The following is a 57,671-nucleotide window of genomic DNA, read 5'->3' as shown; positions in this document are numbered from 1 at the left end:
GCGCAGCCATTTCATGCCGGTAAGCGTTTTTTCAAAAGCACCGACGCCACGCTCGTCATCATGCAGGGATGCATCATAGTGATCGACAGAAATGCGCAACGTCAGCTTGCCGGGGTAGGCCGCATTCAATTCAAGCAGCCCCGCCTGCATCTTCTTGCGCATCATCGGACGCATGGCATTCGTCAGAACGAGGACCTCATAGCCGCGTTCAAGAGCAGCACGCGCAAGGTCGATCATCTGCGGGTTCATGAAAGGCTCCCCACCGGTAAAGGCGATCTCGCGCACGGGCCATGCGCGCGTCTCAAGCTGGTCCAGATAGCTGCGCACCTCATCTGCGGTGATATAGACCAGCGCATCATTGGTCGGGCTGCTTTCGATATAGCAGTTCACGCATTCGATGTTGCACAACGTGCCGGTGTTGAACCACAGCGTCTTGGGCTGTGTCAGGCTCACATGCGCGCGCGGCTCACCTTTGGCAGTGATTTGCGGGTTCTGGAACTTCCCAACATTTGCCTCAAGCCGGTCTTTCATCTGCCTATCGCTCCTTCGGTCTTTGAAATTCTATTTGCGCGAGAGCACCATAGAAGGCAAGAAAGAGCCACCTGATTTACGCGCACAGTGTTGTGAACGCTTTACCATTGGCCCATGTTTGCGCTAACACACGCCGGAGCCGAATCCGGCCTGCAACATGAGGTGCCCATCATGGTTTCACGCGTCATACCGGTTGATCCCTTCGATCTGGTTGTTTTCGGCGGCACGGGTGACCTTGCCCGCCGCAAGATCCTGCCGGCCTTGTTTCGACGCTTTTGCGCGGGGCAGATGCCTGAAACGGCCCGTATCATCGGGGCGGCACGATCGGACATGTCCGATGCCTCCTACACGCAAATGGTCGCGGATGCGCTGCGCGAATTCAGCCCCGGCGCGCAAAGTCATGCGGACCGGCTGAGGGATTTTCTTGGCGTTATCTCTTACGTCCGGATTGACGCCATGGGCGAGGCCGGCTGGGCGGAGCTGACCCAAAAGATCACCTCGGTGGACCGGGTTGAGGCCTATTATTTTTCCGTCGCGCCCTCCTTGTTCGGCCCGCTGGCGGAGCGTTTGCAAGGACATGGGCTGGCGGACAGAAACGCGCGGATCGTCGTGGAAAAACCTTTTGGACGCGATCTTGAAACGGCCAAGGCGCTGAATGCCACGCTCGCGCGCTATTTTGACGAAACACAGATTTATCGGATTGATCACTACCTTGGCAAGGAAACCGTGCAGAACCTTATGGCTGTGCGCTTTGGCAATATGCTGTTTGAACCGTTGTGGAACAGCCAGTTTGTTGATCATATTCAGATCACGGTCGCCGAAACGGTGGGCGTTGGCGGGCGCGGTGAATACTATGACCGGGCAGGGGCGATGCGCGACATGGTGCAAAACCATCTGATGCAGCTTTTGTGCCTGATCGCGATGGAACCTCCGGCACGCTTTGACCCTGATGCGGTGCGCGACGAAAAGCTCAAGGTCATCCGCGCTCTGGAGCCGGTAGAGCCGCATCACATCGTGCGCGGCCAATACAACGCCGACCCGGATGATGCCGACACCTATCCCGACTACCGCACCGCCGTGGGCAACCCGCGTTCAAGAACGGAAAGTTTCGTGGCGCTGAAAACCCATATTGCCAACTGGCGGTGGGCCGGGACGCCGTTTTATCTGCGCACCGGCAAGCGCATGCGGGAACGCTCCAGCGAGATATCCATCGTGTTCAAGGAAACCCCGCACTCCATCTTTGCCGAAGATGCCGGGCGGCATCGCAATGTCCTGTCAATCAAGCTGCAGCCAAATGAAGGCATCACGCTCGGTGTGACGATCAAGGAGCCCGGACCGGGAGGGATGCGGTTGATCGACGTACCGCTGGATATGACATTTGCCGAAGCGCTTGGTCCGGATGGCGGTGAGACGGTGGATGCCTATGAGCGCTTGATCATGGATGTGATCCGGGGCAACCAGACGTTGTTCATGCGCGGTGATGAGGTTGAGGCGGCGTGGGATTGGACCGATCCGATTATTCAGGGCTGGACGGATCGGGGCGATGTGCCAAAACCCTATGACAGCCTGAGCGACGGGCCGGATGCATCCGCGCAGCTGCTGGTGCGGGACAAGAGAGAATGGCGAAAGATCTGAACCATGCAAATCATTGAGTATATCGACCGGGATCTTGCGGCCATTGGCGTGGCCGACACGCTGGCCAGCGGGTTGAAAAAAGCGCTGTCGATACAGGAAAGGGTCAGCCTCGCCGTGCCGGGAGGCACAACGCCGGGGCCGATTTTTGACGTGCTCAGCGCCGCCGTGCTGGACTGGGACCGCGTGACGATCATGCTGACGGATGAACGCTGGGTGCCGGAGGACCACGCGCGTTCAAATGCGGCCTTGATCAGATCGCGGCTGATGCAGGGGCCCGCCGCCAAGGCGCATTTCCTGCCGTTTTACAGGGATGGCAAGACCGCTCATGCGGCCGCACCGGAATTGTCAGAGAGCCTGAAGGCACAGATGCCGCTGTCGATGGTGGTTCTGGGCATGGGCAACGACATGCATACGGCCTCCCTTTTTCCGGGTGCGAGGGGATTGTCGCAGGCCCTGCACCCCGACGCGCCCGCTCTGTGTCCGATCGACGCCGAAAGCCAGCCTGATGTGCGCATCACGCTCAGTGCGGCGGCGTTGAACGGCGCGTTGGAAAAGCACCTGATCATCTTCGGGCAGGACAAACGCGACGCATTGGAACGTGCCATGGGACAACCACCGGAACAGGCACCAATCGCTGCAGTCATTCAGGGAGGGACCGTCCATTGGGCCGCATGATGTCAATTTGGGATGCCCTGCGCGAGAAACAGGCGCAGGTAAGCGACCGTTCAATCCTGTCCTTGTTTGACGATCCCGGGCGCGCGCAGGAGTACAGCGCCAAAACGGGCGATCTGTTTTTTGACTTCTCCAAGACCAATATCGACGATGAGGCGCTGAACCTGCTGTCGGGCTTGCTGGATGCATCCGGCATGGCACAAAAGCGCACCGCGATGTTCTCAGGACAGCCCATCAATGACACCGAAGGGCGCGCGGTCTTGCACACGGCGCTGCGCAATCTGGATGGCGGCCCGGTTCTGGTGAATGGCACGGATGTCATGCCGGGTGTTCTGGCGACGCTTGAGCGGATGCGGGTCTTCGCGCAGGGTGTGCGCGACAGTGACGTTACGGATGTGGTCAACATCGGGATCGGGGGGTCGGACCTTGGCCCGGCGATGGCGGTTGCCGCCCTGTCGCCTTATCATGACGGGCCACGGTGTCACTTCGTCTCGAATGTGGATGGGGCGCATATCGCCGATACGCTGCGCGGTCTGGATGCGAAAAAAACGCTGGTGATAGTGGCTTCCAAGACCTTCACGACCATTGAAACCATGACGAATGCCCGCACGGCGCGCGCCTGGATGACAGAGCACGGAGGCGATCCGAAGGCGCAATTTGCAGCGCTTTCCACGGCGGATGACTTGACGGCCGCCTTTGGTATCCCGCCCGAACGTGTCTTCGGGTTTGAGGATTGGGTCGGCGGGCGATACTCCGTCTGGGGGCCAATTGGCCTGTCCCTGATGATCGCCATCGGACCACGCGCCTTTGATGCGTTCTTGCGTGGCGGACAGGCGATGGACCGCCATTTTCAGGCTGCCGACTGGCGCGAAAACCTGCCGGTCTTGCTGGCTCTGGTCGGCGTGTGGCATGCGCAGGTCTGCGGCTGCAGCAGCCGTGCTGTGCTTCCCTACGATCAGCGTCTGGCCAAGCTGCCCGATTACCTGCAGCAGCTGGAAATGGAATCGAACGGCAAAAGCGTTCAGATCGGGGGCGCGGATGTCACCGTTGACAGCGGCCCCATCGTCTGGGGGGCCGCCGGGACAAATGGCCAACATGCGTTTTATCAACTGATCCATCAGGGCACGCGGGTTGTCCCATGTGAATTCCTCGTGGCGGCCGAAGGGCATGAGCCCGAGCTTGCCCATCACCACAACCTGCTGGTTGCGAATTGTCTGGCGCAGTCCGAGGCGCTGATGCGCGGGCGCTCGATTGAGGACGCGCGCGCCAAGATGGTTCAGGCGGGTTTTACCGGGCAGGAACTTGAACGTCAGGCGCGGCACCGTGTCTTCGCGGGCAACCGCCCCTCCGTGACACTGGCCTATCCCAAACTTGATCCGTTTATGTTGGGTCAGATCATCGCGCTTTATGAACACCGGGTGTTCGTGGAGGGCGTCATTCTGGGCATCAACTCCTACGATCAATGGGGCGTCGAATTGGGCAAGGAGCTTGCCACGTCGCTGCAACCCATCGTGGACGGGGAAGCGCCTGCAGATGGCAAGGATGGATCAACGGCGCAATTGGTCGGCTATGTGATTGCAAACCGGGGTTAATTGTCTTGCTTGGCACCGTCGACATCGACAAATCGCTGTTTCAGTGCGTCGGGAATGGCATATCGGCCACTGCCATCCGGGTGCAGCAAGACCAGCACGCAGTCGAATGTGGCCCGCCGCGTGCCGCCTGACCATATCTCCTGATGCATGGTAAAGGATGTGTTGCGGAAAGCCGTGCAGCCACAGGTCACGACGTAGTCCTCATCCAGCAGCATTTCCTGAATGTAGTGGATTGTACCGGAGCGGATGACAATGCGCGGGCCTTCATCGTTGCCAAAATCACGGCTCAGGCCCCAAAGTTGCGTATATCTGACCCGGACCCGTTCGAACCACTGCATGTAGACGGCGTTATTCACGTGGTGCAGCACATCCAGCTCTGAAAACCGCACCTGATCGGCCATGGCCAAAGGGGCAGGCGGCGTGATGCCCAATTGGGCTTGTGCGTCGGCGGCAAGGGGGGTGTGGTAGGCGAGTGTCATCCTGCGCCCTTAGCGCGGGCAAGCGGAATTGCCAAGCCTTGCGTCAGTTTTGCGCCCATGGGCACAGGGAAATCAAACGTCACACGGACGGCCAGAAAAGTCCCTGCCTCGGGTCGTTTGGTCGAATTATATCCGATGAACCTGACATCAAATGTCCTGGAGCGGGTAACGAGAATCGAACTCGTAACTAAAGCTTGGGAAGCTGCCGTGATACCTTTTCACCATACCCGCCGCACCTGCGTGTTAGCGATACTGCGCCGCCCGGTCAAGTTGAGATCAGCGCGTTTGTTCCCTGCGGCTTGCACCGCTTCCATCAGATCGGATCACGCCCGCCGCCGCCTGCGCCGTCCGCCCCTTGCGTCACTCTCGCTGCCGCCGCCCGTGTTGAATGTCGCCTCGGGCAGGGAAACGATCGAGTTCAAGATGGGAAAAGGTTCGACCGCATTCGGGATGGCCGAGGCATTGACGAAATGTTCCTGAAAACGCGGCTCAATCGCGGTTTCGATCTTGTGGATGGCGCTGACGGTCGCTTCGATTTCCGCGCGTGCGGCTGTGTTGAGCAGTGCGATGCGTGCCCCGGTGCCTGCCGCATTTCCGGCGGATGTCACCTTGTCGAGCGGTGCATCCGGGATCATGCCAAGTACCATCGCGTGTTTGGACGAGATATGCGCCCCGAAAGCACCGGCCAGCACCACGCGGTCAACCTTATCGACGCCAAATTTATCCATCAGCAGCCGCGCGCCGGAGTATAGCGCTGCCTTGGCCATCTGGATTTCGCGAATGTCGCGGTTTGTCACGGTGATCCGTGGGCCACCGTCGGCTGTGGCGTCATAGACGAGGTAGGAATAGGTGCGCCCGTCCAGAAAGCACCGCTGCGTTCCGGTCTGCTCCGGTGTGCCGATCAGGCCGGGGGCATCGACGATGCCGTTCATGCGCATCTCCGCCACCATCTCGATGATGCCGGAACCGCATATCCCGGTGATGCCGGAGGGGCCGACTTCCTTGGTGAAATCGGGATCATCCGACCACAGGTCGCAGCCGATGACCTTGAACCTCGGCTCCTTGGTCACCGGGTCAATTTCGACACGTTCAATCGCACCGGGGGCGGCGCGCTGTCCCGAACTGATCTGCGCGCCTTCAAAGGCGGGTCCGGTGGGCGAGGAACAGGCGAGCACCTTTTCCTTGTTGCCCAGCAGGATTTCCGCATTGGTGCCCACATCGACCACCAAAACCAGATCGTCGGATTTATCCGGGGCCTCGGACAGGGCCACGGCGGCGGCATCGGCCCCCACATGTCCTGCGATGCAAGGCAGCAGATAGACCCGCGCGGAGGGGTGGATGTTCAGATCAAGATCATCGGCGCGCAGGCGCAACGCGTTATTGGTGGTCAGCGCAAAGGGGGCCTGCCCAAGCTCAAAGGGATCAATCCCGAGAAACAGGTGGTGCATCACCGGGTTGCAGACAAAAACCGCATCCACGATCAGCGCCTTGTCGATCTGCGCCTCGGCGGCGATCTGGGTAAAGAGCGCGCGCATGCCCTCGCGCACCGCTTCGGTCATCTCATCCGCGCCACCGGCATTCATCATCGAATAGCTGACCCGGCTCATCAGGTCTTCGCCAAAGCGGATCTGGGGGTTCATTACCCCGGAAGAGGCCAGCACCTCGCCGGTTTGCAAATCGCACAGATGCGCCGCAATCGTGGTTGAGCCAAGATCGACCGCCAGACCATAGACGGTGCCGTCGTAATAGCCCGGCCAGATGTTCATGATGCGCGGCGGGTTTTCGGCATCCCCGAGATGGACGGCAACCGTGACCTTCCAGTCGCCCTTGCGCAGGATCGGCTGCATGCTTTGCAGGATGTGCAGGTCCGCTGCGACGTTCTCCAACTCCCATTGATCCCTTAACGCGTCCCGCAGACGTTCCAGATCACCGGAGGGGTCATGCATGTCCGGCTCCGCCACTTCGACGTAGTAAAGCTTGGTCGATGGATCGAGGATAATGTCCCGCGCTTCGGCACGTTTGCGCACGACCTGTTTGTGCACCTGGCTTTCGGGCGGCACGTCGATCACCACATCGCCCTGCACCGTGGCCTGACACCCCAGTCGGCGCCCGTCGATCAACCCGCGTTTGTCCTTGTAGCGTTGTTCGACCTTGTTCCATTCGGACAGCGCGCCCTCACGTACGGTGACGCCATGTTTGGAAAATTCGCCGTAGCTTGGGGTGATCTGACATTTTGAACAGATGCCGCGCCCGCCACAGACCGAATCCAGATCAACGCCCAATTGGCGGGCAGCGGTCAGGATCGGTGTGCCGACCTCAAAATGGCCGCGTTTACCTGAGGGCGTGAATACGACGAGAGGATCATTGCGCATGGACATGTATCGCCTGTTGAATTGATTTGCCCCACCATAGGCCACAGCGCTGTCCAAGACAGCCGATCCGCGTCATTTGATGCGTCAGCCGCGGCATTCCTCTTTTGATTTTATCATAAACGTCATGAGGTTTTCGGGGATCAGCCGTCTAGGGCACAAGCGTTGGTGACTGGCCACGCGCGTGAAAGATGAAACCAATCGTGTTCAGCAGAAGCTGAGCCGCCAGAATGGAGGTGCTGCCGGTAGGGTCATAATCCGGTGCCACCTCCACCAGATCAAGGCCGATCACGGAGTTGCGCCCCGCCACGCCCTGCAAAAGCTCAAGCACTTCGTAGTATAGGAAGCCGCCATGGCTGGGCGTGCCCGTTCCCGGCGCGATGGAGGGGCAAAATGCATCAATATCAATCGTGATGTAGACAGGCACCCCGGCGGGCACGCTATCAAGCAGCTTTTCAAGCCCCATCCTGCGCGCCTGACGCACCGATATGATCTGCGAGCCCATGGCGCGGGCATCTGCGTATCCTTCGCGTGCGGTCGAGCTGACATTGCGAATGCCCACCTGCGTTAACCCGCTGACATAGCTCTGTTCGGCGGCACGGCGCATCGGATTGCCATGCCCGTGGCGCACCCCGTGGCGCTCATCGACAAAATCCAGATGCGCATCAATCTGCAGGATATGAAACGCGCCGCCGCTGTATTCCGGCCCGTCATAGGCGCGAATGCAGGGGATGTTGATCGAATGATCCCCCCCGATCACCACTGGCAGCGCGCCTGCACGCAGGGCGGCCCGCACGCCGGTTTCGATGTTGTCATGACTCTTTTCAGTCGCGGTATGCACGATATCCGCATCGCCCATATCGACGATCCTGACATCGGCGGGCAGGTAGGTGGCATCATCCTCGTGATCATAAGCGCCTGCGTGACCGAAACTGAACAGCGTGGATGCCTCGCGCACCCCACGCGGGCCAAAGCGCGCCCCTGCGCGCCATTGTGTTCCGCCATCAAAGGGGGCACCCAGCACGGCGACATCCGCGTCCAGGGTGTCCCAATCGGCCACATAGGGGCGCTTGCCAAATGTCGAGATGCCCACGAAAGGTAAATCCAGCCTGCCGCTGGCGTAGCCATGGTCTGTCATCTTATCCGTCCCATCTGTCATTGACGCCAGCTTTGCCCTGCGGTTTGCCGCTTGGCAATCACCCGCATATGGGGTTGCGGAAAAATTTGCCCCTTTTCATTCTGCGGGACCCGTGAAATAGGAAACTGCCAAGTGAAACGCTCCGATTGCGAGGTATGCCATGGAGATTCGTGAGGCTCTGACCTTTGATGATGTATTGCTGGTGCCCGGTGCGTCCTCGGTGCTGCCATCGACGGCGGACACGCGCACCCGTGTCACGCGCAGCATTGCCATGAACATCCCGCTGCTCAGCTCTGCCATGGATACGGTGACCGAGGCGCGCATGGCGATCGCGATGGCGCAGGCGGGCGGTATCGGTGTTGTCCACCGCAACCTTTCCGTTGAGGAACAGGCGCAGGAAGTCCGGCGCGTCAAACGGTTCGAAAGCGGCATCGTCTACAACCCAATCACCCTGCGCCCCGAACAGACACTGGCCGATGCCAAGGCGCTGCAGGAGCGATACCGCGTGACCGGCTTTCCGGTGGTGGACGAGAAGGGGCGCGTTCTGGGCATTGTCACAAATCGCGACATGCGCTTTGCCAGCGATGACCGCACGCCCGTCTCCGTGATGATGTCGGCCGAAAACCTCGCCATCCTGACTGAACCTGCAGACCGTGAAGAGGCGATCAGCCTGATGAAATCCCGGCGCATCGAAAAGCTGCTGGTGACCGATGGGGAGGGCAAGCTGACGGGCTTGCTCACCCTGAAAGACACCGAACAGGCGGTGCTGAACCCCACTGCCTGCAAGGATGAATTGGGCCGCCTGCGTGTCGCCGCTGCCACCACGGTGGGGGATGCAGGGTTTGAACGCTCCGAGGCGCTGGTGGATGCGGGGGCGGACATGATCGTGATCGACACCGCGCATGGCCATTCCGAGGGTGTCGCGGCGGCGGTCCGGCGCGCCAAGAGCCTCAGCAATGAAGTACAGATCGTGGCGGGCAATGTCGCAACCGGCGAGGCCACCCGCGCGCTGATCGACGCGGGGGCGGATGCGGTCAAGGTCGGGATCGGTCCGGGGTCGATCTGCACCACGCGCATGGTTGCAGGTGTCGGGGTGCCGCAACTTACCGCCATTATTGATTGCGCCGCCGCTGCCGGGGACGTGCCGGTCATCGCGGACGGGGGCATCAAGTTTTCGGGCGATTTTGCCAAGGCGATTGCGGCGGGGGCTTCCTGCGCCATGGTCGGCAGCATGATCGCGGGCACCGACGAAAGCCCCGGCGAGGTGATCCTCTATCAGGGGCGCAGCTTCAAAAGCTATCGCGGGATGGGCAGTCTTGGCGCCATGGCCAGCGGGTCGGCAGACCGGTATTTCCAGAAAGACGCCGCGAGCGACAAGCTCGTCCCCGAAGGGATCGAAGGGCAGGTGGCCTACAAAGGGTCGGCCGGTGCCGTCATTCACCAACTCGTGGGTGGGCTGCGTGCGGCCATGGGCTATACGGGCTGTGCGACCGTCGACGAGATGCGCAGCAATTGCACATTCGTCAAGATCACCGGGGCGGGCCTCAAGGAAAGCCATGTTCATGATGTGCAGATCACGCGCGAAAGCCCGAATTATCGGGTTGGCTAGTCACGCCCCCGGTCTGAAGGAGAGGGCGCAATGACACCCGCCGCGCGCATTGCTGCCGCCATCGAGATTCTGGATGTGATCGCGCAAGGGGCCGCCGCCGAACAGGCCCTGACCCGGTGGGCGCGACTAAGCCGTTTTGCCGGATCCAAGGATCGCGCGGCGGTGCGGGACCACGTCTTTGACGTGCTGCGCCTCAGGGATACGGTTGCGGCCCTTGGGGGTGGCGCGTCGGGCCGGGCGCTGATGCTGGGCCTGCTGCGGTATAACGGGCTTGACCCATCGGCGTTTTTCAACGGTCAGGGCTATGCGCCAGCGGCCTTGTCCGCGCAGGAGCTGGCATACAGTGCAGACCGGGACACCGCCTGCGGCCTGTGGAACCTGCCGGATTGGCTTGTGCCTGAATTTGAGCGCAGCCTCGGGGAAGAGGCGGGCGCGATTGCGCAGGCGCTGACGCAGCGCGGACCTGTCACCCTGCGGGTCAATCTGAAACGGGCGGACGTCACAACAGCCATGCACAGTCTCGCAACTGATGGCGTTGTGACCACCGCAAACCCGGTCTGCGCGACGGCCCTGACGGTCACCGAGGGCGCGCGACGGGTCAGGAATGCGACGGCCTTTCTGTCAGGTCAGGTTGAGGTGCAGGACGCGGCATCCCAAGCCGTTGTCGATGACTTGCCAGAAGCACAGCGCTGTCTGGATTACTGCGCGGGCGGGGGCGGCAAGGCTCTGGCCATGGCCGCGCAGGATGGCCGCCGGGTTTTCGCGCATGACCGTGACCCGGACAGAATGAGGGATATCGCCCCCCGCGCCAAACGCGCCGGGGCGGTGATAAAGCAGCTGGCAACAGACCGCTTGCACGCCCATGGGCCGTTCGATCTGGTGTTATGTGATGCGCCCTGTTCGGGCAGTGGCGCGTGGCGGCGCAGCCCGGAGGCAAAGTGGCGCTTTACCAGCGCGCGTTTGCAGGAATTGCAGGCGATGCAGCAGGATATCCTGCGCGAGGCGGCACCGCTTGTGGATGCGCAAGGGTGGTTGGTTTATGCCACATGCTCTGTGCTGAGAGCGGAAAATGAGGATCAGATCACGGCATTTCTGTCGCAGAACCCGGACTGGCGCTGCACGCTCCAAAGGCGCTGGCCACTGTCTGAAAACTGCGACGGGTTTTACACGGCACACTTGACGCGGGGATAATTGCTGCAATACTCAACCTTAACGAGCACACCTGATCGTGGTTAAGTCGGGATTAACTCCTAGGGCGCTTTGATGACGGTGCGATTCGATACCAGGAGCGAGCGATTGTCCACGAGTGCCATACTGCCATCAAAACTGACTGAATTCGCGCTTGGCGCCCAGAACAGATTTGCCGGCATATTGGTTGGCGCCGCCGTGCTTGCCATCGTCGGGCTGGCCGCCCCGCATGAGGTTTTGCAGAAATCGCTGCTTGCCGCGGCCACCGCTCTGATCGTGCTGTGCGGCGTGTTGTATGGTTTGGTTGGCGCACATGGCAGACGCCAGAAGGCGACCCTTGCCACGCTGTCCAGCTTTATCGACAAGGATGCCGTTCCCGGGTTTCTGACGCGCGCGGATGGTGAAATCCTGTCGCGCAACCAGGCGGCCCGCAGCCGTTTTCAGGGGCAGGCCGGTGATACGCTGATCGGCGCACTCGACAGGACGGTTGCCGATCCGGCCGCCATCCTCTCTCGCCTTCAGACGCGGGCCGATACCGAAGGGTTCGCGCAGGAGGAGCTTGTCACGCGCAAGGGCCACATCCGCGTTGGCGTCAATAAAGCGGGCGCGAATGCCTATGCCTGGCGCTTTGAAGATGTCGCGGTTGCGGCTGCTCAAAACGACGGGCCTGCTTTGCCGATGATCCTTGTGGGCCGCACAAATGCGATCCTCTACATGAATGATCCTGCGCGGGATCTGGTGGGCGGACGGGTCACATCGCTCGAACGTCTGTTCAAGACGATGCCTGTGCAATCGGGCACCGTCTGCGACATCGAAGGGGTGGAGGGCCCGGCGCGGGTGCTTGTGAGCGAAGTATCCGCCGGGGCAGGGCGCAAGGCGCTTTATCTGTTGCCGCCCGGTCCAGCCTCTGTGCGGGATGATGAATGGAACGTCTTTGAAAACCTGCCGGTTCCGCTGCTCAAGGTGGGGGCGGATGGTCAGGTTCAGGCCTTCAACCTCATGGCGTCCAACCTGATCGGCATCGCGCTCGAACGCGATGTGCATTTGTCCGACCTCATGGAGGGGCTTGGCCGGTCCATCACGGACTGGCTGACCGATACGCTTGCCGGGCGTGCATCGCAGCCGACGGAGTTTCTGCGCCTGAAACGCACCGACAAGGAGGTGTTTGTTCAGGTGACCCTCAACAGGATTTCAGAAAGCGGCGATCCGACGCTGATTGCGGTGCTCAGCGACGCCACCGAGTTGAAATCGCTGGAGGCACAATTCGTACAGAGCCAGAAGATGCAGGCGATCGGGCAGTTGGCCGGCGGTGTTGCGCATGATTTCAACAACCTGCTCACAGCGATTTCGGGTCATTGCGACCTCTTGTTGCTGCGCCATGACCAGGGCGACCCCGATTTCAGCGATCTGGTTCAGATCAATCAGAACGCAAACCGGGCCGCGGCGCTGGTCGGCCAGCTTTTGGCCTTTTCGCGCAAACAGACCCTGCGCCCCGAAACGCTGGACATGCGCGACACGCTCGCGGATCTGACGCATCTGCTGAACCGGCTGGTGGGCGAGAAGGTCACGCTGACCCTGACCCATGATCCGGTTTTACTGCCCATCCGCGCCGATAAACGCCAGCTTGAACAGGTTCTGATGAACCTCGTGGTGAATGCGCGCGATGCGATGCCCAACGGGGGCGAAATCCGTATCGAAACGCAATGCATCCGACTGAAAGCGCCGCTCAACCGCGACCGTGTCACGGTGCCTGTGGGCGAATATGTCACTGTGCATGTGTCAGATGACGGCATCGGTATCCCCTCCGACAAGCTGCAAAAGGTCTTCGAGCCCTTTTACACGACGAAACGCACCGGCGAGGGAACGGGTCTGGGCCTGTCAACGGCCTATGGAATCGTGAAACAGACCGGCGCCTATATCTTCGTAGACAGCACCGTTGGCGTTGGCACGCGCTTTACCCTCTATTTTCCTGTACTTGAAAACAGAAAACCTGCGCCGGTTGCACCGCGCGTTGAAACAAAGAAACCAACCGGCAAACATGGCGATGGCGTGATCCTTCTGGTGGAGGACGAGGCCCCCGTCAGGGCCTTTGCCAGCCGTGCGTTGCGCCTGCGGGGCTACACGGTGCTGGAGGCCGATTCTGCCGAAGCGGCGCTCAAGACCCTTGAGGATGAGACGCTGAACGTGGATGTTTTCGTGACGGATGTGGTCATGCCCGGAATGGACGGCCCGAGTTGGGTGCGCGAGGCGCTGAAGAACAGACCGGATGTGCGCGTCGTCTTTGTCTCGGGCTATGCTGAGGACAGTTTTGGCGAGGCGCAGATGAAAATCCCAAACTCGGTATTTCTGCCAAAACCGTTTTCTCTCAATGACTTGACGGACACAGTTCACGAGCAGCTGCATTGACATCGCACCTTGCCTCGCCGCCAGCGTGACGCGATGACCGGGTGGCTGGCGAGATAAAATGCATCGCCGCATTTTTTTTCAATCACTCTTTAACCAGTTCCGTCGCACAGTGCTTCCAGAAAATTTAAATTGAAATGTTCTCATTTTGGTCCCATAAGGAACGTAATGAGAACAAACGCACAGAGCGCGTCGGCAACGATTGCTGCAGCGGGTAAACTGTGACAGTAAGAGGAAATGAAATGGCAACGGCAGATCTACTCAGCATGAACAGCAAGAAATCCGCAGATAAACAGAAAGCGCTCGACTCCGCATTGGCCCAGATCGAACGCCAGTTCGGCAAGGGCTCGATCATGAAACTGGGGGCCGAAGGTGCCGTTCAGGACATTCAGGCAAGCTCAACCGGCTCCCTGGGGCTTGATATCGCCTTGGGCATAGGTGGTCTGCCGATGGGCAGAATCGTCGAAATCTACGGCCCTGAAAGTTCGGGCAAGACCACGCTGACCCTGCATTGCGTTGCCGAGCAGCAAAAAGCGGGCGGTGTCTGCGCATTTGTTGATGCGGAACACGCGCTTGATCCGACATATGCAAAAAAGCTGGGTGTTGATCTGGACGAATTGCTGATCAGTCAGCCCGATACCGGCGAGCAAGCGCTTGAAATTACCGATACGCTCGTGCGCTCGGGTGCAGTGAACATGGTGATCGTGGATTCTGTGGCCGCGCTGACGCCAAAGTCCGAGCTGGAAGGCGATATGGGCGACAGTTCCGTCGGCGTTCAGGCCCGCCTGATGAGCCAGGCGATGCGCAAGCTGACAGGCTCCATCAGCCGCAGCAACTGTATGGTGATCTTCATCAACCAGATCCGGATGAAGATCGGCGTCATGTTCGGATCGCCCGAGACAACGACGGGCGGTAATGCGCTCAAGTTCTATTCATCCGTTCGCCTTGATATCCGGCGTATCGGCGCACTGAAGGACCGCGATGAGGTCGTCGGGAACCACACCCGCGTCAAGGTCGTCAAGAACAAGGTTGCAGCACCTTTCAAGCAAGTCGAATTTGATATCATGTACGGCGAAGGTATCTCCAAAATGGGGGAGCTTCTGGACCTTGGCGTGGCTGCCGGTGTGGTGGATAAATCCGGGTCATGGTTCAGCTATGGGGATGAACGGATCGGGCAGGGGCGTGAGAACGCCAAGGGATTCCTGCGCGAAAACGTCCAGATGGCGCTTGAGATCGAGGATAAGATTCGCGCCGCACATGGGCTGGATTTCGACATGCCGGCGCATGAGAAGAAAGCGGACGACGATATTCTTGAGGCCTAAAGCACCACCAAGCAAGACACCCGCATTTCAAGGGCGCACCAACCGGCTGCGCCCTTTTCCATTTATGCGCAAGCTGCTTGTGGACAGCCACGACGGACGGGGGTATTTGGATTTAACCTGAAATATCTCGCCCGAAGGCCCGCATCATGCAAACGCTGAACGATATCCGATCCACCTTTCTGTCCTACTTTGAAAAACAGGGACATTCGGTCGTGGCCTCCAGCCCGCTTGTGCCGCGCAACGACCCGACGCTGATGTTTGCAAACTCTGGCATGGTGCAGTTCAAGAACCTGTTCACCGGGGTCGAAACACGCGCCTATAAACGCGCAACCACGGCGCAGAAATGTGTCCGGGCAGGCGGAAAGCACAATGACCTGGACAACGTCGGCTATACCGCGCGCCACCACACGTTCTTTGAAATGCTGGGGAATTTCAGCTTTGGCGATTACTTCAAGGAAGACGCCATTCCCTTCGCCTGGGATCTCGTGACGCGCGAGCTTGGCATCGACAAATCGCGCCTCTACGTCACGATCTACCACACGGATGAGGAAGCGGCGGCCATCTGGAAGAAAGTCGGCGTGCCCGAGGATCGTATCATTCCGATCGCCACGAATGACAATTTCTGGATGATGGGGCCGACGGGACCCTGTGGCCCCTGCACCGAGATTTTCTATGACCATGGGGATCACATCTGGGGCGGGCCTCCCGGCTCGCCCGAAGAGGACGGCGACCGGTTTGTTGAAATCTGGAACCTCGTTTTCATGCAGTATGAGCAGTTCGAGGACGGAACGCGCCGTGATCTGGCCGCGCAGTCCATCGACACAGGCATGGGCATCGAGCGGGTCGCGGCCCTTTTGCAGGGCACCAACGACAATTATGCAACCGACCTCATGCGCAGCCTCATCGAAGCCTCTGCCGATGCCAGCAATACCGACCCGGATGGGCCGTGCAAAACGCATCATCGCGTGATTGCGGACCATCTGCGCTCGACCTCTTTTCTGATGGCCGATGGGGTGATGCCCTCCAACGACGGGCGCGGCTACGTGTTGCGCCGGATCATGCGGCGCGCCATGCGGCATGCGCATCTGCTGGGTGCGAAAGATCCGTTGATGCACCAGCTTGTACCCGCGCTCGTGCAGCAAATGGGCGCGGCCTATCCCGAATTGGGCCAAGCCCAGAGCATGATCATACAGACACTGTTGCAGGAAGAAACCCGCTTCAAACAGACGCTTGAGCGTGGTTTGAAACTGTTGGACGATGAATTGAGCGCGCTTGGCGAGGGCGATGATCTGCCCGGTGCTGCCGCGTTCAAGCTGTACGATACATACGGCTTTCCGCTGGATCTGACACAGGACGCGCTGCGCGAGAAGGGGCGCGGTGTGGATACGGATGGATTTGACGCGGCGATGGCTGCACAAAAGGCAAAGGCGCGCGCCGCATGGTCAGGCACGGGCGAGGCGGCGGATGCTGCGATCTGGTTTGACGTGGCAGATGCACAAGGCACGACCGATTTTCTGGGCTATGACACCGAGGTTGCCGAAGGGCAGATCGTCGCGCTCGTGCAGGGCGGCACGGCGACGCAGACGGCCAAAGCCGGAGAGACCGTTCAGATTGCCCTGAACCAGACGCCTTTTTACGCCGAAAGCGGTGGGCAGGTCGGGGATACCGGCGTGATCAAGACAGCCAATGGGGTTGCAAACGTCACGGATTGCCGCAAGACGGCGGATGTTTTCGTGCATATGGCCAAGGTCACTGAGGGCGCCTTGTCGGTCGGGGAGGCGGCGCAGCTCACGGTTGATCCCGCCCGCCGCACGGCGATCCGCGCCAATCATTCGGCGACGCATCTGTTGCATGAGGCGCTGCGCGAGGCTTTGGGCGATCACGTGGCGCAACGCGGGTCATTGAACGCCGAAGATCGGTTGCGCTTCGATTTCAGCCACACGCAGGCCCTGAGCCACGAGGAACTGGCCCGGGTCGAAGCGGATGTGAACGCCTACATCCGGCAGAACGCGCCGGTGGAAACCCGCATCATGACGCCGGATGCCGCGCGTGAACTGGGCGCGCAGGCGCTCTTTGGCGAGAAATATGGCGATGAGGTCCGCGTGGTCTCTATGGGGCGCAAGGAAGGTTCCGGCAAGGGGTTGAGCGGTGATACCTATTCGCTGGAGCTTTGCGGCGGAACGCATGTGCGCCAGACCGGCGACATCGGCGCCTTTGTGACGCTTGGGGACAGCGCCAGCAGCGCCGGTGTGCGCCGGATCGAAGCGCTGACCGGGGCCGCCGCGTTGCAGCATCTGCGCGCGCAGGATCAGCGTCTGGCCGCCGTCGCGGCAGACCTCAAGGCGCAGCTTGCCGATGTGCCCGAGCGTGTGCGCAGCCTTCTCGAGGAACGCCGTGCGCTGTCAAACGAAGTGGCGCAACTGCGCCGGGAACTTGCCATGAGCGGCGGTGGTGGCAGTGCCGCCCCGGACGTCAAGGACGTGGCCGGCACGCCTTTCATGGCGCAGGTGCTGTCGGGCGTGACCGGCAAGGACTTGCCCGGCCTCGTCGATCAGATGAAAGAACAAATGGGATCGGGCGTCGTTTTGCTGATCGCGGATGCGGATGGCAAGGCGGCTGTCGCGGCGGGTGTGACCAAGGACCTCACCGCCAAACTGTCCGCTGTGGATATCGTCAAGGCGAGCGTCGCGGCCCTCGGCGGCAAGGGCGGCGGTGGACGTCCCGACATGGCGCAGGGCGGTGCAAAAGATGCCGCCAATGCCGATGCCGCGATTGCAGCCGCAGAAACAGTCTTGAAAGGATAGGGTGATGGGCGCGCTTTGGATTGCACATGTCAAGGTCACGGATGAGGAAGCCTATGGAAAATACGCAGCCCTCGCCACAGAGGCGATTGCCGCGCATGGCGGCCATTTCATCGCCCGCGGTGGTCGCTTCGTCCAACTGGAAGGTCAAGCCCGCCCGCGCAATGTCGTGGCACGGTTTCCCGATGTTGAATCCGCTGAAAAATGTTATAATTCAGAAATTTACCAGCGGGCCTTAAACCATGCGCGCGATGCGTCCGAGCGGGATCTGATGATCATCGAGACAACCGAATAGCGCCCTTTGCGCCCGGCACGGCACCGGGCGCAGAAAAGTCATTCAGCCTGCGCGCGCCATGCGTTTGCGCTCATGCGGATCAAGGTAGCGTTTGCGCAACCGGATGGCGTTTGGTGTCACCTCGACCAGTTCATCATCGTCGATATAGGCGATGGCTTCTTCCAGGCTGAGGGTGATCGGTGTGGTCAGCCGCACGGCCTCATCCGTACCGGAGGCGCGCACGTTGGTCAGTTTCTTGCCTTTCAGCGGGTTCACTTCGAGGTCATTCTCACGGCTGTGCTCACCGATGATCATACCGGTGTAGACATCAGCCTGCGCCCCGATCATCATTTTACCGCGCTCTTCAAGGTTCCACAGCGCATAGGCCACCGAGGTGCCGTTTTCCATCGAAATCAGGACACCCGCCCGCCGGCCCGGAATAGGCCCCTTGTGAGGTGCCCAGCCATGAAAGACGCGGTTCAGCACGCCCGTGCCGCGCGTATCGGTCAGGAATTCGCCGTGATAGCCGATCAACCCGCGCGAGGGCACATGTGCCACGATGCGCGTCTTGCCCGCACCGGCTGGTTTCATCTCGACAAGCTCCCCCCGGCGCGTGCCTGTTATTTTTTCGATCACGGCCCCGGAATATTCATCATCCACATCGATCGTGGCTTCTTCGATGGGTTCATGGCGCACCCCGTCGATGTCGCGAAACAGCACCTGCGGGCGCGAGATGGAGAGTTCAAACCCCTCGCGGCGCATGTTTTCAATCAGAACACCCATCTGGAGTTCGCCGCGCCCTGCAACTTCGAAGGCCTCGCCGCCGGGTGTGTCGGAAATCTTGATCGCCACGTTGCTTTCCGCCTCTTTCATCAGCCGCTCCCGGATGACGCGCGACTGGACCTTCTTGCCATCGCGGCCAGCAAGCGGGCTGTCATTGATGCCGAAGGTGACGGTGATGGTCGGCGGGTCGATGGGCTGCGATGGCAGGGCCTCGGTAACTTGCGGGGCGACGATACTGTCGGCGACGGTTGCCTTGGACATGCCCGCAAGGCTCACGATATCACCCGCTTCAGCCAGATCAATCGGTTGCTGGTTCAGCCCGCGAAACGCCAGCACTTTGGTCACACGAAAGGATTCGATCTGCGTGCCATCCCGGCTCAGCGCCTTGACGGTTTCGCCCGCTTTGACGGTCCCGGCCTCAACCCGGCCCGTCAGAATGCGCCCGATAAACGGGTCCGCACCCAGTGTTGTGGCCAGCATCTGGAACGGCGCGTCGCGCTGCGCCAGTTGCGCCGGGGCGGGGACGTGTTCGACGATCAGATCAAACAGCGCCGAAAGGTCCTTGCGCGGACCATCCAGCTCGACATCCGCCCAGCCAGAGCGCCCCGAGGCATACATGGCCGGGAAATCCAGTTGGTCATCATCCGCGCCAAGGTTGGCAAAAAGATCGAAACACTCATCCAGCGCGCGGTCGGGTTCGGCGTCTGGCTTGTCGACCTTGTTCAGCACAACAATCGGGCGCAGGCCGAGGGCAAGCGCCTTTGAGGTGACGAATTTCGTCTGCGGCATCGGCCCTTCGGCCGCGTCCACCAGCAGCACCACACCGTCCACCATGGACAGGATGCGCTCAACCTCACCACCGAAATCCGCGTGGCCGGGGGTATCCACGATGTTGATACGCGTGCCCTTCCATTCGACGGATGTGGCTTTGGCCAGAATGGTGATACCGCGTTCGCGCTCCAGATCATTGCTGTCCATCGCCCGTTCCGTGGTGGCCTGATTTTCCCGGTAGGTGCCCGATTGTTTGAGCAATTCATCCACAAGCGTGGTTTTACCGTGATCAACGTGAGCAATAATTGCGATGTTTCGCAGGTCCATGAGAGCGCCTCGATTTGACTGAATATGCGCGCCTCCCGGCGCCGCTTTGGGGGCCGCATACCGCGCAGCCTGCCAGAAAGCCAGCGATAATCGCCCAAGGCGGGTGCAGAGTTAATGCTGCGTGGTATTTGACAGCAGGTGAATGACCAGAATACCGGACAGAATCAGACCCAACCCGATGATCGCGGGCAGGTCGAGCCGTTGACCAAACACCACGAAACCGATGCAGGCGATAAAGACGATGCCCAGACCCGACCAGATCGCATAGACCACACCGACGGGCATGTATTTGAGCGTCAGGCCCAGCAGGAAGAAAGCCAGCCCATAGGCGATCACAACGACGATGGTGGGGCCTGTGCGGGTGAACTGCTGGCTGGCCTGAAGGGCGGTGGTGCCGATCGTTTCAAACAGGACGGCGAGGATCAGATAGAGATAGTGCAGTGGCATGGCAGCGGCCCTTCTGGCGTAAGACCGGCAGACAGTGCGTGTCTTTGGTCTGCGCCATCACGAGGCTGGCAGACATATCAGACAAGGCCACACGCCGGATCGGGGAATGATACGTTCCGCCATATCCGCGACGCGCGCATGGATCAAGCAATCAAGATCGCCGCGCATGCGATGGGTGCCTGAAACCTGCGCCATGTGGCGCGGGCGGCGCAAAAATCATGCACCCAGGTCGCGGAATTGGATGTCGGTGCGCTTCGGCTTCGCTGCGCAGCCGCAGCAACAGACGCGCATGAGGCTGACAAAACCGCAAACCAAGCCCGGCGGTTCGCCTGTCCGGTCAGCCTGCAAGCGCCGTGTTGAGGTTCTCGCTGATCTTTTCCAGGAACCCCTGCGTTGTCAGCCAGCCCTGATCCGGCCCCACGAGCAGCGCAAGGTCTTTGGTCATAAACCCGCTTTCCACCGTATCCACGACCACTTTTTCCAGCGTTTCGGCAAAATTGAGCAAGGCGTCATTGTCGTCAAGCTTGGCACGGTGCTTCAGCCCGCCTGTCCAGGCATAGATCGAGGCAATGGAATTGGTCGAGGTCGCTTCGCCTTTCTGGTGCTGGCGATAATGGCGGGTGACGGTGCCATGCGCGGCTTCGGATTCGACGACCTGTCCGTCCGGTGTCATCAACACCGATGCCATCAGCCCCAGTGATCCAAAGCCCTGCGCAACCGTGTCCGACTGCACATCGCCATCATAATTCTTGCAGGCCCAGACATATCCACCCGACCACTTCATGGCAGAGGCGACCATGTCATCAATCAGGCGGTGTTCGTACCAGATACCGGCGGCGTCGAATTTCTCCTTGAATTCCGCCTCGAAAACCTGCGCGAAGAGTTCGAGGAACCGCCCGTCATATTGTTTCAGAATGGTGTTTTTCGTGGACAGATAGACGGGCCAGCCCAGAGTGAGGCCATAATTGAAGGATGCGCGCGCAAAATCGATGATGGATTTGTCGAGGTTGTACATCGCCATCACAACACCGCTGTCGGGCGCGTCAAAGACCTCGCGCTCAATCTCCGTGCCGTCTTCACCGACAAATTTGAGGGTCAGCTTGCCCTTGCCGGGAAATTTGAAATCTGTCGCGCGGTATTGATCGCCATAGGCGTGACGCCCCACAACGATGGGTTTTGTCCACCCGGGCACGAGGCGCGGCACGTTCCGGCAAATGATCGGCTGGCGAAAGATCACCCCGCCCAGAATGTTGCGGATCGTGCCATTGGGCGAGCGCCACATCTGTTTCAGGCCGAACTCTTCGACGCGGGCTTCATCCGGCGTGATCGTCGCGCATTTGACACCGACACCGTGTTCCTTGATCGCATGGGCTGCATCCACGGTGATCTGATCGTCCGTGGCATCGCGGGATTCCATACCCAGATCATAGTATTTCAGATCAATATCCAGATAGGGCAGGATCAATTTCTGCTTGATGAAATCCCAGATAATGCGGGTCATTTCATCCCCATCGAGTTCCACAACGGGGTTTTGCACTTTGATCTTCGTCACCGGAATCTCCTGCGTTCTGGCTGGGTGTCACGGTGGCCTTAGCGCAATTCATGGGGGCTGCAAAGGATTAAGTATACAAATGTATACCAATCTGCGGCGCGCGGTTATTTTGACGGCATCTTGCTGAAAAACGCTTCCAGTTTCGGGAAAAGCCACTGCCAAAGGCGCGGCGCGCCCCTTTGCACAGGCGTGCCCACACGCTGCGACAGCTGATCGATGGTGACGCCATATTCAAGCCACGACCCGCCGCCATTTGCCATGTTGGAAATCGGCGGCTGTACCCGGTCGATGGATTTGGCAAAAACCGCATCCGGTGTCTCTGCGGCTTCGAATTCGTCCCAGATGTCGCGAAACGCTTTCGCCTGATCCTGTGGCAACAGGCCGAACAGGCGGTCCGCCGCGATCTGTTCCTTTGCCTCTTGTGCGGCAGCATCCACAGTGCCGTGGATCGGATTGTCGCCTGCGTCGATCTCCACGATGTCATGCAGCAGCAGCATCTTGAGCACCCGGTCGATGCGCACGTCCGGACCCGCCTGTTCCGCCAGCACGAAAGCATACAGCATCACGTGCCACGAGTGTTCGGCGGAGTTTTCATAGCGGGAATTGTCGTGCAGCCGCGAGGCGCGCATGACCGATTTCAGCTGGTCCGCTTCGCTGAGAAAGGCGATCTGGGCTGCCAGCCGATCACTCATCCGGGGCGGCCTGCGTACCGGGTGGCAGGTCTTTCCTGATCTGGTCCAGAACCGCGCGGGCGCGCTGTTCGGCCCGTCGCACGCGCAGGGCTGTCAAATAGGCTTCTTCCATGGTCTGCGAAGAGCCGCCGATGGTATCCGCAACCCGCTGCACGAAAGCATCATCGCCCGTGGCGTTTATGATCTTGAGGCTTTCCAGCGCCAGTTCATCGGCGACATCTTCGACAATACCCATGGTTCAGCGTGACGTTTCGGTCAGCCGACGTTTGACATAATCCGTTGTTGTCTCGATCAGCGTATCAAGGTGGGGCTCTTCGAAGAAATGCCCGGCACCCTCGACCTGCTCATGGGTGATCGTGATGCCCTTTTGTTCGTGCAGCTTGCTCACCAGCGCTTCGGTATCGCTGGGCGGGGCCACACGATCTGCCGTGCCATTGATCACAAGGCCCGAGGACGGGCAGGGCGCAAGAAACGAAAAGTCATACATGTTTGCAGGGGGGGCCACGGAAATGAACCCTGTAATCTCGGGGCGCCGCATGAGCAACTGCATCCCGATCCAGGCGCCAAAGGAAAACCCGGCAACCCAGCAGTGTTTCGAATTGTTGTTCATGGATTGCAGATAATCCAGCGCCGAGGCGGCGTCGGACAGCTCACCGATCCCCTGATCATACTCGCCCTGGCTGCGGCCGACACCGCGGAAATTGAACCGCAGGACGGTGAAGCCCATGTTGTAGAACGCATAATGCATCCGGTGCACGATGATATGGTTCATGGTGCCGCCGAACTGGGGGTGCGGGTGCAGGATAATCGCAATCGGCGCGTCGCGCTCTTTTTGGGGGTGGTAACGACCTTCAAGCCGACCCTCGGGGCCGGGGAAAATGACCTCAGGCATGAGTGTCCCTGTGTATTGTGTCGCCAGCCCTGCCAGAAATCTTGACGACTTCGTGCAGGGACCTTAGAACGGTTCTAATTAGATCGCAGAAAACAACATCTGCTGCGGACTATGGCCTTAAGGTTTAACGCGCCCGACGTCAATCAATTGACGGGCGCGCGGGTATCAAGGAACTGCGATGAAACTCTCAACAAAAGGGCGATATGCGATGGTGGCGCTGGCGGATATCGCGATGCAGCCGCAGGACAAACTGGTCTCGCTGGGGGATATCGCGACGCGGCAGGCGATCTCGCTGGCCTATCTGGAACAGCTGTTTGTCAAGCTGCGCCGTGCCGAACTTGTCGCATCCGTGCGTGGACCGGGGGGCGGGTATCGCTTGACGCGCTCGCCGTCCGACATCCGGGTTGTGGAAATCCTGAGCGCGGTGGATGAAACCGTGGATGCGATGCACAAGGGGGCAGGGGCCTCCGGGGGCGCTTCCGGCAGTCAGGCGCAGTCTCTGACCAACCGCCTGTGGGAAAGTCTGAGCGCGCATGTCTATGTATTTCTGCACCAAACGCGGCTGTCGGATGTGATTGCCAATGAACTCGCACCCTGTCCTGCGGTGCCCAACCTGTTCGACATCGTGGATGAGCCGACAGAACCCGCCTAAAAGCGCGTCCACCTTTATGAAAGCCGAGATGTGAGACGAATTTACCTCGATCACAATGCGACTGCACCGCTGCGCCCGGAGGCGCGCGCGGCGATGCTGGAGGTGATGGATCTGCCGGGCAATCCTTCCTCTGTGCACGCAGAAGGGCGCGCGGCCAAGGGTATGATGGAACGCGCACGCCGCGACATTGCCGAGGCATTGGGGGCGCAGGATGCGGAGATCGTTTTCACGTCCGGCGCCACCGAAGCCGCAGCGCTCGCCTGCGCCGGGCGCAATCTGCGGGCCAGTGATATCGAACATGACGCGGTGCGTGCATGGTGCCCACCGCTCCTCGATACCGACGCGCAGGGCGGTGTTACGGTCGATGATCCCGCACAATCGACCCTGCAACGGGCCAATTCGGAAACCGGTATCCTGCAGGATTTGCCACAGGACCTCGCCGTCAGCGACATGACACAGGCTTTTGGAAAGATACCGCTCGATTTCACCGCGAGCGGTGCGCGCATGGCGCTGATCTCGGCCCATAAGCTGGGTGGTCCCAAGGGGATCGGTGCGCTGATCCTGCGGCGCGGGCAGGACATACCGGTGCAGATCAAAGGCGGCGGGCAGGAGATGGGCCGCCGCTCAGGCACGGAAAACCTGATTGGAATCGCGGGTTTCGCCGCTGCTGCGCAGGCAGCGCGGCGTGATCTGGACGCCGGACGCTGGGAAGAAATCAAAGAACTTAGAAAGATTCTAGAAAACACCCTTGCAGCCGAGACAAAGACAACTATTTTTATCGGGAAAGAGGCAAATCGTTTGCCGAACACGTTATGTTTTGCCACGCCGGGCTGGAAAGGCGAGGCCCAGGTGATCCAGATGGATCTTGCCGGGTTCGCCGTTAGCGCAGGGTCTGCCTGCTCCAGCGGCAAGGTCAAGGCGAGCAGCGTGTTACGGGCGATGGGGCTGGATGAAGCGACCGCAAGCTGCGCCATTCGCGTGTCCTTGGGTCTGGAGACGACGAAAACCGAGGTCCTGCAGTTTGCACAGGCCTGGCTTGAAAAAGAAAAGAAATTTCGCGCCCGCGCGGCGTGAGCACTGGAGGATACGATGACAGCATTAGACCAGCCGATCACCGAGGATATTCAGGTCAAAGAAGGCGTTGACCAGGACACAGTTGACGCCGTGCGCGAAGTGGGCGGCAAATATAAGCACGGCTGGTCCACCGACATTGAAATGGAATACGCGCCAAAGGGCCTCAGCCCGGAGATCGTGCGCCTGATTTCCGAAAAGAACGAAGAACCCGAATGGATGCTGGAATGGCGTCTGGCCGCTTACGAGCGCTGGTTGCAAAAGTCCGAGCCCAAATGGGCCATGGTGGATTATCCGGAAATCGATTTTCAGGATCAATACTACTATGCGCGGCCCAAATCCATGGAAGTCAAGCCGAAGTCGCTGGATGACGTCGATCCCAAGCTGCTGGAAACATATCAAAAGCTGGGCATTCCGCTGAAGGAACAGATGATCCTCGCCGGTGTCGAGGGCGCTGAGGAACTGACCGATGAGCCGCGCAAGGTGGCGGTGGATGCTGTGTTTGATTCCGTCTCGCTCGGCACGACATTCCGGGATGAGCTGATGAAGGCGGGCGTAATCTTCTGTTCGATTTCCGAGGCGATCAAGGATCACCCCGAGCTGGTCAAGAAATACCTCGGCTCGGTCGTGCCGGTGTCTGACAACTACTACGCGACGCTCAATTCGGCGGTGTTTTCCGACGGCTCTTTTGTGTATGTGCCGCCCGGCGTGCGCTGCCCGATGGAACTGTCGACCTATTTCCGCATCAATGCGGAAAACACCGGTCAATTCGAACGCACGCTGATCATCGCGGACAAGGGGTCCTATGTCTCCTACCTCGAGGGCTGCACCGCGCCGCAGCGCGACATCGCGCAGCTTCACGCCGCTGTGGTGGAGATCATTGTCGAGGAAGATGCGGAGGTGAAATACTCCACCGTCCAGAACTGGTACCCGGGCGACGAAGAGGGCAAGGGCGGCATCTATAACTTCGTGACAAAACGTGCCGATTGCCGGGGGGATCGCGCCAAGGTGATGTGGACGCAGGTGGAGACGGGTTCGGCCGTCACCTGGAAATATCCGTCGTGCATTCTGCGCGGCGACGACAGCCAGGGCGAATTCTATTCGATTGCCATCGCCAACAACATGCAGCAAGCCGATACCGGCACCAAGATGATCCATCTGGGCAAACGCACCAAGTCGCGCATCGTGTCCAAGGGTATTTCCGCAGGCAAGGCGCAGAATACCTATCGCGGGCTGGTGTCGATGCACCCCAAAGCGAAGGATTCGCGCAACTATACCCAGTGCGACAGCCTGCTGATCGGCGACAAATGCGGCGCACACACAGTGCCCTACATCGAGGTCAAGAACAACTCGAGCCGAGTGGAGCACGAAGCGACGACCTCCAAGGTGGACGACGATCAGCTGTTCTACTGCCGCTCGCGCGGGATGGACGAAGAAGAGGCCGTGGCGCTGGTGGTGAACGGGTTCTGCAAGGACGTGCTGCAAGCGCTGCCGATGGAGTTTGCCATGGAGGCGCAGCAATTGGTGGCGATTTCGCTTGAAGGGTCAGTGGGCTGATCGGCGCGCCGCACCGACGCAACACCGACGTCGTACCGACGTGAAACCGATAGGCCTCAATCTGCCAACCGAGCACCACGGGACACCAGATGATTTTGACGACCACAAACACCATCGAAGGTCACACGATCACCGCCTATAAGGGCATCGTTGTGGGCGAAGCGATCATGGGCGCGAATATCGTGCGGGATTTCTTTGCCTCCGTGACGGATGTGATCGGTGGACGCTCCGGTGCCTACGAGGACAAGCTGCAGGACGCGCGCACCGAGGCGATGGCCGAAATCGAGGAACGCGCCGCAGCCCTCGGGGCCAACGCCGTCGTGGGCATTGATCTCGACTATGAGGTGACCGGGGACAGCATGCTGATGGTATCCGTTTCGGGCACGGCTGTGACCATAACGTAATCAACTTAAAGAACACGCCGCAAGGCACTGAAGTAAAACGCCTCTGTGCGATTAGATATAAGGGAAGAAAAATGCTGAGCATCAAAAACCTGCAGGTCAAACTGGAAGAAGAAGACAAGGAAATCCTCAAAGGCGTTGATCTTGAGATCGAAGCAGGCAAGGTGCATGCGATCATGGGCCCGAACGGGTCGGGTAAGTCGACCCTGTCCTATGTCCTGTCGGGTAAGGACGGCTATGAAGTCACCGGCGGATCCGCAGATCTGGAGGGCGAAGACGTGCTTGACATGGAGCCCGAAGAGCGCGCCGCGGCAGGCCTGTTTCTCGCGTTTCAATACCCCGTGGAAATCCCCGGTGTGGGCAACATGACCTTCCTGCGCACAGCCGTGAACGCACAGCGCAAGGCACGTGGTGAAGAGGAAATGTCGGCGGCCGACTTCCTCAAGGCCGTGCGCGCGCGCGCAAAGGAATTGAAGATCGACGCGGATATGCTGAAACGGCCCGTCAACGTCGGCTTTTCGGGCGGTGAGAAAAAGCGCAACGAAATCCTTCAGATGGCGATGCTGGAACCCAAGATGTGTATCCTGGACGAGACTGACTCCGGCCTCGACGTGGATGCGATGAAACTGGTGGCGGAGGGTGTGAATGCGCTGCGCAATGAGGGGCGCGGGTTCCTCGTCATCACGCACTACCAGCGTCTGCTGGATCACATCAAACCGGATGTGGTGCATATCATGGCCGATGGCAAGATCGTGAAAACGGGCGGTCCCGAACTTGCGCTTGAAGTCGAGAACAACGGCTACGGCAACATTCTGGCAGAGGTGGCATAATGGCCGAAGCAGCACTGAAAACCAGCACGACAGAGGCGCGGTTGGCGCGTCTCGCGCTGCCGGAAGGCGGTTGGACCGCAGCCGCACGCAAGGACGCAAAGGCGCGTGTCGAGGCGATGGGCCTGCCGGACCGGCGCGACGAGTATTGGAAATACACCCACCCCGACACGCTGACACAGGCTGATGCCGTGCCCGCGGCACTGTTTCACAATGATGAGGCACCGCTTTTTGGTGAGATTGACCGTATCCGGATCGTCTTCGTGGATGGGGTGTTTGATGCGGAAGCCTCTGATGATCTTGTGGGCGAGGGGCTTGCCATTGAGCGTCTGGCGGAGCAGTCGGCGGATATTCACTGGGCGCGTGACCTATACGGTGCATTGGAAGCCCGCGGACAGTCACCGGTCGAACGCCCGCTCGCGGCGCTCAACACGGCCTATGCAACCGATGGTGTGCTGATCCATGTCACCGGAAAGGCCAGCAAACCGGTGAGCCTGCACTATCAGCACCGTGATGAGACCTCCGATGCGATCCTGCACCATGTGATCAAGGTCGACGCAGGCGCTGAACTGACCCTGCTGGAAACCGGCCCGGCGGCGGCGCGCTTTAACAAGGTCATGGAAGTGGACATCGCCGACACGGGCGTTTTCCACCATGTGCGGGCGCAGGGGCGTGATCATGAGCGGCGTGCGGCGACCCACATCTTTACCCGTCTGGGCTCCGAGAGCACTTTCAAAAGCTTCACGCTGACCGCGAATGGTGTTCTGACCCGCAATGAGTGCATTATCGAACTGACAGGCGATGATGCCATTGCCCATGTGGCGGGCGCCTGTGTCGGCGACGGTGATTTCCATCACGACGACACGGTGTTCATCACCCATGACGCGGTGAATTGTGAGAGCCGACAGGTCTTCAAGAAGGTGCTGCGCAACGGTGCCACCGGCGTGTTTCAGGGCAAGATTCTGGTCCAGCCCGGTGCGCAGAAAACCGATGGCTACCAGATCAGCCAGTCGTTGCTGCTGGATGACGACAGCCAGTTTCTGGCGAAACCGGAGCTTGAGATCTACGCGGACGATGTGGCCTGTTCACACGGTTCCACCTCGGGGGCGATTGACGAGACCGCGCTTTTCTATCTGAGGTCCCGCGGGGTGCCCCGCGCGCAGGCCACGGATTTGCTGACCCTTGCGTTTCTGGCCGAAGCGGTCGATGAGATCGAAGATGAAGCGTTGCGTGAAGAGATCGTTGACCGTCTCGCAGGCTGGCTGGAGCGGCATCGAAAGTAATGGCGGTCACCCGCAATATCACCGCTACCTATAGGGGGCCCGGTCGTGTTGTGACCGGGCTTTTGGCACTGGGGCAACGCGAAGACCGTGCGCTGGCCTATCTGATGGCCGGATGTATCATCGTCTTTATCGCGCAGATGCCGCGTCTCGCCCGCGAAGCGCATCTGAGTGGGGAAGACCTCAACATGCTGATGGGCGCAACCCTGATGGCTTGGGTCCTGATCGCGCCGCTCGGGCTTTACTGTGTCGCGGCTGTGACGCATCTTGTGGCAAAACTGTTCAGAGGCAAGGGCACTCATTACGGGGCACGGCTTGCACTTTTCTGGGCGTTGCTTGCGTCATCCCCCCTGATGCTGCTGAATGGGCTGGTCGCGGGGTTTGTGGGTCCGGGCATAGAATTACAGGCCGTTGGTTTTTTGTGGTTTGCGTTCTTTTGCTGGTTCTGGTTAGGCGGGTTGATTGCAGCGGAGCGTGGACAAGAATGATGACCAAACCAATGAGTTTCCCCGATCTGGCCGTGCTGACCTTGCGGGATCCCAAATCTGCTGCGCAGGTCGTGCTGTCATGGAATTTGCCGCGTGAAGCCTTGTGGACGGCGATTGCGCTGATCAGCGTCGTTGTCACCATCCTGTCGACCCTGTCGAACATGATCATCCCCGTGCCGCCGCCCCTGAACGGCATTGTCGGCAATCCGTTCCTTTATTGCGCGATTGCTGCGGGTGGGTTCATTGCCACTGTCTATGCAATCTACTGGACCGGCCGCATTCTGGGCGGCGAGGGCAGCATCGAGGATATGATGATCCTGCTGCTGTGGTTGCAGGCTCTGCGCGCCGGGGCACAGGTGGTGGTTCTGATCTCCTTGATCCTTGCACCAGTGTTGGCCAGCTTTCTGGTCTTGTTTATCGGGGTGGCGACGCTGTGGGTTTTTGTCCACTTCATAAATGCGGGACTGCGGCTCAACTCGCTCTTGCGGGCGGTTGGCGTGTTGTTTCTGGGGGCCGTTGCCTTGATGGCAATCCTGACTTTCTTGCTATCCATGATCGGCGTGTCCGCCGTCGGAGTACCTTTGAATGTATGATGTGAGCGAAATCCGCAAAGACTTCCCGATCCTCAGTCGTGAGGTCAATGGCAAGCCGCTGGTCTATCTGGACAATGGCGCGTCGGCCCAGAAGCCTCAGGTTGTCATTGATGCCATCAGCAACACATATGCCAACGAATATGCCAATGTGCATCGCGGGCTGCATTATCTGTCCAATCTGGCCACGGATAACTACGAAAGCGTGCGCGGTGTGATCGCGCGGTTCCTCAATGCGAAATCAGAAGATGAAATCATCCTGAATTCGGGTACGACAGAAGGCATCAATATGGTTGCCTATGGCTGGGCCATGCCGCGTCTGCAGGCCGGTGATGAGATCATTTTGTCCGTAATGGAGCATCACGCCAATATCGTGCCCTGGCATTTCCTGCGCGAACGCCAAGGTGTGGTGCTGAAATGGGTCGATGTGGACAGCACCGGTGCATTGGACCCCCAAGCGGTGATTGATGTGATTGGGCCGAAGACAAAACTGGTTGCAATATCTCATCTCTCCAATGTCTTGGGGACCAAGGTTGATGTCAAAACCATCACCGCTGAAGCGCATGCGCGCGGCGTGCCGGTCTTGGTGGATGGCTCGCAGGCGGCGGTGCACCAACCGGTGGATCTGCAGGATCTGGGGTGCGATTTCTATGCGATCACGGGTCACAAACTCTACGGGCCGTCAGGGTCCGGTGCCATCTTTGTCAAGTCGGAACGGATGAAGGAAATGCGCCCGTTCATCGGTGGCGGCGATATGATCAAGGAGGTCAGCAAGGAGACGGTGATCTACAACGATCCGCCGCTCATGTTCGAGGCTGGCACGCCGGGGATCGTTCAGACGATCGGCTTTGGTGTCGCGCTGGAATACATGATGAACCTCGGGATGGAGAATATCGCAGCCTATGAGGATACGTTGCGGGATTACACGGTCGAGCGGCTCGCCGGATTGAACTGGCTGCAGGTGCAGGGCACGACGCCGGACAAGGCAGCGATCTTCAGTTTCACGCTGGAAGGGGCGGCACATGCGCATGACGTCTCCACCATTCTCGACAAGAAAGGGGTGGCTGTGCGCGCAGGCCAGCACTGTGTTGGCCCGTTGATGCAGCACATGGGCCTGTCTGCGACCTGTCGCGCCTCTTTTGGATTGTATAACACCAAAGAGGAAGTGGACGTCTTTGTCGAAGCCCTGGAACTGGCGCATGATCTGTTTGCGTGATCTGCGCGCGGTGATTTAGCAATTGCAGGAGCGATACGCCCGGTTTATACCGCATGGCGTGACGCCGACCTGTATTGGCAAGTGGTACGAAGAGACAAAAAGGACTTGCGCAGATACCTCCGCAACGATACCCGCACAGCAATGTGTGAAATGCGGTCCCATAGCTCAGCTGGATAGAGTGCACGCCTCCGAAGCGTGAGGTCGCAGGTTCGAATCCTGCTGGGACCGCCATATTCCGACATTCTCCACGTCAGATGCCACATCCGCCCCGGCGTAATCAGTCCAGTGGCAACAGAAACGCCGGTTTGTCGATCCCCTTCAGATCTGGTTGCAGCAGTTTGCCCGTGTCATACTCAAGACCCGCCGCATCACAGGTTGCCTGACTGATGAGCGCCTGACCCGCGCGCGCTGCGGTGGATATGCGCGCGACCAGATTGACGTCGTAACCGAATGCGCTGATGTCCTGAATATCATTGCTGGCGGCGGCAATGGTGCCAAGGTAAGCCTCGCCCGTGTGCACACCGATCCCTATCGGCAGATCAATGCCCTGCGGTGCAATCCGTTTCACCTTTTCCTGCAGGCGCCGCGCCGCCGCCACGCCCTTTTTGGCATGATCAGCCCCGGCGATGCCGGGTGGCCAGACGGCGATGACCCCGTCGCCAATGAATTCCAGAACCGACCCATCGGTCTTGGCCATGGCATCGAGCGCAAGGTTGCGCAGTTCTGATACAAGCTCCATGAATGCCTTTGACGACATCTGGGCAGACAGCCCCGTGGAGTTGCGGATATCGACGAACATCATCGTCATGGGCGTGTCCGTGCCCCCGGGATAGGCCCTTAGAAATTCATCACATGCGTTACAGAACAACGGGTTGCGTTTGGATTGTCGGATGCCCTGAAACCTGCTCAGCAGCCATCCGCCGATACCTTTGAACGGCGCGGTACACAGCTTGCATCGCGGATCACGCGGCAGGAAGCCGAAACGTTTTTTCTTGGACAGCAACAGCGGGTGGCCTTCGATCAGAACAAGTTTCCAGACCTCTTCATTGCCATCTTGTCGTTGATAGTCGTGTTTCATGGCAGATATGGCCCTATTGATTTGCAAGGAGGAAACGATCGGGCGTTGCAGAAATGTTCATCGACTCGGCTTCGGAGCAGGGCATCACGGCCTCGCTGTTTGAAACCCCGGTTGCGCAGAGCACGGTGTGCGCCACAGTGACCTTGCGCGCGGGGCCCATGCCGCGATACAGCACCTCGATTGTCTCGCCATTTGCAAATGGGCTGGCGCAGGGTATCGTCGGATGGCCCGCCGCGTCCCGCAAGCGAACCGACGGCACCGTGACCACGACCCCGGCCTTCAGCAAGGTCGGATCCAGCCAGTCCGGTGCCGCCTTGAGGGTCAGCTGGTGGTCATAATCGGGGCCAAAGGCATCCGGCTCAAACGGTCCGCTGGCAAGGCTCGCGGTCTGCAGGTTGGTCATATGCGCCTCGCCCCCGTCACCAAACAGCAGATAGGTCGCAACCTCAGGCTGCTGATAATGGTGGGCAAAGGGGCGGAACATGACCATGCGCCCCACCGTCGCCGTGAAATCCCCGGCAATGGGCAGCACGACCTTCAGCGGGTCCCACGGAAAAAAATGTGGATCATCAAGGTATTCGGGGGGAAAGGACGGCATGCCCTGAAAGATATTGGCCCGAAAGGTCGGCTTTTCTCCCGCCGGTATTGCAGGGATGATAAAGGGGTCTTCGGCGTGGTTGCACATCACGATGAAATCACCGGGATTGTGGCGGCGCACCTGCCTGTATTCCTGCAAGACGGCTTCGGGCAGATGGACCTGATAGGCGATCTGATACTTGTGCACCTCATGGTGATACTGGGTCATATGCACCGCAAAGACATGTTTGTCCCCGATCAGTGAAAAGGCGTGCAGATGCGGTGGGTTATGGACGACCGTGGCAAGCTGCGGTTCCAGCGCAGAGGTGGGGGCTGCGGCGTGATGATGGCTGTGATCTGACATTCTGCGGGATCCTCAAGGTTTGCGCGTGGCACTTGGGGCAGGGGCGGCGTCCGGATGGGGTAAATCCGGTCCCTGATATCCTGACACACCGGTATGGTAAAACTCCTGACCGTAATCGTCCTTGTGCTGTGCCATCACATATTCGGCGGCTTCGGTCGCAACATCGCGCAGAACCTCGATCAGTCTTGGCAACAGCTTTCCATCGTCCGCCCGCGTCAGCCACGGGTTCTGTTGCGTTGAAATGAGGAATTTGATGCCCACGCCTGGTTCCGGGTTCACCCCGATCCGGCGCGCATAGGAATCAACGAAGTCCTGCCCATAAACCTCCGGATCGAAACTGGATGCCGTCACCAGAAGGTCGACATCCGGAACGGCCCCGTCGTTGAACTTCTGGATGCTCATGGCTTCAAACATCCGTTCGTTCATCTCGTTGAGCCGGGAGATTTTCCGGTTTTGCGCGAAGCCATTGAGATAATTGAACGAATAGGCCACGATACACTGATCTGATCCCATCTCGGAAAACAGTTCGCGCAATTCGAAATCCTTGCTCAGGGCCGTGAGCAACTCATCATCGGTGATGGGTTTGACGATTTCATTGCGGATCAGATCAATCTGGCGGCGCACCGCACTTCTGGGCGCGCCCACCCGTTCGGCCGGAAGTCGCTGGAAGGTTGTCACGTAAAACGGATCATCCTCCCGGGCCATGCTGACCAACCCTGCATAGAACCGTTTGCTGGCAAACATGCATTTGCCCAGCAAGGCACCATAGCCGTATCGATCTGCCGGGATCAGGCTGTGCGACAGGTAGACCGCCGTGGCTGCAGCACCCGGTTTTGACCCTTCCACCCCATAAAACCCGACGGATTGCGCGATATCGCCATGCTGTACCACGGGCGAGGCAAAGGCGATAAGCTGGCGCAGCGCGCCATTGCGGTAACACAAGGCGCCCGCAGGGTAGACCACAAACCCGCCCTTGTGCGGATCCACCGTGATCGTGTCGCAGTGTTGCAGCGCGTGGTACTGTCGGCGCACGTATTCGTTCAGGTCAATGCCCGGTGCGAACATCGTATTGCGCCGATTAAAGATCGCTTTGGATTCCCAATCCCTGAGGGCCGGTACATCCGGGTCGATTTCCGGGTTGTCCACACCGTAGGTCTTGATGATGAGCCGTTCGACTTCCTCGCGTTCTTCCTCGGTTTCTGCGGCATCATACTGGCGATCAAGATTGGATTGGCGCAGCATGGAGGCGAAGTACCCGCCCCATGCCCCATCTGCGTGCAGCGCAAATTCAAGGCCGCGTTCGCGGAATTCGTTTCTGATTTTGACAATTTCATGCAGCGGATCGACGGCGCTTTCCTCGGTACTGCCAACGACCGCGACCACCTGCACGACGGGGCGACCTTCCTTGAGGCAATCCTCCAGCATGCGGCGCAGATGAACCGGATCGGTCCTTGCATCAAGATCCACCCGGATACCATGCAAGGCGGCGCGGCCCAGACCCAGCAGCGACACGGCCTTGGACCATGAATAATGCGCTGTCGCCGGGGCCATGACGACCGGGGCAGGGGTATCGGGCAGAAACTGGCGGTGAAATTCGAGCAGGCCGAGGTCCTGAACCGAATAGGCGGCAAGGGCAGCTTTCAGCACATCCTCGGGAATGCCTGCGGTCTTTGAGATGCGCGCGGGCAGTTTGATGGCCTGATCAATCGGCAGGTTCAGAAGGCTCCAGTTGTCCAGATCAAGAAGGCGGCGGCGTTTGCCTTGCAAGGTGCTCACCGTGACATCGCGGGCATCGGCCATGTCCGGATCATGCCGAATCGCTGCCGCCAGTCCCACGGGCAGATACTTGATGTTGCGCGCGGCCCACATGCTTTCGATGTTTGCGACACTGCCATCGCAGGTGATGTGCCCCCAGGGGCGGATTGCGCCATGTCGGACGTCTTCGCGATCCGGGATCTCATAGCCGAGCATCCGACACAGGTCATCCCCGACGGCCATTTCAAGTGCCGTGGTGATCGGCGAGGCTTCGGGGGTGCAGTTGTTCTGGTTGTAGAGCATCGTTGCGAAGTAACCGACGACACTGGGCAGCGTGGTGTCCCAGTACATATGGCTCTGGTTGCGGTAGCTCGCCATGGGGACCGACCCCCTGAGAAAACCGAGGACTTCCCGAAACCGGCTTTCGAACAGATCGCGCCCGGTGTTGTACCCATCCTCCTCAAGCTCCGCCAGCGATGGCGTCGAGGGATCATCAGGGTGAAAATCATGACGCGCCTTGACCGCCTCATCAATGGCCAGTGTGATCATGTCGCGCAGAAACTTTTCGTTCTCCGCTTTTGGGCCAAGAAACCACGCGGCTGGCATGCTGCCGCCGGGTCGATCCAGGCTCAGCTTGTCCTGAAAGGCATCCCGTCGAAACTCGTCAATATCGCGCACCAATTTCGTGCGTTGCCGGTTGATAACCATTGTCCCTCCCCCGAGGTTCTTTTAGAAAAATCAGTTGTGCTCAAATCGCTTATTCTGCCTATGATAGATGAAAAACGCTCAATTCCCTAGAAAAATACAAAAGATGGTCGCTTTAAGCCTGCAATAAGGGCAGAAGCTGCATGTTTAGGTTGTTAACGTGATCCTGCCTCGGCCTGTGTCAGCAGGGCAGATTTGTGCCGCGCGACCTCAGCATGGCGCATAAGAGCGCCCGATGCCGAGCGTTCAAAACACCGACCAATTGGTTGCCTTGGAGAGCATTTCCGCCGCGCGTGTGCCGGCATAGGAATTGCCATAGTGGTTCAGACCCGGCGACCAGATTGCAATGGATGCGACTTTGGGCGCGATGATCAGGATGCCCCCGCCGACGCCGCTTTTGCCCGGCAGTCCGACGCGGAAGGCAAAATCGCCCGAGCCGTTATAGTGCCCGCAGGTCATCATAAGCGCATTGACCCGTCGAACGTGTTTCAACGATATGACCCTTGGTGCGCCCTCAAGGCCAGCCAGCGACCGACCGGCCATCGCCAGTTGCTCTGTCGTCATCTCGATTGCGCATTGGTGAAAATATGTGCCAAGCGTCAGGTCCGGGTCATTCACAAGGTTTCCATGGGACTGAAGGTAATAGGCAAGCGCTTTGTTGCGCGACCCCGTTCTTTGCTCGGAAGCCGCAACAGCGTCGTTGATGAAGATGCCGTTGGACCCGGACATCTGTCTGACAAGCCCAAGAATTTCGGCCAGCGCCTGTTTGGGCGGACGTCCGCACAGCAGGGCATCTGTCGTGACGATTGCACCGGCATTGATAAAAGGGTTGCGGGGGCGGCCATTCTCCCGCTCCAGCAGGACCATGGAATCAAAGGACGTGCCTGACGGTTCGCGTCCGGTGCGGCTCCAAAGCTGGTTCCCGACCCGCCCAAGTGCAGCGACAAGTGCAAAGACCTTGGAGATGCTCTGAATGGAAAATGGTTTTGTCGCCGATCCGGCACTGATCATCCGGCCGTCCGCCAAACATACGCTGATGGCGAATTGCTTTGGATCAACTGTCGCAAGTTCCGGGATGTATTGCGCGGTTTCACCCCAGTCGTCTTGCTGGCGTATCTCTGCGGCGATGGATTCAATGATTTTTTCCAACACTGCCTCCCAACGCGGAAAATCCTGCGGCGTGCTTTTGGATATAGCAGATCAAGCCCGCTGGCTTCAGTTCCATTTTAAAGCGTCCGACCAAATACCTGAAACGTCAAGTATCTCGTAACGCGTTGAAACCTTTGATTTCAGGCAGCGTTGGATCATGCAAGATTTTCGCATGACGCTTTAGCGAAAGAGGGGCGCTTGCCCAACCTCTGCCAGCGGTCACTGTATGCCTTACATGCGTGTTGGCTGTCCGCGACGGATATACCGGCCTTGCACCGCAAAGACGCCAAATTTTGCTCGAGACTTCCTGCGGTGCGCAGGTTTATCCAGTGGCAAGATCAAGCGCCGTCTTTCGGTAGATGCAAAAAATGCCACATCGCTCCGCACCGTCATTGTGATGCGCGCCATTTTGCCCAGTCTTCGGGCGTGTCCAAATCTAACCGTGCGCGATTGCCCGGCAGGCGGATGAACGACGTCTTGTCCGAATGACGCGCCACGACCGATGCGCCGCCCGTATCACCGCTGATCGACGCCAGTTCGGCAAACAAGGCTCTGGCAAAGACAATCGGGTGGCCAGCAGCGCCATCCGACGTGGTTCCCCGCCAGATGAGCGCGTCTTTGGTTCTGTCCGCAGCGTCCAACACAGCCACCAGGTCTTTAGTTGTCAGATCCGGTAAATCCGGTAGCAGCACCATCACCGCACCGGCATCCACTGGCACCTGCGCAAGGCCGCGCCGCAGGCTCACGCTCATTCCATGCGCTGCGTCGGGCACTGGTACCGTTGTCACCTTCAGCCCCGTCAAAGCCTCCTTGCGGGCGTGTCCCTCCGGGGGCAGTGTTACGATCACAGGGCCCTTTGTCGCGTTGATGGCCCGCATGGTTTGTCGGCGCAACAGGGGGAGACCGTCCACCTCCTCCAGCAACTTATCACCCCCCCGCATCCGGCGCGACGCGCCCGCCGCCAGAAGAATGATCGGTATTTTGGACGATGCTGGCATGTTCATCCATTCCCTATAGGCCAATTAACCAAACTGTTACAGGTTGCAGCGTAAACCTCGATTTACCAAGTGCTATGCGTGGCAACGCCCTGTTGATTTACAACCCAATGGGGAATGACATGTTGATATTTCCATGTATAGTAAGATGGGAAACGGAATTAAGTTCATTGATTTCAGGCTTTTATTTTGACAACCGGCACCGCATGCACAGCTCAAATGCCGCTCGTCTCACATTGGGAGGCGACGCCCGAACGGGTGTTGCTTCTGGTTTGTCCATGCCGGAGTGGATCGACGATCCTGCTGCGCGCCTTCGGGCATGCCGGGCTGCCGGCGTATTTTCAGCCGATCAAGAACGCGTGCCGCTGGCGCTATGAAGGGCAGGAGCATCCTTGGTCGCCGCCGGTCTGTTCCAAGGATCATGCGATTTTCATGAAGGAGACATTTGGACCCTTTCACCTTGAAGAGACGACCTATGACCCGCTGTCTGAGTTGCTGGCGACGAACCTGTCGGCGGATCGCATCGCATTGGTGGTCCTGTTGCGCGACCCGGCCGCGGTTTGGGCCTCCTGGCGCTATTACTGGGCGCAGCGCACCTCTTATGAGGTTTTCGCACAGGCCTGGGCCGCATGTCAGCGCAGCGTGCAGCGGGCATCCATGGCCAGAGTTCCTGCATACGCCCTGTCTTACGACGATCTGTGCCGGAACCCGGCCTTTGAACTCTCGGCGCTCTTTGCGGCGATCGGGCGGGAGTTTCCCTCCGACGCGTTGAAGGGTTGGGACAGAAAACCGGGGTTCGGGGCCGCAGGGTCCGGGGTGATGCTGCCGAACGAACCGCAAGCCTTCCTGACGCCGAAGGCACATGAACCGGTGATCCGAGCCACGGGCATCCGTCCGATGAAACCGGCAGGCGTGATCACTTTGCAGGAACGTGAGAGATTGTCGGCACTCGGCGTTTTTGAACGCTATGACGCCTTGTCCACCGCGCTGCCAAAGGTCGCGGAGTGCTTGAAACATCCGCTCGGGGAAAAAGGCGATGAATAGGCGCATGAGATGGCATTTTCAAAAACCCGCGCACAGGGTCCGGCATCATGAGTGAGCCGACCCAACCCCCCGCGCGCCGTGCGGGCCCGCCGCCAATTGTGGAGGTTTTCGGGTGGTGCCTTTGCCTTGTGGTGCCTTTTGGCGTGTTCTTTGCGCTGCGCAATGCGGGGATGGGGTCGAACTCTGCCGTTTTTCTGGCCATTATCTCGTTGCCGCTGGTCATGTGGCCCTTCAGCCTTTTGCCGGATTTCGTGCCCGGGCTATTGGCTGTCGTAATGATCCTGCTGGTCGGGGCTGCGCCGCCGGACATTGTGTTGAGCGGGTTTTCGTCCTACGGATACCTGCTGATCATCGCCATTCTGGGCCTTGGTGCGTTGATCCGCACCTCCGGGCTGGTCAATCGCTGCGCGGCCCTGATGATCAATCGCCTGCCCGGAAATGTGCTGGCATATAGTGGCACGTTGTTTTTCGGTGGCCTGCTTCTCACACCATTCCTGCCCTCGCCTGCGGGGCGCCTCGCCGTGGTCGCACCTCTCGTGGCGCAACTGGAAGAACGGATCGGCCCGCAGATCGGGACCAAGGGGCGGACCCTGATCTTCATGGGCGGCTTGGATGGTGTGACGCTTTTGACGGCGGCCTTTCTGACCGCTGCGCCGGTCAATCTGATTGTCTATTCTATGTTGCCCCAACAGGAACGCGTGGCGTTTCAATTCGTTGATTGGGTTACGGCGGCTTCGGTCGCGGTCGGGGTGATGATCGCCGGATATATCGTGATCGCTTTGCTGACATCCTTTGATGCCACCAGAATAAAGAAATCCGATACGAAAGGCCTTGGCCGCGCCACCAAGGCCCTGTCGCGCAAGGAGTTTGAATCCCTCGCCGATGGCAAACCCCCGGCACAGCAGAACGCAAAGACGGCCGAGCCGCCCGAAAAGCTGTCGCAGCGCGAATGGGGCGCGATTGGCGGCATTGTCTTGCTGGGCGTTGGTGTTTTGACCACGCCGATCCACTTGATCCCCGCGCCGGTCTTGGCGTTTCTGATCCTGTCGCTGCTCTTTTGCGTTCAGATCATGAACAAAACCGACTTTGTGGCCGAGATCGACTGGTCGTTCATCTTTCTTCTGGGTGCCCTTGTGGGCTTTACCAATACTGCTGCACATCTCGGGCTTACCGATCTGCTTGTCACCGAAATATCGTGGCTCGGGGATATTCTGCGGCAGGATTTTGCCACCTTCATTCTCATTCTGGCGGGGGTGATCGTGACGGCGCGCATCATTATCCCGCAAACGGCGGTTACGCTGGTGTTGGTCACCGCGCTGCTGCCGCTGGCCGAAGCCTCCGGCGTGTCCGCATGGGTGGTCGGGTTTTCGATCCTGATGCTGAATGATGCGCTGATCTTTGATTTTCAATCGCCCATGCATGTGGCCTACCGCCATGCCACCGGCATCGGCAAGGACCCCGGTCGCACCATCTCGCTCACGCGGTTGACGATCCAGCGCATTGCGATTGTCGGACTGCGCATCGGCGCGATCCTCGCGTCTATTCCGTTCTGGAAAAGCCTCGGGATCCTCTGAACCATGATCCGCATCCTCAGCATTCTCGTAATCCTGACCCTGCTCGGCGGGGCGCTCACCTATCACGCAGGCAAACCGCGCGTGCTGGTCCTGCAGAGCTATGAGCCGGATTACGCCTGGACCGCCGGTGTCATCGAGGGTCTGGATCGGGTCACGCAGTCCTGGAGTGATGTGCATCTCAATGCGCATTACATGTATACCAAGAAATTCTCTGATGCGGACTCCCTGCGGCGGGCCGGTGTGCAGGCCGGCAACGCGGTGGAGCGCTGGAAGCCGGATGTCGTCATCGCAATTGATAACCTTGCCCATGCGTTGGTGATGCAGGATTACGTGAACCACCCGACGATCAAGATCGTCTATGCAGGGGTAAACGGGCCGGTATCCGCTTTTGGGTATGACAGTGCGACAAACGTCACCGGTATTCGCGAAAACCGCGCCATGGGTCCGGTGCGCGACGCAATTGCCGCCTTGCAACAGACCGGACCGGCAAGCGCGCCGTGGGACGGCAGTCGCCCGATCCGCATCAGATACGTGATGGACAGTTCCGTCTCGGTGGTCCGTGACCGGCCCAATGTCGACCGTTTCGACTGGTCGCCGCTGGTCTATACCGCCTCGGTCGCCGTAGAGGATTATCCCACATGGCAGAAAGAAGTGCGCCGCTCCAGGGATATGGCGGATGTTATCATCGTCACGAATTACCGGCAGTTGAAACGCTCTGACGCGGATAGCAGTTTTGTTCCGCCGGATGAGGTCATGGGATGGACCGAGGCCAACGCGGGCATCCCCGTGATTGGCATGAATGTGTTCAACACCGAGGATGGCGCGACCTTTTCCGTCGGCGCATCACCGATTGAACAGGGGCAGGTGGCGGCGGAACTGGCGGGGCTTTTGATCAATGGGCAAGCGGCAAGCGACATCCCGGCACGCGACAACCTTCAGTTCCTCGTCTCCATGTCGCGGGAACGTCTCGCGCGCCACGGGTTGATATTACCGCAGGTCTATGAAGCCTTTGCCCGGGCGACAAACACATTTGAACGCTAGGCTGCAACAGGCGCATGGCTTAATCCGGTGGCACAAGGAAGTCCACCTCGATGCTGTCCGGGCAGGTTGACGCAAGCCGGCGCAATGGATCGCTCAGAAACGAAAAGGCCATATCCGCGACACAGGGCTGATAGGCGATGGCGGCATGACCGGCCTCGGGCACGATAAAGCTTTGGCCATTGGCAAGTGTTTCAACCGCCAGAGCCGACCAGCTGGGCGCTGTCTGCGTATCCCAGTCGCTGCCGAGTGCGAGGACGGGAATATCCGAGACCACAGGCGTGTGAAAACCCGGCCTGTTGGACTGCTCAAATGCTTGGCAGGCGGCGAAAATATCACGCGCTGATGGGTCAAAGATCTCGCCGAATTCGGGCCAGGACAGGGCTTGGGTCGTGGTGCGAAAGCCGTCGTAGCTGTTGAACGGCAGGCTTTCCTGACAGGCGTAGACCATCAGGTGAAACTGGCTCAGGTCGGGTTCTATTGTCTGCGATATTCCAGTTTCGAGTGCTGCGAACACCCCCGCCACTTCCGCGTCGCTCATGGCGGTGATCAGATCGAGAAGACGCCTCTGGCGCGCGGGTGGAAAAGTATCCGTGACATAGCTGCGCAGGGCCATCCGATCCTTGCTACCCTCGCGCAGCATGGCGTAAGCCACCAGCGCCTTGCGCCGCGCCTCGGGGTCCGCAATCAGGCTGTCGGCAGCGGCAACCATCTCGTCATCAAGGATGCGCACCAATGGCTGGTCCGTTTCGGCCAGTTGCTTGCGCAGCCTTTGCAGGGCTGCATTGAGGGCAGCCTCCGCATCCGCACTGAGTTCTGCCAGTGCAACAGCATCGTCAACTGCCGCAGCCTCGGTATCCGTGAGCGTCGTGCGCAGGGCAGCGATCTGGTCCGGTGGCGCAGGGCGCAGGTCCGTTTCGGCCAGCAGCTGTTGAACAGGGTTATGATCGCCTTGTTTTGCAAGTTCATAGATCAACGCCGGCAGATAAGCCGTAAGCGTGCTTGGCGCGGCGGAGGTCGCATTTCGGCTCATCAACAGGGTTACGATATCCTCGAGCGCAAGGATATCTCCGTCCATATCACGCAGAACACCCGCAGCGGCACGCGCCAGCACATCCCGCAGGGCTTTGGTCAGATCAGGATAAGCGCCATGGCACTTTTCATCCGCAGCACAAGCCGCGATGAGCAGGTCAGTCGCCTCCGAGGCAGGCACGCCGAGCGTATCATAAAGCGGCACCTGAAGCGGTGCCACACCGTCGATGATGGCCGCGCGCACGCCCGCCGGCGCGCTGCGCAGGACCTCCAGCGTCAATCGCGAGCCATAAGAAATACCGTAGATATTATACCTCTCATAGCCCAGACCTGTCATCAGAGCCGCCACATCGCGCGCATTCTGCAGCGTATTGTATTGCGTGATGTCGCGTCCGTTTGCCTTGATGTCGTCAAGGCACCGGACAATGAAATCGGACGGGCGCTTGATAGCGTCGCCTTCGGTGAAGGGCAGGGCGTCGTCGATAACTTCGCCGATGGATTGGCTGAATAAAGCGCTGCAGGTGGCTGACGCGCCCGACAGTGCCGCCGCACGCTGGTCAAACATCACAACGTCGCGGGTCCGGCGAAACGTATCGAATATGCCCGCGAACTGCGCGATCCGGGAAACCGTGCCACCGCCGGGACCGCCATGCAGGTAGAGGAGCGGGTCAGGTTCTGCATATGCCGAATGCGATCTGAGAACCGAAAAGAACAATTCAACTGTCTGATCGGTGGGACTGTCGTGGTTTTCCGGCACGCTCATTGTCCCGCATATGATGGTTTGACCTTCGATTTCCGCGCGTCCCAGGGGCTGGGGGCAGGGCGCGATGGCAACGCGGTTGGCCGGGGTAAATCCGCCCTCGCTCAACGTCACGAATTGATCAGGCATGTCGGGCGCACCGGCGAGAGCGGCGATTGTGGCGAGTATTTCGGCAAGCTCCATGGCAACCCCTTTTGCATTATTCGACAGTCTGATCGGAACGTTTGAGCGTCATGCGAAAAATCTCGATCACATAACGCTGCCTGAAATCAAGGATTTCAACGCATTACGATGCAGTTGACGCTACAGGTATTTCGTCAGACGCTCCAGTTGGTTTATGCGGCCTGTCCAACGACCAAGGCATCTTTGCCGCTGCCACCGTTGCACCCTCCGCATCACGGCGCATTGAGGTATCATCTGCGCGCGACTATGCCTTGTGCGGCTCCAGCGTTTTCAACAATGCGCGGAAGGCCGCATGCGCCTGACCGGGATGGCGCAGTTTGCTGGCAGCGGCGAGGTTCGTCAGATTGTCCCCGGCGATGATCAGACCCACCATGCCCATTTCGTAATGTGGCAGGCAGATGTATCCGTAAATGCCGGGTATAGACAGGGTCACGCTGATCTCTTCGTCGATCCCGCCGTTCCAGGGCGTGGCCCCTTGCGGGATCATACCCCGTTTCGAGGCGGTATTATGCCCGCTGTCCGTGGCAAGAAAAGTGACGGTATCGCCCGCATTCACCCTCAGAATTGCAGGCTCAAACAGGTTGAGCCTTTGCGCATCCCCGCAGGCGGCATTAAGCATGAGCACCGAATGCCGCGCGTTTTTCTCTGCCGGTGTGAGGGGCCTGGCAATGGCTTGCGTTCCTGCCAGCGCCGCAAGGGAGAGTGTGAATTCACGGCGCGTAAGCATGGACAACCAGATCCTCCTTTGGGCCGGTGGTGATGTGGATATCAACGCCATAGGTCTGGCCGATCTCGGGGCTGTTCAGTACAAAACGCGGCGGGCCCTCGGCACGTATCTGACCGGCGCGCAACAGCAGCAATCGATCCGCAAAGCGGGCCGCGAGGTTCAGGTCGTGCAATGCGACAATGCCGATGGCATTGCGTTCGCGTACCCGATCCCGGATCCGGCCCAGCACATCAAGCTGGTGGTGCAGATCGAGCGCGGATGTCGGCTCATCAAAAAGATAAACATCTGCCTGACGGATCAGCGCCTGCGCCACGGATACCATCTGCGACTGCCCGCCTGACAGCTCGGAGATGTAGGCTTCGGACAGATGACCGATACCGGCATCATGCAGGGCAGCCCCGACTGCCTCCATATCCTCAGCGTTGACGCGCCAGCCCGCGAGGTTCTTGCGCGCCATCATCACGACGTCGAACACCCTCAGCGCGGCATTGGCAGCGAAGAACTGCGGCATGAAGCACACCCGCCGCAGCCTCTTGCGGGTGGAGAGCGTCGACAGATCGGTGCCGTTCAGGTTGACCATGCCAGTGCCGGGTTTCAGCAGGCCCGCGATGACCCGAAACAGGGTGGATTTGCCCGACGCATTCGGCCCGATGAGAGCGGTCAACTCGCCGCGGTGCAGCGCGTTGAAGCTGGTGCCCGAAAGCACGCGGCGGCTGTCATAGGCAAAGGTCAGATCGGTTGCGAAAAGGGTCATTACCAGTGCCTTTTGCGTTGGCTCAGAATGAGGCTGACAAAGAAGGGAATGCCAATCAGTGAGGTGATCATGCCGATGGGATAGACGATGCCCGGTGTGATCGCCTTGGACACGATGGAAGTTGCTGACAGGATCAGCGCGCCCATCAGGGCGGACAGGGGCAGAAAACCGCGCTGGTCTTCCCCGACGATGAGGCGTGCGATATGCGGTCCGACAAGGCCGACAAATGCAATGGCGCCCACAAAGGACACGGCAACCGCAGACAGCAGCGACACGCCCGCCAGAACGGCCAGCCGCAGCAGTGCGACATTGACGCCAAGCGCCGCTGCCTTGTCCTCGCCCATGCGCAGGGCCGTAAGCGCCCAGGAGCGTGATAGGAAATAGGGCAGCACGATGGCCAGTACCACCAGACAGATGCCAACCTTGGCCCATGTGGCGCGCGCCAGCGAGCCCATCTGCCAGAAGATCAGCTGCGCCAATTCCAGTTCGGACGCGCCGTATTGCAGAAAGGCCAGCAAGGCGTTGAAACTAAAGAGCATCGCGATACCCACGAGGATCATCGCTTCGGGCGTCACCCCGCGCAATTTGGTAAAGGCAAAGAGCGCCAGTGAGGCAAACAGCGAAAACATGAAGGCGTTGACCGTGACCAGCAGGCCGCCAACAGCCGGGATCACCGAAAAGCCAAGGACAATTGCAAGCGCCGCCCCGAAGGACGCCGCCGAGGACAGGCCGAGCGTGAAAGGGTCCGCCAGCGGATTGTTCAGGATCGTCTGCATCTCCGCGCCGGCAACGCCCAGCATTGCCCCCACCACAACCGCCATCAAGGCCACCGGCAGGCGCAAATCCCAGATGATGACCGCTTCCTTGGCGGTGGCGATCGAAGGATCAAGAATGACATGCAAGGTGCGCAGGAACCCAAGCTCCGCCGGTCCGGTGATAATGTCGATGACAATCATGGCACCCAGCGCAACGGCTGCAAGGCACACAAGGGCCACGCGTTTGGCAGAGCGCCGCCTATAGGCGCCGACGATGTCGCGCGCGGGATCGGGGTTTGTTGTTTGAACTGTCATAAATCAGCATCCTGTGGCAGGTATGACACCCGCCACAGGCATACCCTCAGTTGCCCGGCGCGCTGGCACTCAGCCAGAACTGTCCGGAGTTTTCATAGGGCATGAATCGTGCATGCATCCGATCGAAGGTCTCTTGCGGGTCCAGATCCTCGAATTCATCCGGGTAGAGCCATTTGGCGATCTGCTGGACCGCGATGAAGTGATAGGGCGAGTTATAGAACTGGTGGTAGATCGAGTGGTAATTGCCCTCTTTCACCGCCCGCATATCCGCAAAACCTGACCGTGACGCCAGCGCCTGTATTTTTTCGGCATTCACGACCGGGTCGGCTTCGTAGCCAAGCAAGGTAGCTGTGACTTCCGGCTTGGCCTCGGCCCAATTCGCGCCGGTGCCGATGATGTGTTCCGGGTCCGCTTCGATGATGCCTTCCAACGACAGGGTTACGGAATACGCGCTCGACAGGGTCGAGCCGAAGTTGCGCCCACCTGCCAGTTCCACAAAACGACCGTAGTTATATGGGCCAAACGAACGGCAGCAAAACTCCGGGTCCCATCCCGGCGCGTTTTCCATGACCACAAGCGGGCGTTCTTCGGCCGGGATCTGGTCAACCACATTGGATACCCTGCGCATCTCGCCGATGTAGAAGTCCACGAACTCCATGGCATTGACCTCTTCGCCAAGAAGGCGGCCCAGGATCAACAGCGATGGTACGGTGTTTTCCGTCGAATTCCGCCGGAAATCGATGAACACAACGGATACGCCGGCCTTGTCGAGTTTCTCGATCAACCCGGTTTCTTCGGCCTTGAACAGGTTGCCCACGTCCAGAAGGACCAGATCTGCCTCGGCCTCAAGCACAGCTTCGATGCTGAAATCACCGGCGTAGGGGTTGCCGAAATTGATCATCCGTGCTGCGTCCTCGGGAAAGGCCGCTTCGAATTTGCGAAAGGCATCGGGGTCATAAAGCACCAGATCATCTTTCCACCCGACGATTTTTTCGAACGGGTTGCCATCCACAAGGGGGGCAATCCCATACATCATCCGGCCTTCGCCGAGGACAATTTTGTCGGGCATTTCAGGCAGGGTGACTTGCCGGCCAGCGATATCTGTGAGGGTCAGAGCTTCAGCATGCGCATCAGGGGCTGTCGTGATCAACGTCACGGTGGCTGCTATAGCACCGATGAAGCCGCTGACGTTTTTCATATACGTCATAGCGGTCTCCTATTGGCTATGTCGGCCTTTGTATATCAGGCGCATACAAATGTCCAACTAATTTAGTCGGGAATATATATATTCGATCTCGCCGAAAATCTGACGATCGGTAACGAAGTGTGGTGTAGGTGCAACAGTCCTGGTCCGGAGGTTTTCAGCCCGCACTGCACCGCGCCCAGGCGGATGCGGCCTGCGCATCTCGCGCGCAGGTCGCTTGGTCTGGGCGCAGGCTGGCATCATCGCCAGCACATCACTTGCTCAGGCAAGGTGGCTTCTGAGGAACCAGGCGAATTTCTCATGCGCCTGACCGCGTGCGATGCACAGATCCTCAGTCAGCGTATCGCCACCTTGCGCCGCCAGCGCACCGGCGCCCGCAAGCGTCGCGGCCAGTGTTTCCTGCGCCTCTTGCAGCACTTTGATCATTTCTTCGGCGCTGGCCTTCCCGTCATGTTCCTTGATCTTCGAGCGCTTGAGCATGCCCGCAAGCGTCCCTTCCGCATGCGCATCCAGTGCCTTGACACGTTCGGCCAGATCGTCCTGCGCGACAAAGTGGTCCTCGTACATCTTTTGAAACAGCTCATGCAAAGGGCCAAAGGCCATCCCCGTCACGTTCCAATGAAAATTCTGTGCCAGCATGGTCGCGACGGCTGTTTCTGCAACACATTGATTCAATGCATCCGCAATCTGGTTTTTGACATCTGTCGAAAGCGCTGCCGCCGTCTGAGTCATATCACACGTCCCCGTTTCAAATAAAATGATGATTGCTGGCTTGCGGGCTGCTGGCTTGCTGGTGTGATTATAGCCAGCGGCGTGGCAATGCCAAGACACTTTAGAATAATTCTAATTCAGAGGAAAATACTCAGATACCAGAGGGAACGCATGGCCCGCCGACACGAGTATGCTTGCCTTGCAGGTTCGATCAGGGAATGATCGTCATATCACGCGCGGCACCCCCCCAGCCTGCATTGACGAAAAGGGCACATTCTGCCCAATTGACCGGAAAAACCCTCGCGCATGTCCAGCCCGTTCATCATTGTGGTCGCCTTGTTTTCATGGGCCACACTGCTCGTTGTCAGCCGGGTGGTCCTGTTGCGGTTCGGTCTGGACCCGTGGCTGTTCACATTCATCCAAATGATGGCGGGTGGTGCGTTTTTGCTGGCCGTTTCGGGCCGCTCCATCCGGGCTTGGGGCCTTTTGCGCGATCCGGTCATCTGGGTCTACGGGGTGTTACGGGTGGCGACGGCCGCGTTTTTCACCGCTTCATTGATCTATACGACAGCGGCAAATGCTGCGTTTCTCAGCATCCTGTCAGTTCCCACCAGTGTCGTTCTGCTGTGGTTCATCGCCGCGCGTCGTCCGCAGGCCGGGGAGTTTCCGGGCCACTTTCTGGTCCTGCTGGGTATGGTCTTGTTGACCAGCCAGCTTGACGGTGCCTGGCGCAATCCCGCGGTACTTTTGATGATCGCCTCGGAACTCTGTGTCGTACTTTCAACGTTCATCGCGGAAAAACACCCCGTCAACCAAACCCGAAACCCCCGCGCGCGCGCCGGATTGACGGGTGTCATGCTCTTGGTCAGCTCTTTTGTCATGCTGCTCTGCGCGCTTACGGCAGGGGCGGCGCTGAGCCAAATACCCCTGCTTGGGACCACGATGCTGTCGGGGCCGATCTGGCTGACGGATCCGCTGGTTGTTCTGAACCCTGTTTTGTGGGTGTCTGCGATCCTCGTGGGGGTGGCGTTGCGCGGGCCTTCGATGTTCGTTGCCTTGGCCGCCATTCATCGGGTGCGTACCGAGAATTATCTCGCCGGGATGGCAGCCCTGCCACTGGTGTCCTTGGCGCTGGAAAAAGCGGCCACAGGTCTGGGGCTGCTTGACCCGGTGCCCTTGGATGGGCCGACAACCCTGTGCGGTGTTGTCATGGTCACAGGGTCACTGCTGGTGATCTGGTCGCGCCATAAACGCAACGGACGTGAGCGCGCAACAGGTGCCCCGAACACCACCGAATAGGCTGGTGTTGCGGGTCGGTTTCATTCCGTTGCAGAAATCTCTTGAATTACCCAAATATTTTTGTCAGGAATTATGAAAGCAACCAGAACACAGGCAGCGACCAAGGTTTCAACAGTTTCGGGAACGCCCGCAGGTTTCGCCTGCTCTAAAAGTATGGCCGACCGCGGTCCCGGAAACGAACAAAGGGTACTGCCAGAATGCATTTCTTAGTTTCCAGACATCAGTCTATATGTGCGGCCTTTCGGGTCTGAGCCCCGCCGAGACGCGCGGATCTTCCCCGGAGGATCAGGCAATGACCCGTCAAGATGGCCGCGCCCCGCAGTGCTGTACCGCGCAGGACCGCGATGACAATCGGCACAGCCTGAAAAGCCTGAACGATTTTGAGCGGGGAACGCTCGAGGTGGCACGGTGTTTTTTCCAGACATTCGCTCATCCAGACGGGCAAAGCTGGATGCAGAGTTTTGATACCGCACGCAGAGCCTTCGAGACGGGCGACCCCGCGCAATATGTTTTCAAGATCCTGAGGGTCGTTCAGGCCATGCGCATCGCGCGCCGGTCAGCTTTCTGTTTTTCAAACCCGCATTGTACGGTGTGCGCTGGCATGTTGAGTGAAGGGGAAAAACAACTGACATCGGCTTTGGAGGCTGTGCGGGTGGGTAAACGGAGCAGCGCGCATATCCACGCATTGCTTTTGACCGAAGGGAACAATCCAAGCCAGATGCTTCACGAAATGCGCGCACTTTGCATTTACGGCGCCCAATTGGCGCATCCGGCAGATCACGGACCGTCGGCCGTCCAAGCCGCATACATCTGATGCGCCGCAAGGGTCCAGCGAAAGAAATACACGCTGTACTGTAGGTGCAAGGAGTCGGCGGGCCGTTTCCTGCGCGTGTTCAACGACCTTGTTCCCCGCTTGCCGGGCTGTCTGTTAAGTCACTGATCTATATGGAAATGGCGGAGAGACAGGGATTCGAACCCTGGGTAGGCTTGCACCCACAACGGTTTTCGAGACCGCCCCGTTCGACCACTCCGGCACCTCTCCGCGGGGGTCTGGTGGTGCGCGTGTAATTGGATTTTCATCGCCTTACAAGAGGGATCACGCCTGTTGGTGTGCCCTCGGGAAATTTCATTGCTCCTTTGCACAATTGCCCTAAGCTCCCATATGTTACCTAGGCGTTGCGACACAGGAGGCATAGATGACATCGATGATCCGGGCGGGGGTGCTGGTTTTGACGCTCTGCGCAGCCGCAATCACCATCGCAAAACCTTCTCAGGCTCAGAATACCGACCGTCTCGAAGCCTTTTTGAGCGCTACCGGGTTTGATGTTGCGCTCGAAAGCATGAAGCTGACAGCGAGCAGTGCGCCCGCGATGATCGGCCTTGAGGCGGAGGATTTCGGCCAGCAGTGGACAAGGTTGGTAGACGAAATATTCGACGCGCAAACGATGCACGATATGGCGATCGACATATTGTCACAGACGCTCGAAGAGGACCTGATGATCCATGCCGTTGACTTTTACACCTCGGATCTGGGCACGCGTCTTCTGGTTGTTGAAAACGCGTCGCATATGAAAGAAGACGATGAATTGAAATCGGAAAGCGGGCAGGCGATTATTGCGGGGCTTGTGCAAATCGGCTCGCCGCGCTTGCAGGAGCTGAAGCGCCTGAATGAAGCGGTCGGCTCTGAGGATGCCTCTGTCCACGCCATACAGGAGGTGCAGGTACGCTTCTTGATGGCGGCGGCCGCTGCCGGCGTGATCGAACTGCGCATGGATGAAGCGGATCTGCGCGAGAACCTCAGGCGGCAGGAAGGCGAGATGCGGCGCAACATGAAGGTGAACAGCCTGGCCGCGTCGGCCTATACCTATCAAGCCTTTTCCGATGACGAAATCAGCGCCTACGCGGATGCTTTGGAACATCCGAAAATGCAGAAGGTCTACGCCCTTATGAATGCCGTCCAGTTTGAGATCATGGCCGATCGTTACGAACAGATGGCCCTCGCGATGAGTGAATTGCGCCCGACTCAGGAGTTGTAAGCCATGCGTGCTGTGCTGCTTGCTGTCGGTCTGAGTATCTGCGCGTCTCCGCTTTGGGCGAATGCGCGCATGACCGTTTTGATGGATGTGCTGCGCATCAGCGAAGTGGTCGATATCTTGCGTGAAGAAGGCTTCAGCTACGCTAAAACGCTGGACGGGGACATGCTGAACGGGCAGGGGGGCGCGTTCTGGCAAGCGCAGGTCGACCAGATTTATGATGTGGAGATCATCACCGAACAGATCCGTCAGGCGCTGGAGCAGGGACTGAATGAAGATGATATCGATGCAGCCCTTGCGTTTTTTTCCAGCGATGCGGGCGTGCGGATCATTGAATTGGAAAATGCCGCACGCCGCGCGATGATGGATCCGGATGTGGAGGACGCGGCGCGTGACTTGTTCCTGAGCCTGCAGGGCAGTGATGATCCTTTGTTTCAACACGTGAGCCGCTTCATCGAGGTCAACGACCTGCTGGAGCGTAATGTGTCTGGCGCGATGAGTTCCAATTATCAGTTCTACAAGGGGCTTGCGGATGGCCGCTATACTGCAGAAAGCGAAGACGAGATTCTCGCGCAAGTCTGGGCGCAGCAGGAAGACATCAGGGCGGACACCAACGAATGGCTGAACGGTTTCCTGTTGATGGCCTATCAACCGCTGCCTGCCGAGATGATGGAAGGGTATATGGCCTATGCTCAAACCCCGGAAGGGCAGGCTTTGAATGCCGCGCTATTCGAGGGGTTTGAGACGGTCTATCGCGACATTTCCTATGCTTTGGGCCGGGCTGTGGCGTTAAATGCCGATGGGGATGAAATCTAGACGGCTTTTGCTTGACAAGAGCCGCGCGCCGGTGCAAACGACAGCTTCATCTTTGGGGTCCGATCGACGGATCCTTTTGCTATTTAACGTACATCCTTACAGGGATGCGCAGTTCGAGGCGGCCAAAAGGCCACAACACCCGAGACGCGGGCGGCCACAGAGCGCGGGGAAGAAAAGGAAACACGATGTTTGCAGTCCTCAAGACTGGCGGCAAGCAGTACAAGGTTCAGGCGGGCGATATGCTGCGCGTCGAGAAGCTGGCTGCGGACGCAGGTGAAACAGTTCAATTCAACGAAGTTCTGATGCTCGGTGGTGAAAACACCGTCGTGGGCGCGCCCTTCGTCAAAGACGCCGGCGTTCAGGCCGAGGTCGTCGACCAGATCAAAGGCGAAAAGGTCATCAATTTCGTCAAGCGCCGCCGGAAGCACTCTTCCAAGCGCACCAAGGGGCACCGTCAAAAGCTGACCCTGGTCAAAGTGACTGACATTCTGGCCTCCGGCGCAGATAAATCCGGCGTGAAAGCCGCAATGGGCGCAGGCTCCGTATCGGCAACAGCCGTTGCTGCCGCCGCTCCCAAGCCCACCAAGAAAGCCGCTCCGGCAAAAGCCGAGAAGGCTGAGGCCGCGCCCGCGGCAGGCGCGGATGATCTGAAAAAGCTGTCCGGCGTTGGCCCGGCGCTTGAGAAAAAGCTGATCGAAGGCGGCGTGACCTCCTTTGCTCAAATCGCAGCATGGACCGAAGCGGATGTAGCTGCTATGGACGAGAAACTGTCATTCAAAGGCCGGATCGAGCGTGAAGGCTGGATCGAACAGGCCAAAGAATTGGCTAAAGGCTAAGGAGAGACCAAATGGCACATAAAAAAGCAGGTGGTTCATCCCGTAACGGTCGCGATTCAGCGGGTCGTCGTCTGGGCGTGAAAAAATACGGTGGCGAAGCGGTCATCCCCGGCAACATCATCGTGCGTCAGCGCGGTACAAAATTCTGGCCAGCCGCAGGCGTTGGCATGGGTAAGGATCACACGATCTTTGCAACCGTTGATGGCGCTGTGACCTTCCACAAGGGTCTTAAAAACCGTACATTTATTTCGGTCCTGCCGGTGGCGGAGGCCGCTGAATAAGCCCTTCCTCAAGGACATGACACAATCAGGGGGATCGGCGTTACCGCCGGTCCCTTTTCTCATTTATGTCATGCGGAAACAGTAGGATAATGTGATGTCAAAGAGCGCCCATATTGGCAGGACTATCCTGCGTCCCGTTTTCAGATGTGGCGCCGCGCGCATTGTGGCCGCACTCAGTAACCTGTCTGCATCGTGCCGGCGCGCGCTGGTGCAGCATGCTTGGCCAGAAACGCAGGCGCAACACCTGCCTGTGCGCCATCGCTTAACGGGAAAAACGCATGCGGTGACAGGGCGGCATGCGATTATTGAATATTGTTCCGCCGACGTGCATCCGGGATACGGGTCAAACGAAGCCGTTCGGAGGCAAGACGACGGGTCCACGGAGATGCGCAGCACTCTTAAACGCGGCTGTCCGTCTTTTGGTGATGGGCTTTGCTCTGGCATGCTGGCCGACAAATCGGGTGCCGGGAAAGGTGGAGCGAAACCTGGGCTGGCACCCAAGCCTCATGATGGTTCGAGCCGAGTTGGAAGTTTGCAAATACCATCTTTGCAGATACAATTTTTGCAAAATTCCACTTTGCAAAGCGCGTGTTGGCCCTTTGCAAACCGGGTGACTCCAGCATGAGCGTTGCCGTCGCCAGTTTTGCGATCTTTGCCGCGTCTCAGGTCGGCACGCCGGGGCCTGCGAATATGGCACTCCTTGCCACGGGCGCGCGCTATGGTTTTCGCGCGGCACTGCCGTTTGTCGCGGGCGTCGCTTTGGGCAAGCAGCTTGTGATCTGGCCCGTCGGCTTTGGCCTGATGGAACTGGCAGAACGAGCGCCCTGGGTGTTCGAGACGCTGAAATATATCTGTGCCGCCTATATCATCTGGCTTGCGTGGAAGGTCGCAAATATGCGCCTGAACACGGCAGGGCAGACCGCGCAGGCGCCCGGTTTTGTTGCCGGTTTGATCGTTCACCCGCTCAACCCCAAGGCATGGGCGATGATCGTTGGCGGTTTCACCGCATTTGTCGACCCCGGCACGCCGACGCTTGAGGCCACGGTAACAATCGCCGTGGTACTGCTGGCCTGTCAGATCGTCCTGCACCCGATCTGGACGCTGGCGGGGGACGCAATCGCCCGCACCGTCGCGGGGACTGCGGGTGAACCTTATTTGATGTGGAGTCTGGCGGCTTTGACCGTCGCTTCGGTACTTTTCGTGTTGTTCGGAGGAGGAGCATAACGATGGAAATGGAAAAGATCGCAATACGGGCCCTTGTGGAAACGGAGCGTTTTGACCTGCGCCCCTTGCGCCGCTCTGACATGGGGCTGATCGAGCTCTACGGTGGGGATGAACGGGTCGCGCGAATGACGACATCGATCCCGCATCCGGTACCACCCGGCATGGTCGATGCCTATGTGACCCGCGCCATGGCGGATAAGCGCGACCAGGACATCTGGGCCATGGACGGCTCAAAGGCGGATGCGTCTGAACTGATGGGGGTGATTTCGCTCGAACGCATTGAGCGGGAGCAATCCGAGATAGAATATTGGGTCGCGCCGCCCTATTGGAACACAGGTCTTGCCTCCGAAGCGGTGCAGGCCCTGATCGATGCAAACCCGCATGGGGATAAAACATTCTTTGCCAGCGTGTTTCAGGACAATCCGGCCTCGGCGCGGGTTCTGACGCATTGTGGTTTCGAATACCTCGGCGATGCAGAAAGTTTCAGTGTCGCGCGCGGGACAACAGTGCCAACCTGGACGTATCTGAAAAAACTGTAATTGAGGGGCGCCGCCCTTCAGGCTAGGAAGCTTGCATGAAATTTCTTGATCTATGCAAAGTCTACATTCGATCCGGCGCGGGCGGGGGCGGTTGTGTCAGCTTCCGGCGCGAAAAATATATCGAATACGGTGGTCCTGACGGCGGCGATGGGGGCACTGGCGGCTCGGTCTGGGCCGAAGCTGTTGACGGGCTCAACACCTTGATTGATTTTCGCTATCAACAGCATTTCTTTGCCAAGAACGGGCAGCCGGGCATGGGCCGGCAGCGCACGGGCAAAGACGGCGACGACATTGTATTGCGCGTTCCCGTGGGCACCGAAATCCTCGACGAGGATCAGGAAACCGTCATATGCGACCTGACCGAGGTTGGCCAACGGGTGCAACTGGCACGTGGGGGCAACGGGGGTTTTGGCAATCTGCATTTCAAATCCTCGACCAATCAGGCCCCGAGGCGCAGTAATCCCGGTCAGGACGGTGTCGAAAGAACGCTGTGGCTGCGCCTGAAATTGATCGCGGATGTGGGCCTGCTCGGTCTGCCCAATGCGGGGAAATCGACCTTTCTGGCGGCGACCTCGAATGCGCGCCCCAAGATTGCGGATTATCCCTTTACAACGCTACATCCGAACCTTGGCGTTGTGGGTGTCGACAACACGGAATTTGTCGTGGCGGATATCCCCGGCCTGATTGAGGGCGCATCAGAAGGGCGTGGCCTTGGAGATCTCTTCCTTGGTCATATCGAGCGGTGTGCCGTGTTGCTGCATCTCTTTGACGGCACCTCCGAAACCCTTATTGAGGACTACCATACCATAATTGGTGAACTCGAAGCCTATGGCGTTGGTCTGGCGGACAAACCGCGCATTACCGTTCTCAACAAGATTGATGCACTGGATGAAGAGCGCCGTGCAATGGCATTGAAACAGTTGAATAATGTATGTGGCGGGGGTGTGATGGCGATGTCCGGTGTTGCCGGGGACGGCGTCACTGATGTGTTGCGAAAACTGCGCGGCGAGATCAGCGATGAGCCGCTGCGCCATAAACCTGTCGAGGAAAAAGAACCATGGCGGCCCTGACGGACGCAGATTGTCTGGTCGTCAAGATCGGGTCCGCCCTGTTGGTGGACCGGGACGCGGGCGGCTTGCGGCAGGCGTGGCTTGCGTCGCTGGCGCAGGATGTGGCTTGGTTGACGCGGCAGGGAGTAAAGGTCGTGCTCGTGTCCTCCGGCTCTATCGCGCTAGGGCGCGGCATCCTGAAGCTCTCCGACACCGATTTGCCGTTGGAACAGGCGCAGGCGGCCGCGGCGGTGGGTCAAATCCGCCTTGCGCGCGCCTATGAAGAAGTCCTCGCGCCGCATGGGATCACCACGGGACAGGTTCTGATGACGCTGGATGACAGCTCGAACCGGCGGCGATATCTCAACAGCCGCGCGACGCTGAAACAACTGCTGAGCATGGGCGTCGTGCCCATCGTGAACGAAAACGACACCATTGCCACAGATGAAATCCGCTTTGGGGATAACGACCGGCTGGCGGCGCAAATCGCGGTAACGGTCGGGGCGGATCAGCTTGTCTTGCTCTCGGATGTGGATGGGTTCTATTCGGCCAACCCCAACATCGACCCCACCGCGCAACGCTTTGATGAAATTGGTGAAATCACGCCTGAAATCGAGGACATGGCGGGCGACGCCTGTTCCGGCCTGTCCAAGGGCGGCATGAAAACCAAACTGATGGCGGCCAAGATTGCAACCGCGGCCGGATGCCGGATGGCGATTACCGAAGGCGTCGTTCTCAATCCGCTGCGGGCATTGAATGAGGGTGCTGCGGCCACATGGTTTCGGGCCGATACAGACCCGCAGGCGGCGCGCAAGGGGTGGATTGCCGCCATGAAACCCAAAGGCACTGTGCATCTGGACAGCGGGGCGCTGGCTGCTTTGCGGTCGGGCAAGAGCCTGCTGCCTGCCGGGGTGTCGCACATCACGGGCCATTTTCAGCGCGGCGACCCGGTGGCGATCGCCGATGGGGCCGGGCATACCGTGGGTCACGGTCTTGTGCGCTACACGGCGGAGGAAGCGGGCAGGATCATGGGGCGCAAGTCCAATGAGATTGAATCGGTCCTTGGCTATCCCGCGCGTGCGGCTTTGATTCACCGGGACGATATGGCATTAACGATCCAGAATGGCGATTGATTTCGAAGAGGGCGTGAGGGGGTAAGCAGATGAAAGATATGGACAGTGTGTCGGCCATGATGTCGCAGATCGGTCAGCGCGCAAAAGAGGCAGCCGCGAGCTTGGGATTTGCCTCGGTGGAACGTAAACACGCTGCCCTGATTTCTGCGGCAGAACACATCTGGACGCAGCGCGCCGCCATCC

At 59.2% G+C, this 57,671-nt stretch carries 53 protein-coding genes and 3 tRNA genes (2 of these 56 running past the window's edge); 33 read left to right on the top strand and 23 right to left on the bottom strand.

Going from position 1 to position 57,671, the window contains the following annotated elements; translation table 11 throughout:
* A protein-coding gene (locus RD1_RS12510) for a radical SAM protein (RefSeq protein WP_011568876.1) crosses the window boundary here: on the bottom strand, positions 1-531 show its 5' portion. 417 nt of this gene lie to the left of the window's left edge; the window shows 531 of its 948 coding nt (coding positions 1-531); the start codon lies at positions 529-531; the stop codon falls past the left edge of the window.
* 171 nt (positions 532-702) lie between these two features.
* Between RD1_RS12510 and zwf the strand changes: the two genes are divergently transcribed.
* Genes zwf through pgi form a run of 3 tightly spaced genes read left to right on the top strand, consistent with a single transcriptional unit; the run spans position 703 to position 4,430 of the window.
* Complete coding sequence (zwf, locus tag RD1_RS12505) at positions 703-2,166, top strand: glucose-6-phosphate dehydrogenase (protein ID WP_011568875.1); 1,464 nt, start codon at positions 703-705, stop codon at positions 2,164-2,166.
* A 3-nt stretch (positions 2,167-2,169) separates the two neighbouring features.
* A complete protein-coding gene (gene pgl, locus RD1_RS12500; protein ID WP_011568874.1) occupies positions 2,170-2,841 on the top strand; it encodes a 6-phosphogluconolactonase in 672 nt (223 codons plus the stop codon).
* On the top strand, positions 2,838-4,430 hold the full coding sequence (gene pgi / locus RD1_RS12495) for a glucose-6-phosphate isomerase (RefSeq protein ID WP_011568873.1): 1,593 nt from the start codon (positions 2,838-2,840) through the stop codon (positions 4,428-4,430). The genes pgl and pgi overlap by 4 nt, the downstream gene beginning before the upstream one ends.
* Here pgi and RD1_RS12490 read toward each other — a convergent pair.
* The 4 genes from RD1_RS12490 to RD1_RS12475 all read right to left on the bottom strand — a co-directional run bounded on the left by RD1_RS12490 (position 4,427) and on the right by RD1_RS12475 (position 8,416).
* A complete protein-coding gene (locus RD1_RS12490) occupies positions 4,427-4,909 on the bottom strand; it encodes an acyl-CoA thioesterase (RefSeq protein WP_011568872.1) in 483 nt (160 codons plus the stop codon). The genes pgi and RD1_RS12490 overlap by 4 nt on opposite strands.
* 157 nt (positions 4,910-5,066) lie before the next feature.
* Positions 5,067-5,140: transfer RNA gene (locus RD1_RS12485), tRNA-Gly, on the bottom strand.
* Positions 5,141-5,232: 92 nt separating this feature from the next.
* On the bottom strand, positions 5,233-7,281 hold the full coding sequence (locus RD1_RS12480; protein ID WP_011568871.1) for an ASKHA domain-containing protein: 2,049 nt from the start codon (positions 7,279-7,281) through the stop codon (positions 5,233-5,235).
* A 148-nt stretch (positions 7,282-7,429) separates the two neighbouring features.
* Positions 7,430-8,416, bottom strand: coding sequence for an agmatinase (locus RD1_RS12475; protein WP_011568870.1), 987 nt, complete (start codon positions 8,414-8,416; stop codon positions 7,430-7,432).
* Between the two features lie 160 nt (positions 8,417-8,576).
* Between RD1_RS12475 and guaB the strand changes: the two genes are divergently transcribed.
* The 6 genes from guaB to RD1_RS12445 all read left to right on the top strand — a co-directional run bounded on the left by guaB (position 8,577) and on the right by RD1_RS12445 (position 18,034).
* A complete protein-coding gene (guaB, locus tag RD1_RS12470; protein ID WP_011568869.1) occupies positions 8,577-10,025 on the top strand; it encodes an IMP dehydrogenase in 1,449 nt (482 codons plus the stop codon).
* 30 nt (positions 10,026-10,055) lie between these two features.
* A complete protein-coding gene (locus RD1_RS12465) occupies positions 10,056-11,216 on the top strand; it encodes an RsmB/NOP family class I SAM-dependent RNA methyltransferase (RefSeq protein WP_011568868.1) in 1,161 nt (386 codons plus the stop codon).
* Between the two features lie 105 nt (positions 11,217-11,321).
* Complete coding sequence (locus tag RD1_RS12460; RefSeq protein WP_105880258.1) at positions 11,322-13,619, top strand: ATP-binding protein; 2,298 nt, start codon at positions 11,322-11,324, stop codon at positions 13,617-13,619.
* Positions 13,620-13,858: 239 nt separating this feature from the next.
* The gene (gene recA / locus RD1_RS12455; RefSeq protein WP_011568866.1) at positions 13,859-14,938 is read left to right on the top strand and encodes a recombinase RecA; all 1,080 of its coding nucleotides are present in this window, start codon (positions 13,859-13,861) and stop codon (positions 14,936-14,938) included.
* A gap of 146 nt (positions 14,939-15,084) precedes the next feature.
* On the top strand, positions 15,085-17,742 hold the full coding sequence (gene alaS, locus RD1_RS12450; protein WP_011568865.1) for an alanine--tRNA ligase: 2,658 nt from the start codon (positions 15,085-15,087) through the stop codon (positions 17,740-17,742).
* Positions 17,743-17,746: 4 nt separating this feature from the next.
* A complete protein-coding gene (locus tag RD1_RS12445; protein WP_011568864.1) occupies positions 17,747-18,034 on the top strand; it encodes a DUF1330 domain-containing protein in 288 nt (95 codons plus the stop codon).
* 42 nt (positions 18,035-18,076) lie between these two features.
* On the opposite strand, the gene typA is transcribed toward RD1_RS12445, so the two are convergent.
* The 6 genes from typA to RD1_RS12415 form a co-directional block, all read right to left on the bottom strand.
* Entirely contained in the window at positions 18,077-19,894 is a 1,818-nt protein-coding gene (gene typA, locus RD1_RS12440) for a translational GTPase TypA (RefSeq protein WP_011568863.1), read from the bottom strand.
* Positions 19,895-20,005: 111 nt separating this feature from the next.
* Complete coding sequence (locus RD1_RS12435; RefSeq protein ID WP_011568862.1) at positions 20,006-20,341, bottom strand: DMT family transporter; 336 nt, start codon at positions 20,339-20,341, stop codon at positions 20,006-20,008.
* A gap of 337 nt (positions 20,342-20,678) precedes the next feature.
* On the bottom strand, positions 20,679-21,893 hold the full coding sequence (locus tag RD1_RS12430) for an NADP-dependent isocitrate dehydrogenase (protein ID WP_011568860.1): 1,215 nt from the start codon (positions 21,891-21,893) through the stop codon (positions 20,679-20,681).
* Between the two features lie 104 nt (positions 21,894-21,997).
* Entirely contained in the window at positions 21,998-22,585 is a 588-nt protein-coding gene (locus tag RD1_RS12425) for an HD domain-containing protein (RefSeq protein ID WP_011568859.1), read from the bottom strand.
* Positions 22,578-22,820 (bottom strand): hypothetical protein, encoded by a 243-nt coding sequence (locus tag RD1_RS12420; protein ID WP_011568858.1) that lies wholly within the window; start codon positions 22,818-22,820, stop codon positions 22,578-22,580. The genes RD1_RS12425 and RD1_RS12420 overlap by 8 nt, the downstream gene beginning before the upstream one ends.
* Positions 22,821-22,823: 3 nt before the next feature.
* Positions 22,824-23,477 (bottom strand): alpha/beta hydrolase, encoded by a 654-nt coding sequence (locus tag RD1_RS12415; protein ID WP_011568857.1) that lies wholly within the window; start codon positions 23,475-23,477, stop codon positions 22,824-22,826.
* Between the two features lie 178 nt (positions 23,478-23,655).
* Between RD1_RS12415 and RD1_RS12410 the strand changes: the two genes are divergently transcribed.
* The 10 genes from RD1_RS12410 to RD1_RS12365 all read left to right on the top strand — a co-directional run bounded on the left by RD1_RS12410 (position 23,656) and on the right by RD1_RS12365 (position 31,790).
* Positions 23,656-24,129, top strand: coding sequence for an Rrf2 family transcriptional regulator (locus tag RD1_RS12410; protein ID WP_011568856.1), 474 nt, complete (start codon positions 23,656-23,658; stop codon positions 24,127-24,129).
* Between the two features lie 30 nt (positions 24,130-24,159).
* Positions 24,160-25,203 carry a cysteine desulfurase family protein gene (locus RD1_RS12405; RefSeq protein WP_011568855.1) on the top strand — a complete coding sequence of 348 codons (1,044 nt, stop codon included), beginning with the start codon at positions 24,160-24,162 and terminating at the stop codon, positions 25,201-25,203.
* 15 nt (positions 25,204-25,218) lie between these two features.
* Positions 25,219-26,757, top strand: coding sequence for a Fe-S cluster assembly protein SufB (sufB, locus tag RD1_RS12400; protein ID WP_011568854.1), 1,539 nt, complete (start codon positions 25,219-25,221; stop codon positions 26,755-26,757).
* An 89-nt stretch (positions 26,758-26,846) separates the two neighbouring features.
* The gene (locus tag RD1_RS12395; RefSeq protein WP_011568853.1) at positions 26,847-27,161 is read left to right on the top strand and encodes a heavy metal-binding domain-containing protein; all 315 of its coding nucleotides are present in this window, start codon (positions 26,847-26,849) and stop codon (positions 27,159-27,161) included.
* A gap of 71 nt (positions 27,162-27,232) precedes the next feature.
* Positions 27,233-27,988, top strand: coding sequence for a Fe-S cluster assembly ATPase SufC (sufC, locus tag RD1_RS12390; protein WP_011568852.1), 756 nt, complete (start codon positions 27,233-27,235; stop codon positions 27,986-27,988).
* On the top strand, positions 27,988-29,268 hold the full coding sequence (locus tag RD1_RS12385) for a SufB/SufD family protein (RefSeq protein ID WP_011568851.1): 1,281 nt from the start codon (positions 27,988-27,990) through the stop codon (positions 29,266-29,268). Before sufC ends, RD1_RS12385 begins: the two co-directional genes overlap by 1 nt.
* Positions 29,268-29,753, top strand: a complete 486-nt coding sequence (locus RD1_RS12380; RefSeq protein WP_011568850.1) for a hypothetical protein — start codon at positions 29,268-29,270, stop codon at positions 29,751-29,753. Before RD1_RS12385 ends, RD1_RS12380 begins: the two co-directional genes overlap by 1 nt.
* Entirely contained in the window at positions 29,750-30,346 is a 597-nt protein-coding gene (locus RD1_RS12375) for a YIP1 family protein (RefSeq protein WP_105880257.1), read from the top strand. Before RD1_RS12380 ends, RD1_RS12375 begins: the two co-directional genes overlap by 4 nt.
* On the top strand, positions 30,339-31,559 hold the full coding sequence (locus tag RD1_RS12370) for a cysteine desulfurase (RefSeq protein ID WP_011568848.1): 1,221 nt from the start codon (positions 30,339-30,341) through the stop codon (positions 31,557-31,559). Before RD1_RS12375 ends, RD1_RS12370 begins: the two co-directional genes overlap by 8 nt.
* 154 nt (positions 31,560-31,713) lie before the next feature.
* Positions 31,714-31,790: transfer RNA gene (locus tag RD1_RS12365), tRNA-Arg, on the top strand.
* 46 nt (positions 31,791-31,836) lie between these two features.
* On the opposite strand, the gene RD1_RS12360 is transcribed toward RD1_RS12365, so the two are convergent.
* The 5 genes from RD1_RS12360 to RD1_RS12340 all read right to left on the bottom strand — a co-directional run bounded on the left by RD1_RS12360 (position 31,837) and on the right by RD1_RS12340 (position 38,184).
* A complete protein-coding gene (locus RD1_RS12360; RefSeq protein WP_044033128.1) occupies positions 31,837-32,637 on the bottom strand; it encodes an adenylate/guanylate cyclase domain-containing protein in 801 nt (266 codons plus the stop codon).
* Positions 32,638-32,650: 13 nt separating this feature from the next.
* The gene (locus RD1_RS12355) at positions 32,651-33,577 is read right to left on the bottom strand and encodes a hypothetical protein (protein WP_011568846.1); all 927 of its coding nucleotides are present in this window, start codon (positions 33,575-33,577) and stop codon (positions 32,651-32,653) included.
* Between the two features lie 12 nt (positions 33,578-33,589).
* The gene (locus RD1_RS12350; RefSeq protein WP_011568845.1) at positions 33,590-36,040 is read right to left on the bottom strand and encodes a pyridoxal-dependent decarboxylase; all 2,451 of its coding nucleotides are present in this window, start codon (positions 36,038-36,040) and stop codon (positions 33,590-33,592) included.
* Positions 36,041-36,283: 243 nt separating this feature from the next.
* Entirely contained in the window at positions 36,284-37,186 is a 903-nt protein-coding gene (locus tag RD1_RS12345; protein ID WP_171959987.1) for a glutaminase, read from the bottom strand.
* A gap of 389 nt (positions 37,187-37,575) precedes the next feature.
* Positions 37,576-38,184, bottom strand: coding sequence for a nucleotidyltransferase family protein (locus RD1_RS12340; protein WP_011568843.1), 609 nt, complete (start codon positions 38,182-38,184; stop codon positions 37,576-37,578).
* Between the two features lie 216 nt (positions 38,185-38,400).
* Between RD1_RS12340 and RD1_RS12335 the strand changes: the two genes are divergently transcribed.
* From RD1_RS12335 to RD1_RS12325, 3 genes are read left to right on the top strand one after another with little or no spacing between them, the layout of a single operon-like run.
* Positions 38,401-39,225: a sulfotransferase family protein gene (locus RD1_RS12335; RefSeq protein WP_050759086.1), complete on the top strand. Its 825-nt coding sequence runs from the start codon at positions 38,401-38,403 to the stop codon at positions 39,223-39,225.
* A 47-nt stretch (positions 39,226-39,272) separates the two neighbouring features.
* Complete coding sequence (locus tag RD1_RS12330) at positions 39,273-40,799, top strand: SLC13 family permease (RefSeq protein WP_011568841.1); 1,527 nt, start codon at positions 39,273-39,275, stop codon at positions 40,797-40,799.
* Between the two features lie 3 nt (positions 40,800-40,802).
* Positions 40,803-41,840: an ABC transporter substrate-binding protein gene (locus RD1_RS12325; protein WP_011568840.1), complete on the top strand. Its 1,038-nt coding sequence runs from the start codon at positions 40,803-40,805 to the stop codon at positions 41,838-41,840.
* A 19-nt stretch (positions 41,841-41,859) separates the two neighbouring features.
* Here RD1_RS12325 and RD1_RS12320 read toward each other — a convergent pair whose 3' ends face one another.
* The 6 genes from RD1_RS12320 to RD1_RS12295 form a co-directional block, all read right to left on the bottom strand.
* Complete coding sequence (locus RD1_RS12320) at positions 41,860-43,812, bottom strand: alpha/beta hydrolase (RefSeq protein ID WP_011568839.1); 1,953 nt, start codon at positions 43,810-43,812, stop codon at positions 41,860-41,862.
* Between the two features lie 244 nt (positions 43,813-44,056).
* The gene (locus tag RD1_RS12315) at positions 44,057-44,539 is read right to left on the bottom strand and encodes a pseudoazurin (protein ID WP_011568837.1); all 483 of its coding nucleotides are present in this window, start codon (positions 44,537-44,539) and stop codon (positions 44,057-44,059) included.
* Positions 44,523-45,293 carry an ABC transporter ATP-binding protein gene (locus tag RD1_RS12310; RefSeq protein WP_011568836.1) on the bottom strand — a complete coding sequence of 257 codons (771 nt, stop codon included), beginning with the start codon at positions 45,291-45,293 and terminating at the stop codon, positions 44,523-44,525. Before RD1_RS12310 ends, RD1_RS12315 begins: the two co-directional genes overlap by 17 nt.
* Positions 45,293-46,363, bottom strand: a complete 1,071-nt coding sequence (locus RD1_RS12305) for a FecCD family ABC transporter permease (protein ID WP_011568835.1) — start codon at positions 46,361-46,363, stop codon at positions 45,293-45,295. Before RD1_RS12305 ends, RD1_RS12310 begins: the two co-directional genes overlap by 1 nt.
* A gap of 46 nt (positions 46,364-46,409) precedes the next feature.
* Complete coding sequence (locus RD1_RS12300; RefSeq protein ID WP_011568834.1) at positions 46,410-47,570, bottom strand: ABC transporter substrate-binding protein; 1,161 nt, start codon at positions 47,568-47,570, stop codon at positions 46,410-46,412.
* 258 nt (positions 47,571-47,828) lie between these two features.
* The gene (locus tag RD1_RS12295; protein WP_011568833.1) at positions 47,829-48,299 is read right to left on the bottom strand and encodes a Dps family protein; all 471 of its coding nucleotides are present in this window, start codon (positions 48,297-48,299) and stop codon (positions 47,829-47,831) included.
* Between the two features lie 285 nt (positions 48,300-48,584).
* Between RD1_RS12295 and RD1_RS12290 the strand changes: the two genes are divergently transcribed.
* Both RD1_RS12290 and RD1_RS12285 read left to right on the top strand, forming a co-directional pair.
* Complete coding sequence (locus RD1_RS12290) at positions 48,585-49,577, top strand: EamA family transporter (protein WP_011568832.1); 993 nt, start codon at positions 48,585-48,587, stop codon at positions 49,575-49,577.
* 292 nt (positions 49,578-49,869) lie between these two features.
* Positions 49,870-50,391: a hypothetical protein gene (locus RD1_RS12285; RefSeq protein WP_011568831.1), complete on the top strand. Its 522-nt coding sequence runs from the start codon at positions 49,870-49,872 to the stop codon at positions 50,389-50,391.
* Between the two features lie 138 nt (positions 50,392-50,529).
* Here RD1_RS12285 and RD1_RS12280 read toward each other — a convergent pair.
* A tRNA-Ser gene (locus RD1_RS12280) sits at positions 50,530-50,619 on the bottom strand.
* A gap of 154 nt (positions 50,620-50,773) precedes the next feature.
* On the opposite strand from RD1_RS12280, the gene RD1_RS12275 reads away from it, so the two are divergent.
* The 9 genes from RD1_RS12275 to RD1_RS12235 form a co-directional block, all read left to right on the top strand.
* Positions 50,774-51,613: a DUF2059 domain-containing protein gene (locus RD1_RS12275; RefSeq protein WP_011568830.1), complete on the top strand. Its 840-nt coding sequence runs from the start codon at positions 50,774-50,776 to the stop codon at positions 51,611-51,613.
* A 3-nt stretch (positions 51,614-51,616) separates the two neighbouring features.
* Positions 51,617-52,426, top strand: a complete 810-nt coding sequence (locus RD1_RS12270) for a DUF2059 domain-containing protein (RefSeq protein WP_011568829.1) — start codon at positions 51,617-51,619, stop codon at positions 52,424-52,426.
* 185 nt (positions 52,427-52,611) lie between these two features.
* Positions 52,612-53,262: a 50S ribosomal protein L21 gene (locus RD1_RS12265; RefSeq protein ID WP_044033127.1), complete on the top strand. Its 651-nt coding sequence runs from the start codon at positions 52,612-52,614 to the stop codon at positions 53,260-53,262.
* Positions 53,263-53,273: 11 nt separating this feature from the next.
* Positions 53,274-53,543, top strand: coding sequence for a 50S ribosomal protein L27 (rpmA, locus tag RD1_RS12260; protein ID WP_011568827.1), 270 nt, complete (start codon positions 53,274-53,276; stop codon positions 53,541-53,543).
* A 621-nt stretch (positions 53,544-54,164) separates the two neighbouring features.
* Positions 54,165-54,767: a LysE family translocator gene (locus RD1_RS12255; protein WP_011568826.1), complete on the top strand. Its 603-nt coding sequence runs from the start codon at positions 54,165-54,167 to the stop codon at positions 54,765-54,767.
* Between the two features lie 2 nt (positions 54,768-54,769).
* A complete protein-coding gene (locus RD1_RS12250; protein ID WP_011568825.1) occupies positions 54,770-55,306 on the top strand; it encodes a GNAT family N-acetyltransferase in 537 nt (178 codons plus the stop codon).
* A 35-nt stretch (positions 55,307-55,341) separates the two neighbouring features.
* Positions 55,342-56,376 carry a GTPase ObgE gene (obgE, locus tag RD1_RS12245; protein ID WP_011568824.1) on the top strand — a complete coding sequence of 345 codons (1,035 nt, stop codon included), beginning with the start codon at positions 55,342-55,344 and terminating at the stop codon, positions 56,374-56,376.
* The gene (gene proB / locus RD1_RS12240; protein WP_011568823.1) at positions 56,364-57,488 is read left to right on the top strand and encodes a glutamate 5-kinase; all 1,125 of its coding nucleotides are present in this window, start codon (positions 56,364-56,366) and stop codon (positions 57,486-57,488) included. Before obgE ends, proB begins: the two co-directional genes overlap by 13 nt.
* Before the next feature lie 29 nt (positions 57,489-57,517).
* Positions 57,518-57,671, top strand: the beginning of a protein-coding gene (locus tag RD1_RS12235) for a glutamate-5-semialdehyde dehydrogenase (RefSeq protein WP_011568822.1). The gene runs 1,112 nt beyond the window's last position; the window shows 154 of its 1,266 coding nt (coding positions 1-154); its start codon is at positions 57,518-57,520; the stop codon falls past the right edge of the window.

The organism is Roseobacter denitrificans OCh 114, from assembly GCF_000014045.1.
GTDB lineage: Bacteria > Pseudomonadota > Alphaproteobacteria > Rhodobacterales > Rhodobacteraceae > Roseobacter > Roseobacter denitrificans.
This window is presented reverse-complemented; position numbering and strand designations above follow the sequence as displayed.

Excerpts from the sequence above, each read along its gene's own strand:
- zwf (WP_011568875.1), top strand. The coding sequence starts at position 703 with ATGGTTTCACGCGTCATACCGGTTGATCCCTTCGATCTGGTTGTTTTC.
- pgl (WP_011568874.1), top strand. The coding sequence starts at position 2,170 with ATGCAAATCATTGAGTATATCGACCGGGATCTTGCGGCCATTGGCGTG.
- pgi (WP_011568873.1), top strand. The coding sequence starts at position 2,838 with ATGATGTCAATTTGGGATGCCCTGCGCGAGAAACAGGCGCAGGTAAGC.
- RD1_RS12490 (WP_011568872.1), bottom strand. The coding sequence starts at position 4,909 with ATGACACTCGCCTACCACACCCCCCTTGCCGCCGACGCACAAGCCCAA.
- RD1_RS12480 (WP_011568871.1), bottom strand. The coding sequence starts at position 7,281 with ATGCGCAATGATCCTCTCGTCGTATTCACGCCCTCAGGTAAACGCGGC.
- RD1_RS12475 (WP_011568870.1), bottom strand. The coding sequence starts at position 8,416 with ATGACAGACCATGGCTACGCCAGCGGCAGGCTGGATTTACCTTTCGTG.
- guaB (WP_011568869.1), top strand. The coding sequence starts at position 8,577 with ATGGAGATTCGTGAGGCTCTGACCTTTGATGATGTATTGCTGGTGCCC.
- RD1_RS12465 (WP_011568868.1), top strand. The coding sequence starts at position 10,056 with ATGACACCCGCCGCGCGCATTGCTGCCGCCATCGAGATTCTGGATGTG.
- recA (WP_011568866.1), top strand. The coding sequence starts at position 13,859 with ATGGCAACGGCAGATCTACTCAGCATGAACAGCAAGAAATCCGCAGAT.
- alaS (WP_011568865.1), top strand. The coding sequence starts at position 15,085 with ATGCAAACGCTGAACGATATCCGATCCACCTTTCTGTCCTACTTTGAA.
- RD1_RS12445 (WP_011568864.1), top strand. The coding sequence starts at position 17,747 with ATGGGCGCGCTTTGGATTGCACATGTCAAGGTCACGGATGAGGAAGCC.
- typA (WP_011568863.1), bottom strand. The coding sequence starts at position 19,894 with ATGGACCTGCGAAACATCGCAATTATTGCTCACGTTGATCACGGTAAA.
- RD1_RS12435 (WP_011568862.1), bottom strand. The coding sequence starts at position 20,341 with ATGCCACTGCACTATCTCTATCTGATCCTCGCCGTCCTGTTTGAAACG.
- RD1_RS12425 (WP_011568859.1), bottom strand. The coding sequence starts at position 22,585 with ATGAGTGATCGGCTGGCAGCCCAGATCGCCTTTCTCAGCGAAGCGGAC.
- RD1_RS12420 (WP_011568858.1), bottom strand. The coding sequence starts at position 22,820 with ATGGGTATTGTCGAAGATGTCGCCGATGAACTGGCGCTGGAAAGCCTC.
- RD1_RS12415 (WP_011568857.1), bottom strand. The coding sequence starts at position 23,477 with ATGCCTGAGGTCATTTTCCCCGGCCCCGAGGGTCGGCTTGAAGGTCGT.
- RD1_RS12410 (WP_011568856.1), top strand. The coding sequence starts at position 23,656 with ATGAAACTCTCAACAAAAGGGCGATATGCGATGGTGGCGCTGGCGGAT.
- sufB (WP_011568854.1), top strand. The coding sequence starts at position 25,219 with ATGACAGCATTAGACCAGCCGATCACCGAGGATATTCAGGTCAAAGAA.
- RD1_RS12395 (WP_011568853.1), top strand. The coding sequence starts at position 26,847 with ATGATTTTGACGACCACAAACACCATCGAAGGTCACACGATCACCGCC.
- sufC (WP_011568852.1), top strand. The coding sequence starts at position 27,233 with ATGCTGAGCATCAAAAACCTGCAGGTCAAACTGGAAGAAGAAGACAAG.
- RD1_RS12385 (WP_011568851.1), top strand. The coding sequence starts at position 27,988 with ATGGCCGAAGCAGCACTGAAAACCAGCACGACAGAGGCGCGGTTGGCG.
- RD1_RS12380 (WP_011568850.1), top strand. The coding sequence starts at position 29,268 with ATGGCGGTCACCCGCAATATCACCGCTACCTATAGGGGGCCCGGTCGT.
- RD1_RS12375 (WP_105880257.1), top strand. The coding sequence starts at position 29,750 with ATGATGACCAAACCAATGAGTTTCCCCGATCTGGCCGTGCTGACCTTG.
- RD1_RS12370 (WP_011568848.1), top strand. The coding sequence starts at position 30,339 with ATGTATGATGTGAGCGAAATCCGCAAAGACTTCCCGATCCTCAGTCGT.
- RD1_RS12360 (WP_044033128.1), bottom strand. The coding sequence starts at position 32,637 with ATGAAACACGACTATCAACGACAAGATGGCAATGAAGAGGTCTGGAAA.
- RD1_RS12355 (WP_011568846.1), bottom strand. The coding sequence starts at position 33,577 with ATGTCAGATCACAGCCATCATCACGCCGCAGCCCCCACCTCTGCGCTG.
- RD1_RS12350 (WP_011568845.1), bottom strand. The coding sequence starts at position 36,040 with ATGGTTATCAACCGGCAACGCACGAAATTGGTGCGCGATATTGACGAG.
- RD1_RS12340 (WP_011568843.1), bottom strand. The coding sequence starts at position 38,184 with ATGCCAGCATCGTCCAAAATACCGATCATTCTTCTGGCGGCGGGCGCG.
- RD1_RS12335 (WP_050759086.1), top strand. The coding sequence starts at position 38,401 with ATGCCGCTCGTCTCACATTGGGAGGCGACGCCCGAACGGGTGTTGCTT.
- RD1_RS12330 (WP_011568841.1), top strand. The coding sequence starts at position 39,273 with ATGAGTGAGCCGACCCAACCCCCCGCGCGCCGTGCGGGCCCGCCGCCA.
- RD1_RS12325 (WP_011568840.1), top strand. The coding sequence starts at position 40,803 with ATGATCCGCATCCTCAGCATTCTCGTAATCCTGACCCTGCTCGGCGGG.
- RD1_RS12320 (WP_011568839.1), bottom strand. The coding sequence starts at position 43,812 with ATGGAGCTTGCCGAAATACTCGCCACAATCGCCGCTCTCGCCGGTGCG.
- RD1_RS12315 (WP_011568837.1), bottom strand. The coding sequence starts at position 44,539 with ATGCTTACGCGCCGTGAATTCACACTCTCCCTTGCGGCGCTGGCAGGA.
- RD1_RS12310 (WP_011568836.1), bottom strand. The coding sequence starts at position 45,293 with ATGACCCTTTTCGCAACCGATCTGACCTTTGCCTATGACAGCCGCCGC.
- RD1_RS12305 (WP_011568835.1), bottom strand. The coding sequence starts at position 46,363 with ATGACAGTTCAAACAACAAACCCCGATCCCGCGCGCGACATCGTCGGC.
- RD1_RS12300 (WP_011568834.1), bottom strand. The coding sequence starts at position 47,570 with ATGACGTATATGAAAAACGTCAGCGGCTTCATCGGTGCTATAGCAGCC.
- RD1_RS12295 (WP_011568833.1), bottom strand. The coding sequence starts at position 48,299 with ATGACTCAGACGGCGGCAGCGCTTTCGACAGATGTCAAAAACCAGATT.
- RD1_RS12290 (WP_011568832.1), top strand. The coding sequence starts at position 48,585 with ATGTCCAGCCCGTTCATCATTGTGGTCGCCTTGTTTTCATGGGCCACA.
- RD1_RS12285 (WP_011568831.1), top strand. The coding sequence starts at position 49,870 with ATGACCCGTCAAGATGGCCGCGCCCCGCAGTGCTGTACCGCGCAGGAC.
- RD1_RS12275 (WP_011568830.1), top strand. The coding sequence starts at position 50,774 with ATGACATCGATGATCCGGGCGGGGGTGCTGGTTTTGACGCTCTGCGCA.
- RD1_RS12270 (WP_011568829.1), top strand. The coding sequence starts at position 51,617 with ATGCGTGCTGTGCTGCTTGCTGTCGGTCTGAGTATCTGCGCGTCTCCG.
- RD1_RS12265 (WP_044033127.1), top strand. The coding sequence starts at position 52,612 with ATGTTTGCAGTCCTCAAGACTGGCGGCAAGCAGTACAAGGTTCAGGCG.
- rpmA (WP_011568827.1), top strand. The coding sequence starts at position 53,274 with ATGGCACATAAAAAAGCAGGTGGTTCATCCCGTAACGGTCGCGATTCA.
- RD1_RS12255 (WP_011568826.1), top strand. The coding sequence starts at position 54,165 with ATGAGCGTTGCCGTCGCCAGTTTTGCGATCTTTGCCGCGTCTCAGGTC.
- RD1_RS12250 (WP_011568825.1), top strand. The coding sequence starts at position 54,770 with ATGGAAATGGAAAAGATCGCAATACGGGCCCTTGTGGAAACGGAGCGT.
- obgE (WP_011568824.1), top strand. The coding sequence starts at position 55,342 with ATGAAATTTCTTGATCTATGCAAAGTCTACATTCGATCCGGCGCGGGC.
- proB (WP_011568823.1), top strand. The coding sequence starts at position 56,364 with ATGGCGGCCCTGACGGACGCAGATTGTCTGGTCGTCAAGATCGGGTCC.